Annotated in this window: 54 protein-coding genes and 1 pseudogene (1 of these 55 running past the window's edge); 18 read left to right on the top strand and 37 right to left on the bottom strand. The window is 64.1% G+C overall.

Going from position 1 to position 56,610, the window contains the following annotated elements:
* Positions 1-8 precede the first annotated feature (8 nt).
* A complete protein-coding gene (locus RFM68_RS21830) occupies positions 9-1,094 on the top strand; it encodes a phosphatase PAP2 family protein (protein ID WP_320235074.1) in 1,086 nt (361 codons plus the stop codon).
* Positions 1,095-1,237: 143 nt separating this feature from the next.
* Here the strand turns inward: RFM68_RS21830 and RFM68_RS21825 are convergent, their stop codons facing one another.
* From RFM68_RS21825 to RFM68_RS21800, 6 genes are read right to left on the bottom strand one after another with little or no spacing between them, the layout of a single operon-like run.
* Entirely contained in the window at positions 1,238-1,708 is a 471-nt protein-coding gene (locus RFM68_RS21825; RefSeq protein ID WP_320235133.1) for a MarR family winged helix-turn-helix transcriptional regulator, read from the bottom strand.
* Complete coding sequence (locus RFM68_RS21820) at positions 1,705-2,289, bottom strand: amino acid synthesis family protein (RefSeq protein WP_320235073.1); 585 nt, start codon at positions 2,287-2,289, stop codon at positions 1,705-1,707. Before RFM68_RS21820 ends, RFM68_RS21825 begins: the two co-directional genes overlap by 4 nt.
* Positions 2,282-3,166, bottom strand: a complete 885-nt coding sequence (locus tag RFM68_RS21815; RefSeq protein ID WP_320235132.1) for a UPF0280 family protein — start codon at positions 3,164-3,166, stop codon at positions 2,282-2,284. The genes RFM68_RS21820 and RFM68_RS21815 overlap by 8 nt, the downstream gene beginning before the upstream one ends.
* On the bottom strand, positions 3,166-4,707 hold the full coding sequence (locus RFM68_RS21810; RefSeq protein WP_320235072.1) for a 6-hydroxynicotinate reductase: 1,542 nt from the start codon (positions 4,705-4,707) through the stop codon (positions 3,166-3,168). Before RFM68_RS21810 ends, RFM68_RS21815 begins: the two co-directional genes overlap by 1 nt.
* Positions 4,704-7,457 (bottom strand): molybdopterin-dependent oxidoreductase, encoded by a 2,754-nt coding sequence (locus RFM68_RS21805; RefSeq protein WP_320235071.1) that lies wholly within the window; start codon positions 7,455-7,457, stop codon positions 4,704-4,706. The genes RFM68_RS21810 and RFM68_RS21805 overlap by 4 nt, the downstream gene beginning before the upstream one ends.
* Positions 7,454-8,311, bottom strand: coding sequence for an FAD binding domain-containing protein (locus tag RFM68_RS21800; RefSeq protein ID WP_320235070.1), 858 nt, complete (start codon positions 8,309-8,311; stop codon positions 7,454-7,456). The genes RFM68_RS21805 and RFM68_RS21800 overlap by 4 nt, the downstream gene beginning before the upstream one ends.
* A 253-nt stretch (positions 8,312-8,564) precedes the next feature.
* Between RFM68_RS21800 and pncA the strand changes: the two genes are divergently transcribed.
* Positions 8,565-9,179, top strand: a complete 615-nt coding sequence (gene pncA / locus RFM68_RS21795) for a bifunctional nicotinamidase/pyrazinamidase (RefSeq protein WP_320235069.1) — start codon at positions 8,565-8,567, stop codon at positions 9,177-9,179.
* Positions 9,180-9,431: 252 nt separating this feature from the next.
* Complete coding sequence (locus RFM68_RS21790) at positions 9,432-10,853, top strand: sodium:proton antiporter (protein ID WP_320235068.1); 1,422 nt, start codon at positions 9,432-9,434, stop codon at positions 10,851-10,853.
* Positions 10,854-11,209: 356 nt separating this feature from the next.
* Here the strand turns inward: RFM68_RS21790 and RFM68_RS21785 are convergent, their stop codons facing one another.
* The 8 genes from RFM68_RS21785 to gcvA all read right to left on the bottom strand — a co-directional run bounded on the left by RFM68_RS21785 (position 11,210) and on the right by gcvA (position 20,329).
* Positions 11,210-11,938, bottom strand: a complete 729-nt coding sequence (locus RFM68_RS21785) for an ABC transporter ATP-binding protein (RefSeq protein WP_320235067.1) — start codon at positions 11,936-11,938, stop codon at positions 11,210-11,212.
* Positions 11,931-12,659, bottom strand: coding sequence for an ABC transporter ATP-binding protein (locus tag RFM68_RS21780; protein WP_320235066.1), 729 nt, complete (start codon positions 12,657-12,659; stop codon positions 11,931-11,933). The genes RFM68_RS21785 and RFM68_RS21780 overlap by 8 nt, the downstream gene beginning before the upstream one ends.
* Positions 12,656-13,618, bottom strand: a complete 963-nt coding sequence (locus RFM68_RS21775) for a branched-chain amino acid ABC transporter permease (RefSeq protein WP_320235064.1) — start codon at positions 13,616-13,618, stop codon at positions 12,656-12,658. Before RFM68_RS21775 ends, RFM68_RS21780 begins: the two co-directional genes overlap by 4 nt.
* A complete protein-coding gene (locus RFM68_RS21770; protein WP_320235131.1) occupies positions 13,615-14,496 on the bottom strand; it encodes a branched-chain amino acid ABC transporter permease in 882 nt (293 codons plus the stop codon). The genes RFM68_RS21775 and RFM68_RS21770 overlap by 4 nt, the downstream gene beginning before the upstream one ends.
* Positions 14,497-14,748: 252 nt before the next feature.
* The gene (locus RFM68_RS21765) at positions 14,749-16,053 is read right to left on the bottom strand and encodes an ABC transporter substrate-binding protein (RefSeq protein WP_320235063.1); all 1,305 of its coding nucleotides are present in this window, start codon (positions 16,051-16,053) and stop codon (positions 14,749-14,751) included.
* A gap of 149 nt (positions 16,054-16,202) precedes the next feature.
* Positions 16,203-17,588, bottom strand: a complete 1,386-nt coding sequence (locus tag RFM68_RS21760) for a hypothetical protein (RefSeq protein WP_320235062.1) — start codon at positions 17,586-17,588, stop codon at positions 16,203-16,205.
* Positions 17,589-17,850: 262 nt separating this feature from the next.
* Complete coding sequence (gene pncB / locus RFM68_RS21755) at positions 17,851-19,155, bottom strand: nicotinate phosphoribosyltransferase (RefSeq protein ID WP_320235061.1); 1,305 nt, start codon at positions 19,153-19,155, stop codon at positions 17,851-17,853.
* A 199-nt stretch (positions 19,156-19,354) separates the two neighbouring features.
* On the bottom strand, positions 19,355-20,329 hold the full coding sequence (gene gcvA, locus RFM68_RS21750; protein WP_320235060.1) for a transcriptional regulator GcvA: 975 nt from the start codon (positions 20,327-20,329) through the stop codon (positions 19,355-19,357).
* Positions 20,330-20,546: 217 nt separating this feature from the next.
* Here gcvA and speB point away from each other — a divergent pair, with 217 nt between their 5' ends.
* The 4 genes and pseudogenes from speB to RFM68_RS21730 all read left to right on the top strand — a co-directional run bounded on the left by speB (position 20,547) and on the right by RFM68_RS21730 (position 23,865).
* Positions 20,547-21,602: an agmatinase gene (gene speB / locus RFM68_RS21745; RefSeq protein WP_320235059.1), complete on the top strand. Its 1,056-nt coding sequence runs from the start codon at positions 20,547-20,549 to the stop codon at positions 21,600-21,602.
* Between the two features lie 160 nt (positions 21,603-21,762).
* Positions 21,763-22,572 (top strand): transporter substrate-binding domain-containing protein, encoded by an 810-nt coding sequence (locus RFM68_RS21740; RefSeq protein WP_320235058.1) that lies wholly within the window; start codon positions 21,763-21,765, stop codon positions 22,570-22,572.
* A 6-nt stretch (positions 22,573-22,578) separates the two neighbouring features.
* Positions 22,579-23,235 carry an amino acid ABC transporter permease gene (locus RFM68_RS21735; protein ID WP_320235057.1) on the top strand — a complete coding sequence of 219 codons (657 nt, stop codon included), beginning with the start codon at positions 22,579-22,581 and terminating at the stop codon, positions 23,233-23,235.
* Positions 23,232-23,865 (top strand): annotated as a pseudogene (locus RFM68_RS21730) (amino acid ABC transporter permease). The gene RFM68_RS21735 and the pseudogene RFM68_RS21730 overlap by 4 nt, the downstream one beginning before the upstream one ends.
* Positions 23,866-24,053: 188 nt before the next feature.
* On the opposite strand, the gene RFM68_RS21725 reads toward RFM68_RS21730, so the two are convergent.
* The gene (locus tag RFM68_RS21725; protein ID WP_320235056.1) at positions 24,054-24,329 is read right to left on the bottom strand and encodes a hypothetical protein; all 276 of its coding nucleotides are present in this window, start codon (positions 24,327-24,329) and stop codon (positions 24,054-24,056) included.
* 85 nt (positions 24,330-24,414) lie between these two features.
* On the opposite strand from RFM68_RS21725, the gene RFM68_RS21720 reads away from it, so the two are divergent.
* Positions 24,415-24,828 carry a hypothetical protein gene (locus RFM68_RS21720; RefSeq protein WP_320235055.1) on the top strand — a complete coding sequence of 138 codons (414 nt, stop codon included), beginning with the start codon at positions 24,415-24,417 and terminating at the stop codon, positions 24,826-24,828.
* Positions 24,829-24,866: 38 nt separating this feature from the next.
* The gene (locus tag RFM68_RS21715; protein ID WP_320235054.1) at positions 24,867-27,410 is read left to right on the top strand and encodes an N-6 DNA methylase; all 2,544 of its coding nucleotides are present in this window, start codon (positions 24,867-24,869) and stop codon (positions 27,408-27,410) included.
* A 204-nt stretch (positions 27,411-27,614) separates the two neighbouring features.
* Here RFM68_RS21715 and RFM68_RS21710 read toward each other — a convergent pair whose 3' ends face one another.
* Positions 27,615-29,018, bottom strand: coding sequence for an MATE family efflux transporter (locus RFM68_RS21710; protein WP_320235053.1), 1,404 nt, complete (start codon positions 29,016-29,018; stop codon positions 27,615-27,617).
* Positions 29,019-29,257: 239 nt separating this feature from the next.
* Here RFM68_RS21710 and RFM68_RS21705 point away from each other — a divergent pair, with 239 nt between their 5' ends.
* From RFM68_RS21705 to RFM68_RS21680, 6 genes are all read left to right on the top strand, one after another.
* Complete coding sequence (locus RFM68_RS21705) at positions 29,258-30,175, top strand: AraC family transcriptional regulator (RefSeq protein WP_320235052.1); 918 nt, start codon at positions 29,258-29,260, stop codon at positions 30,173-30,175.
* Between the two features lie 240 nt (positions 30,176-30,415).
* Positions 30,416-31,690 (top strand): ABC transporter substrate-binding protein, encoded by a 1,275-nt coding sequence (locus RFM68_RS21700; protein ID WP_320235051.1) that lies wholly within the window; start codon positions 30,416-30,418, stop codon positions 31,688-31,690.
* Positions 31,691-31,802: 112 nt separating this feature from the next.
* A complete protein-coding gene (locus RFM68_RS21695) occupies positions 31,803-32,669 on the top strand; it encodes a carbohydrate ABC transporter permease (protein WP_320235050.1) in 867 nt (288 codons plus the stop codon).
* 11 nt (positions 32,670-32,680) lie between these two features.
* A complete protein-coding gene (locus RFM68_RS21690; protein WP_320235049.1) occupies positions 32,681-33,493 on the top strand; it encodes a carbohydrate ABC transporter permease in 813 nt (270 codons plus the stop codon).
* A gap of 15 nt (positions 33,494-33,508) precedes the next feature.
* Positions 33,509-34,555 carry an NAD(P)-dependent alcohol dehydrogenase gene (locus RFM68_RS21685; protein WP_320235048.1) on the top strand — a complete coding sequence of 349 codons (1,047 nt, stop codon included), beginning with the start codon at positions 33,509-33,511 and terminating at the stop codon, positions 34,553-34,555.
* Between the two features lie 3 nt (positions 34,556-34,558).
* Entirely contained in the window at positions 34,559-35,647 is a 1,089-nt protein-coding gene (locus RFM68_RS21680) for an ABC transporter ATP-binding protein (RefSeq protein WP_320235047.1), read from the top strand.
* Between the two features lie 36 nt (positions 35,648-35,683).
* On the opposite strand, the gene RFM68_RS21675 is transcribed toward RFM68_RS21680, so the two are convergent.
* The 11 genes from RFM68_RS21675 to RFM68_RS21625 form a co-directional block, all read right to left on the bottom strand.
* Positions 35,684-36,115: a hypothetical protein gene (locus RFM68_RS21675; RefSeq protein ID WP_320235046.1), complete on the bottom strand. Its 432-nt coding sequence runs from the start codon at positions 36,113-36,115 to the stop codon at positions 35,684-35,686.
* A 48-nt stretch (positions 36,116-36,163) separates the two neighbouring features.
* On the bottom strand, positions 36,164-37,750 hold the full coding sequence (locus tag RFM68_RS21670) for an FGGY-family carbohydrate kinase (protein ID WP_320235045.1): 1,587 nt from the start codon (positions 37,748-37,750) through the stop codon (positions 36,164-36,166).
* Entirely contained in the window at positions 37,747-38,430 is a 684-nt protein-coding gene (locus RFM68_RS21665; protein ID WP_320235044.1) for an HAD-IA family hydrolase, read from the bottom strand. Before RFM68_RS21665 ends, RFM68_RS21670 begins: the two co-directional genes overlap by 4 nt.
* Positions 38,431-38,553: 123 nt before the next feature.
* A complete protein-coding gene (locus RFM68_RS21660) occupies positions 38,554-40,032 on the bottom strand; it encodes a mannitol dehydrogenase family protein (protein ID WP_320235043.1) in 1,479 nt (492 codons plus the stop codon).
* A gap of 162 nt (positions 40,033-40,194) precedes the next feature.
* Positions 40,195-40,965 carry an L-iditol 2-dehydrogenase gene (locus RFM68_RS21655; RefSeq protein WP_320235042.1) on the bottom strand — a complete coding sequence of 257 codons (771 nt, stop codon included), beginning with the start codon at positions 40,963-40,965 and terminating at the stop codon, positions 40,195-40,197.
* A 24-nt stretch (positions 40,966-40,989) separates the two neighbouring features.
* Positions 40,990-41,994 carry an ABC transporter ATP-binding protein gene (locus RFM68_RS21650; protein WP_320235041.1) on the bottom strand — a complete coding sequence of 335 codons (1,005 nt, stop codon included), beginning with the start codon at positions 41,992-41,994 and terminating at the stop codon, positions 40,990-40,992.
* A 65-nt stretch (positions 41,995-42,059) separates the two neighbouring features.
* Positions 42,060-42,884 (bottom strand): carbohydrate ABC transporter permease, encoded by an 825-nt coding sequence (locus RFM68_RS21645; RefSeq protein WP_320235040.1) that lies wholly within the window; start codon positions 42,882-42,884, stop codon positions 42,060-42,062.
* Between the two features lie 10 nt (positions 42,885-42,894).
* On the bottom strand, positions 42,895-43,767 hold the full coding sequence (locus RFM68_RS21640) for a carbohydrate ABC transporter permease (RefSeq protein ID WP_320235039.1): 873 nt from the start codon (positions 43,765-43,767) through the stop codon (positions 42,895-42,897).
* Between the two features lie 143 nt (positions 43,768-43,910).
* The gene (locus tag RFM68_RS21635; protein ID WP_320235038.1) at positions 43,911-45,221 is read right to left on the bottom strand and encodes an ABC transporter substrate-binding protein; all 1,311 of its coding nucleotides are present in this window, start codon (positions 45,219-45,221) and stop codon (positions 43,911-43,913) included.
* A 171-nt stretch (positions 45,222-45,392) separates the two neighbouring features.
* Complete coding sequence (locus RFM68_RS21630; RefSeq protein WP_320235037.1) at positions 45,393-46,301, bottom strand: LysR substrate-binding domain-containing protein; 909 nt, start codon at positions 46,299-46,301, stop codon at positions 45,393-45,395.
* Between the two features lie 317 nt (positions 46,302-46,618).
* The gene (locus RFM68_RS21625; protein WP_320235036.1) at positions 46,619-47,575 is read right to left on the bottom strand and encodes a sugar-binding transcriptional regulator; all 957 of its coding nucleotides are present in this window, start codon (positions 47,573-47,575) and stop codon (positions 46,619-46,621) included.
* Between the two features lie 210 nt (positions 47,576-47,785).
* Here RFM68_RS21625 and RFM68_RS21620 point away from each other — a divergent pair, with 210 nt between their 5' ends.
* Complete coding sequence (locus tag RFM68_RS21620) at positions 47,786-48,418, top strand: HAD family hydrolase (RefSeq protein ID WP_320235035.1); 633 nt, start codon at positions 47,786-47,788, stop codon at positions 48,416-48,418.
* A gap of 85 nt (positions 48,419-48,503) precedes the next feature.
* Here RFM68_RS21620 and RFM68_RS21615 read toward each other — a convergent pair whose 3' ends face one another.
* The 9 genes from RFM68_RS21615 to ureC all read right to left on the bottom strand — a co-directional run bounded on the left by RFM68_RS21615 (position 48,504) and on the right by ureC (position 55,244).
* On the bottom strand, positions 48,504-49,271 hold the full coding sequence (locus RFM68_RS21615; RefSeq protein WP_320235034.1) for a class II aldolase and adducin N-terminal domain-containing protein: 768 nt from the start codon (positions 49,269-49,271) through the stop codon (positions 48,504-48,506).
* Between the two features lie 123 nt (positions 49,272-49,394).
* A complete protein-coding gene (gene ureG, locus RFM68_RS21610) occupies positions 49,395-50,027 on the bottom strand; it encodes an urease accessory protein UreG (RefSeq protein WP_320235033.1) in 633 nt (210 codons plus the stop codon).
* Positions 50,024-50,464, bottom strand: a complete 441-nt coding sequence (locus RFM68_RS21605; RefSeq protein ID WP_320235032.1) for a DUF3995 domain-containing protein — start codon at positions 50,462-50,464, stop codon at positions 50,024-50,026. The genes ureG and RFM68_RS21605 overlap by 4 nt, the downstream gene beginning before the upstream one ends.
* Entirely contained in the window at positions 50,461-51,171 is a 711-nt protein-coding gene (locus RFM68_RS21600) for an urease accessory protein UreF (RefSeq protein ID WP_430694907.1), read from the bottom strand. The genes RFM68_RS21605 and RFM68_RS21600 overlap by 4 nt, the downstream gene beginning before the upstream one ends.
* Positions 51,125-51,697, bottom strand: coding sequence for an urease accessory protein UreE (gene ureE, locus RFM68_RS21595; RefSeq protein WP_320235031.1), 573 nt, complete (start codon positions 51,695-51,697; stop codon positions 51,125-51,127). The genes RFM68_RS21600 and ureE overlap by 47 nt, the downstream gene beginning before the upstream one ends.
* A gap of 70 nt (positions 51,698-51,767) precedes the next feature.
* On the bottom strand, positions 51,768-52,403 hold the full coding sequence (locus RFM68_RS21590) for a glutathione S-transferase family protein (RefSeq protein ID WP_320235030.1): 636 nt from the start codon (positions 52,401-52,403) through the stop codon (positions 51,768-51,770).
* A 44-nt stretch (positions 52,404-52,447) separates the two neighbouring features.
* Positions 52,448-53,041: a hypothetical protein gene (locus RFM68_RS21585; protein ID WP_320235029.1), complete on the bottom strand. Its 594-nt coding sequence runs from the start codon at positions 53,039-53,041 to the stop codon at positions 52,448-52,450.
* 25 nt (positions 53,042-53,066) lie between these two features.
* A complete protein-coding gene (locus RFM68_RS21580) occupies positions 53,067-53,501 on the bottom strand; it encodes a YfbO family protein (RefSeq protein WP_320235028.1) in 435 nt (144 codons plus the stop codon).
* A 30-nt stretch (positions 53,502-53,531) separates the two neighbouring features.
* Entirely contained in the window at positions 53,532-55,244 is a 1,713-nt protein-coding gene (gene ureC, locus RFM68_RS21575) for an urease subunit alpha (RefSeq protein ID WP_430694903.1), read from the bottom strand.
* Between the two features lie 182 nt (positions 55,245-55,426).
* Here ureC and RFM68_RS21570 point away from each other — a divergent pair, with 182 nt between their 5' ends.
* Positions 55,427-55,804: a hypothetical protein gene (locus RFM68_RS21570; protein ID WP_320235027.1), complete on the top strand. Its 378-nt coding sequence runs from the start codon at positions 55,427-55,429 to the stop codon at positions 55,802-55,804.
* Positions 55,805-55,921: 117 nt separating this feature from the next.
* On the top strand, positions 55,922-56,407 hold the full coding sequence (locus RFM68_RS21565) for a hypothetical protein (protein WP_320235026.1): 486 nt from the start codon (positions 55,922-55,924) through the stop codon (positions 56,405-56,407).
* A gap of 20 nt (positions 56,408-56,427) precedes the next feature.
* On the opposite strand, the gene RFM68_RS21560 is transcribed toward RFM68_RS21565, so the two are convergent.
* A protein-coding gene (locus RFM68_RS21560; RefSeq protein WP_320235025.1) for an urease subunit beta crosses the window boundary here: on the bottom strand, positions 56,428-56,610 show its 3' portion. Its footprint extends 123 nt past the window's final position; only the last 183 of its 306 coding nucleotides appear in the window; its start codon lies off the right edge, out of view; the stop codon is at positions 56,428-56,430.

Below are 56,610 nucleotides of genomic sequence, written 5' to 3'. Positions count from 1 at the left end.
ATTCATTCATGGGGTCGCTCGACGATTCAATTATGGGCTCGGGTCTACCGGGCAGGCCGCAATCGCGATCCGACCAACCGGCGGATATCGAGCATATCGCCTATATCTCACGAAAACTGCTCGTCTTCTGCCTGCTCTACATTGCCGTGGCGACTTTGGTCTGGCCGCGGGCATATTATCAAATCGCACAACACTATTTGTCCCTGTTCATGATCTGGGGCCTGCTCTCCGTCTTTGTTGTCATAATTCCGGCGGCAGTGATCAATTCGCCAAGATCACCGATCGGGTTCCTCGTGATTTCGCTCAGATCGAACGGGCTACGGGCATCGATCGTTCTGACGGTGTTCATCTTGTCGCTGGCTGCCTTCACAACCTACAAGGTGAACATCCCGGCCATCGTGCCTTTCTACAGCGACAAAGCCCTGGCCGACATCGGTGAGTTTTTGCATGGCCGGGCGGCGTGGCGAATAGCACATGCATTCGATTCCGACGCCTTGGCGCTGCTCGTAGCGGCGACCTATTCCAAGATATGGTTTCTCGAATGGTTTGGCATGGTGCTCCTTGCAGCGCTGAACGCCAATCAGTTGCTGCATCTTCGTTATCTTGTAGCGCTTGCGTGCGTCACCATGGTGGTTGGAACCCTTATGGCGGCGCTATTTTCCTCCGTCGGCCCGATCTTCTACGATGAGTTTCTGGGCGGCGCGCGTTATGCGGACCTTCTGGAGGTGTTGCGGCAGCATCCCTACAACGAACATGTACTGCAGTATTCCGACTACCTCCTGAGAAATTACAAGGCCAGTAATCCAGCGCTTGGTTCCGGGATATCCGCCATGCCCAGCATGCATGTGGCGGTCGCCACCCTGAACGCCTTCTACCTTACGCGTCTCAACCGTTGGCTCGGGCTTGCGGGCTGGGCATTCGCGATCTTCATCTTGTTCGGCTCCATCTACACCGGCTGGCACTATTCCGTTGATGGCTACATTTCGATGCTGGTCGTCGCCGTGACCTGGCGGCGCACAGCAGGCATTTTCGACGGCGAGCGCGGTGCCTCCGGTTCGACGACGGGCGCAATGTGCCCGGCGTCCGCGACCTGACTTAAAGCGCGTCGCGATAAAACGGATTCAGGCGACGCGCTTTAAGCCTTTGTTTCGATGCATGTCGTTGCCCCAAAACCGCTGCGCACTTTTGGGCGACATGCATTAACGATACGGTCGCGGCCGCTTTTCCTGGAATTGCGCTAAGCGAGCTTCGCCAACAGTCGCAGGAAAGTCGCGGCCTCCTTAGCCGTGAGCGGCGCCAGCGTCTCCTCGGTTATGGCGCGTGCGAGCGGAATGAGCCGCTCGATCGCCTCGCGGCCTTCCGGCGTCAGATTGACCAGCAGCCGCCTTTTGTCGACTTCGTGTTTGGAGACTTCGACGAGACCCCGCGCCTTCAGCCGGTCGATGACGCCCTTCACGGTGGCGGCATCCATGGCGATCAGCGTTCCCAACTGGTTTTGCGAGGTTTCGCCGATGTCGTGGAGCTTCGCCAAAGCGGCGAATTGCGGCGGCGTCAGGTCGCCGATATGCGAGGCGAAGAGCGCGACATGGCGCTGATGGGCCTTGCGCAGGATGAAGCCGACCTGGTCCTGCAGGTGATAGTTGTTCTCACCGTTCTCGTCGTTCTCGTCGGCCTCGATCAGCCGCAGCAGATTGTCCTCGCCGCTCATCGCAAGCCGTCCCATGCCTTGATGTCCTCGGCCGCCAGGCCACCCATGCGGTTGTGGACGCGGGGCCCGCAGGTCATGGCGAGGCAGAACAGGATCTCGTCGGGACGCGGGCCATCGCTGATGCCGACCTCCATGGCGTCGAAATGGCTGCGCACATAGGCGGCGTTGACGTGGCCGAGCGGCACGTCGAGCCGCGCGCCGAAGGCGCCGACCTTCTTGGCCGACGGCACGATGGCCTTGGCGTCGCCGAGCCGCTCGCGCATGGCGTAGCCGCCTGGAACATGCCACAGCGCACCATGCTCCAACTCGCCTGCGGAACCGACGATGGCGCCCTTGCCGTAGCCGTCGATCTTCTTCACGTCGCCGCCAAGCGCTGCGATCAGCCTGTCGGAGAGCAGAAGCCCGAGCGGCTTCAGGTCCTCCATCGCGCCTTGCAGGTCCTCGACATAGCGGCCGGCGAAGGGGTTCTTGACCACGGCGAGAGCGGCGGCGCGCAGGCGCGGCTCCCTGGCCACGGGGCCGCCATCGTGGAAGATCTCCTCGGTCAGGACCGCGACCTTGCGGATCGGAAAGTCAGGCATGGGCAGTTTCCTTCGCTTGATGCTTGTTGGGCGCGGCGAGCGCCACCGAACCGCTGATGCGGATCTCGCCCGCCAGAAACAGCGCCGATGCGGTGATCAGGCCGCGCCGGCGAAAATCCTCGGCGACGGCAAGGCCGTTGTCCAGCGCCCGCGCCACCTCGCCTGGAGCGAGGGCGCCGACGCCTTGCGTCACCAGGCGATCGCCGAGATCGCTGTCGGGCGCCAGATCGCGCGCGGATACGCGATGTATCGCCGCGTGGCCCGGCAGATCGACGGCGTTGGCGATGAGCGTTGCCGCCGCGTCGGCCTCGGCGCCCGTGCGCGCAAGAACGGTGACGGCATCGGCAATGCCGAGGGAGAACGACCGGCCGCGCCAGCCGCTGGTGGCGACGCCGCGCACGCCGTCTTCGGCGTGTATGGCGACGCGGTCGGCCATGCCGTGACCGGTGCCGGCAATGGCCGATGTCATCGACTGGCCCTTGCCGAGATGAAGCGCGCAATCGCCGCCATTGTTGACGTAGGCGCGGTCGAGCCGACGGCCGGCGAGCAAAGCGGCAAGAATTTCGTCGGCTACCGAACCGGCAACGGCGGCCATCGGCGTGATAAAGCATTCCGCCAAGGGCATGACTGCCGCCTCCATGCGGCGCGCCGTAGGACCGGCGAAGGCGCGCAGTGCCAGGAAGAATGCCGGCAGGCGCAATTCAGGCAGTTCTTTAACCACCTCGACCAGGATCGTCTGGAAGCGAGCGACCGTCTGTTCGTAAGCGGCACGGCATTCATCCGCGGAACCAAACGCCTCGACGATGAGGTCGATCGGCCCGTGGTTGAGATGGAGCCGCCTGCCGTCAGCCAGCCAGTGCGCCTGCGGGCCATCCATCATCCGGCCCCGTTCGCCGTTGAACGCCGCAACTGCGCCAGCGGCGGCCAGGGGTTATTGACCGGCGCGTCGGTGTTGCTGCGCGGGTTGAGATACTCGCCGCCCTTGGCAAGAATGTCCTCGACGCTGCGGATCTCGTTCTCATAGCCGCCCAACCGGACATAGTCGTCGCGGCGCATGGTGAATTCGATCGGCGCGACCAGCGCTGGCGTCGGCACATAGCCGAAGGCGCCTTCCGGCACGCGGGTGACGTCGACCATCAATGTGATTCCCCCGCCCGGCCAGACATAGACCGGCGCACCGCCGACCGTCACGTAGGTCCTCAAGCCCTGCACCGAGCGGGTGAGGTTGACCGGGTTCTCGGTGACGCCGGCGCGCAGCGAACCGCCGGCGCCACCGATGAAGAGAACGGTGCACAGCGCCGGCTCGCAATTGTCCTCGATCAGGCCGACGGATTTCTGCAGCCGATCCGGAAACGGCTTTTCGACCGGTTTCAGTTGGTCGTCGAGTTCGTAATAGGCGAACTGCTCGCCGGTGGTCGACACCATCAGCAACGACAGGCCGGGACGAGCGCCCTTCTTGGCGTTCCAGTCGCCGAGGATCGACAGCGGGTCGTCGATGCTGGTACCGCCCCAGCCGAGGCCGGGCTCCGACACCTTGAAATAGCGGCCGGGCGTCGAGCGGCGGCCGATGATTTTTATCCCCGTATCCTCCCAGCCCAGCACCTTGCCGGCCTGATGCTCTGAGACGACGCCGGTGATGTGGTCGTCGACCACCACCACCTCGTCGACAAGCCCGCGCCACTGCGTGGCGAACATGCCGATGGTCGCCGAGCCGCAGCCGACGCGCATGCGATGCTCGACCTTGCCGTCGATGACCGGCGCCTTGCCGGCCTCGACGATGACCGTCGCGCCGCCGTCGATGGCGAGCTCGACCGACTTCCTGTTGCACAGACTGAGCAGCGCGTCGCAGGTGGCGCGTCCTTCTGCCTTGGAGCCGCCGGTCAGGTGATGGACACCGCCGAGCGACAGCATCTGCGAGCCATATTCGCCGGTGGTGACATGGCCGATCGCCTCGCCTTCCGAACGCACCGTCGCCGCCTCGTCGCCGATGTGGCGGTCGGTGTCGATCTTCACCTTGACGCCGCAATAGGAGAAGATGCCTTCGGTGACGACGGTGACGAGATCGACGCCCTCGACCTCCTGGCTGACGATGAAGGGCGCCGGCTTGTAGTCGGGATAGGTCGTGCCCGCGCCTATAGCCGTAACGAAACGGCGGCCGGTGTTGACCAGATCGCCGTTCCAGGCTTCACCCTCGGCGACGAAGGGCACGACAGCGCCGCCGGTCTCGGCCGCATGGTCGAGAATGGTCAGCGGGTCCATGCGCACGATGCGGCCGCCGACATTGCCGTAGCGGTCGCAGGCGCCGGTGCGGCCATCGGCGATGTAGCACATGACCGGACAGGCATCGCAGCGGATCTTTTCCGCCACCTGCTTCTCGCCGGGATCATGGGTTTCGAAACGTTCGGCAAGCTCGCTCATCGGCGCGCCTCCTTCTCGCGGATCGCCGCCAGGATGCGGCTCGGTGTCGCCGGCACCTTGGTGACCAGCACGCCGGTTGCATGGCGGATGGCGTTGAGGATCGCCGGCGCCGTCGGGATCAGCACATGCTCCCCCAGGCCCTTGGCGCCGAAGGGGCCTTCAGGGTCCGGAACCTCGACCAGTATGTGCTCGATGGGCGGAACGTCGCCGATGGTCGGGATCAGATAGTCGTGCAGGTTCTCGGTGCGGCCGGGGATATATTCCTCCATCAGCGCCATGCCGATGCCCTGGGCGATACCGCCCTCGATCTGACCCTCGACCAGCACCGGGTTGATCGCCTTGCCGACATCATGCGCGGCGGTGATCTTGATCAGCTTGACCGTGCCAAGCTTGAGGTCGACCTCGAGCTCCGCGATCTGCGCGCCATAACCATAGACCGCATAGGGCTTGCCCTGGCCCTTGGCGTCGAGCGGCTGCGTCGGCGGATCGTAGGTTTCTTCGGCCACGAACACCAAGTCGTCCGCCTCGGCCTTCAGCGCCGTGAGATCGATGTGCCGCGTCGCGTCGCCTTCGCGGATGGAGATGCTGGCGTCGTCGAGCCCGATCGTCGCCTGATCGGACACATTGGCAAAGCGCAGGATCTTTTCGCGCAGCGCGCGACCGGCCTTCTCAGCCGCCTTGCCTGTCACAAAGGTCTGGCGCGAGGCGGATGTTTTGCCGGCGTCGGGCGTGATGGCGGTATCGGCGCTTTTCAGCCGGAATTTGTCGAGCGGCAGGCCAAGCGCATCGGCGCAGATCTGGGTGATGACGGTGTTGGAGCCCTGGCCGATATCGACCGCGCCCTGATGCAGAACGACGTCGCCCGAGGACGAAATGCCGACCTTGATGGTCGAGGGATTGGGCAACGAAGTGTTGCCGCAGCCATACCAGCAGGAGGCCACGCCGACGCCGCGCTTGCTTGCCGCGCTGCCGGCATTGAAGGCCTCGGCATCGGCAAGCGCACGCTTCCAATGCGGCAGAAGCTGTTCCAGGCATTCGCCGATGCCGACGCCCGATTCCAGCCGTTGCCCTGTGACAGTCTCAGAGCCGTCGCGCAGGCAATTCTGTAGCCGGAAGTCGAGCCGATCCACGCCGAGCTTGCCGGCCAGCTCGTCATAGAGTGTCTCCTGCATGATGGTGGCCTGCGGCACGCCGAAGCCGCGGAAGGCGCCGGCGATCGGGCCATTGGTGTGGATGGCATAACCCGTCGCGCGATAGTTTGGCGTCAGATAGGGACCGGAGGCATGCACAGGAACGCGGTTGGCGACCGTCGGCCCCCAACTCGCGTAAGGGCCAGTGTTGAAATCGCCCTCGAAGACCATGCCGGTAACGCGGCCCTCGGCATCGGCGCCGATGGTCGCCTTCATCTCGGCGGGGTGCCGCTTGGTGGTCGACATCATCGATTCGTTGCGCGTGTAGGCAAGTGCTGCCGGCCGTCCGGTCTTCATCGCCACAAGGCCGATGAGAGGCTGCAGCGAGACATCGAGTTTCGAGCCGAAGCCGCCGCCTGTGGCGGTCGGCACGATGCGCACCTTCTCGACGGGCAGGCCGAGCACCTTGGCCGTATCGTCGCGGTCCATATAAGGCGCCTGGGTGCAGGCGACGACGACCAGCGTGTCGCCATCCATGTAGGCATAGCCGGCTTCCGGCTCGATATAGGCGTGTTCGACAAAGGAGGTCTCGATAGCGCCGGACACTGTTACGGCCGCGCCGGCAAGTGCTGCGTCGGGATCGCCGCGCTCGACATAGCCGGAGGTGAGCAGGTTCGCCGGGCGGTGCCGATGGATCAGCGCAGCGCCGTCGGCTTTTGCCTCACGAGGTTGCAACATATGCGGCAGCTCGGTCCAGGCGATCGGGAAATCACCGAGGTCGAGATCGAGGATCGCTTCGCGCTCGCCCGCCACCAATGCCACTGCCTCGCCACGCAAGCGGGCGAAGCCTTCGGCCAGCGCCGGCTGGTCGGCAAAGGGACCGATGACGCCAAAACAGTTCTTGCCCGGGATGTCGGCGGCGGTGAAGACGCCGGCAATACCGGGACGGGTTCGCGTCCACGCCTCGATATCGCCGAAGCTGAAACGCGCATGATAATGCGGCGAGCGGATCACCAGCACCGACAGTGCATCGGCCGGAAAGGAGTCGCCGCCGAACTTCTCTTCGCCCGTGACTTTCGGCACGCCGTCCAGGCGGATGGGCGAGGCGCCGACGGCGCGGCCGGTCTCGGGAAAACGAAGGTCGACGCCGTTCATATGCTGCGAGGCCTGCATCACCGCCGCGATGATCTTCCTGTAGCCGGTGCAGCGGCAGAGCACGCCGCCCAGCGCATCCTGCGTCTCGACCTCGCTCGGCGTCGGATTGCGCTCCAGGAGAGCGGTTGCCGCGACCAGCAGGCCAGGCGTGCAGATGCCGCATTGCGCGGCGCCATGTTCGAGGAACGAAGCCTGCAAGGCGGACAGCCAACCATTGGAGAGGCCTTCGACGGTGGTGAGGGAAGCGCCTGCCACCGAGGCCGCCGGCATCAAGCAGGCGCAGACCGGATTGCCGTCGACCAGCACGGTGCAGGCGCCACAATCGCCGGCGTCGCAGCCGACCTTGGTGCCGGTCAGCCGCAACTCGTCGCGCAAAACCTGCGACAGCCGCCGCACCGGCGGCACCGACACGCGGATGCCGGCGCCATTAACCTCGAAGGCGATCTCGACGCGCTCCATGGTCATGCCGCCACCTTGCCTTCGCCAGGGCCGATTGCAGCGCGCACCGCGCGGACAACGATCTCCCGCGCCGCATGCTCCCGGTATTCTGCGCTGCCGCGCACATCGGCGATCGGCGACAGTTCATCGATCGGCGCGGACAGCACCGCGTCGGCAAGTGCCGCGTCGACCGATCGGCCGCGCAGCGCTGCCTCGACGCCAGCAAGCCGGCGGGCTACCGCCGAACAGGAGCCGACGGCGATCGCCACATCGGCGACAACGCCATTCTCGACCACGAGCCGCGCCGCCGCCATGGCGATCGAGATGACCAGATAGCGCCGGGCGCCGAGCTTGACGAAGGCGGAGGCGCCGACGGCGGAAGGCTTCGGCACGCGAATGGCGGCGACCATCTCGCCCGGCTGCAGCGCCGTGTGGCGATTGCCGAGGATGAACGCGCCGAGCGGCAGATGGCGGACAACTTTGGCCGAGCGCAATTCGACATCGGCGTCGAGCACCAGCAGCGCCGGCACGCCGTCGGCGGCGGGCGAAGCGTTGCAGAGATTGCCGGCAACCGAGGCGACGTTCTGGATCTGCACCGAGCCGACTTCGCGCGCGGCCGCCTTCAGCGCATCGAACGCGACCGGCAACGGGTGGCGGACGATGTCGGTCCAGGTGGTGCGGGCGCCGATCCGCCAATGATCGTCTGTCTCTTCGATGCCGCGCAGCGCGGCGAGACCGTTGATGTCGAGGATGTTGTCGCGAAAAGGTTTCGTGCCCTGCGCGGGATAGAAATCCGTGCCGCCGGCGAGAATGCGCCAACGGTCCTCGCCGAGCAGAGCGAGCGCCTCCTCGACCGTGGTGGGTTTCGCGTAACGGGTCACGCTTTGCCTTCCCGAAAAAGGGCCTTGCCGAGGGAACCTGCCGGCCTCAGGCTCGGTCAAATTCATTCGTATGCAAATGATATCAACTTCGCCGCAATTGTCAAAGCGGAGCTCCCGAAGAATGCTCTCGAACGTCCGCCACGGCTTTGTTACGCCGGCGGAGGTTGACGCCACCGGTCATCTGGTCAAGGTTCTGCCTCCGGTCGCGTCAGCGGCATTCGACTGGAGCCCAAGCCGAACGAGAGGGAGCCCCATGGCCGAGGAAGCGCTCATCGTCATCGACCTGCAGAACGATTTCTGCCCCGGCGGCGCGCTGGCGGTTGCCGGCGGCAACGAGATCGTGCCCCTGGTCAACGACCTGATCCGGCGCAGCGAACATGTGATCCTGACGCAGGACTGGCACCCCGCCGGACATTCGAGCTTTGCCTCCAGCCATCCGGGCAAGCAGGCCTTCGAGACGATCGAGATGCCTTACGGGCCTCAGACGCTGTGGCCGGATCACTGCATCCAGGGCAGCCTGGGCTCCGATTTCCATTCCGGGCTTGCCTGGACCAAGGCCGAGCTGGTGATCCGCAAGGGGTTTCGCGCGGCGATCGATAGCTATTCGGCCTTCTTCGAGAACGACCACACCACGCCAACCGGCCTTGCCGGCTATCTGAAGGAACGCGGTATCGGTTCCGTCATCCTTGTCGGCCTTGCCACCGACTTCTGCGTCGCCTTCTCGGCGCTCGACGCCGTGAAGCAGGGCTTCAGGACGACCGTGCGGCTCGATGCCTGCCGCGGCATCGACCTCAACGGCTCGGTCGAGGCGATGCTGAAGCGCATGCACGAAGCCGGCGTGACGCTCGAAGATCATTCGGCGGACTGACGCCGCGGTGAGGCAGGCGACGGTTCCTTGCGCGTGGGGAGACCCCTTCACTGGGATTGCCAACTTGCGGCGCAGGGATGCGGGCTCCCCCTTCTCCCCTTGTGGGAGAAGGTGTCGCCGAAGGCGACGGATGAGGGGTGTTCCAGGGAACACCGACGTCTCACTCCGCTGGAGCACCCCTCATCCGTCTCGGCGCTGCGCGCCGATCCACCTTCTCCCACAAGGGGAGAAGGGAGGGCGCGGAGCGGCCGGATGAGGCGGCTTTTTTCATTCGCCGTGCTTGCAATCGCTGTGCTGTTTCCAGCACAAGCGCTCGCCGCCGAAATCCATGAACTGCCCGGCACCGCGATGTCGCTCTGGTGGGGGCTGCCCTTTGCAGGCCTGCTTTTATCGATCGCGACGGGGCCACTGCTTTTCCCGCATGTGTGGGAACATCACTACGGCAAGATCGCCGCAGCCTGGGCCGTGCTGGCGGTTGTCCCGCTGGCGATTGCCTTCGGCATTTCAACTGCCGGCGAAGCCGTGCTGCACACGCTGCTCACCGAATACATGTCCTTCATCATCCTGTTGTTCGCGCTCTACACGATCTCGGGCGGCATCCTGGTTGCCGGCAACATCCACGGCACGCCGCTGGTCAATGCCGGACTGCTGCTGGTCGGCGCGATGCTTGCCTCGGTCATCGGCACGACCGGCGCCTCGATGATCCTGATCCGGCCGATGCTGCGCGCCAACGACAACCGGCTGTTCAACGCGCATGTGGTGATCTTCTTCATCTTCCTGGTCTCCAACATCGGCGGCTCGCTGACCCCACTCGGCGACCCGCCTTTGTTCGTCGGCTTCCTGCGCGGCGTCGATTTCTTCTGGACGACGGTGCACATCCTGCCCGACACGCTTTTCGTCGGCGGCCTGGTGCTGGCGGTTTTCCTTGCGATCGACATCGTCTTGCATCGCCGCGAAGCCGGCATGCCGAAGATCAAGGATCCGACGCCGGATACGAAGGTGCGGCTGCGTGGGCTGGCCAATTTGCCGCTGCTTGCCGGCGTCATCGGCGCGATCCTGGTTTCGGCGAGCTGGAAGCCAGGCGTCAGCATCCCGGTCCTCGGCGTCAGCCTCGAACTGCAGAACCTGGTGCGCGACGCCATCATCCTGGCGCTGGCCTTCCTGTCGCTTCGCGTCTCGTACAAGAGCCATCGCGAGGCGAACGGCTTCACCTGGGGGCCGATCGCCGAGGTGGCCAAACTCTTTGCCGGCATCTTCATCTGCATCGTGCCGGTCATCGCCATCCTGCGAGCCGGCCACGACGGCGCGCTGGCGCCGCTGGTGGCGCTGGTCACGTCCGCCGACGGCCAGCCCAACGACCTCGCCTATTTCTGGCTGACCGGGGTGCTGTCGTCCTTCCTCGACAACGCGCCGACCTATCTGGTGTTCTTCGAGCTTGCCGGCGGCGATGCCAGGCACCTGATGACCGAAGCCGCTTCGACGCTGGCCGCGATCTCGGCCGGCGCCGTGTTCATGGGCGCCAACACCTATATCGGCAACGCGCCGAATTTCATGGTCTTTGCCATTGCGAGACACCGCGGCTTCAAGATGCCAGGCTTTTTCGGCTACATGGCATGGTCGGGCGCGGTGCTGATCCCGACGTTTTTGATCGCGGGGTTTCTGTTTTTCAGGTGAAGCGGCGTGGAGCCTGACCTCCCCTTGTGGGGAGGTCTGACCGAAGGTCCGGGTGGGGGTCGGCGCCAGCCTCCCGCTGCTTTGCAGCGATCCTCTCCACAAGGGCAGGGCTATCGCATATGAGATTCTTGCGAAGAGGGACCCCCACCCTAACCCTCCCCACCACAAGGGGGAGGGAACGCTGCCGCGCACCTTTTGCCAATCATATTCAGCGCGAACATTGGCAAGGCTGCCGAGATCAGCGCTAGCGGAAGTCTCCCTCCCACTTGTGGGGAGGGGTTAGGGGTGGGGGTATTCGTAGGGTGAAAGCCGCCGCTAGCTATGCGATTTCCCTGCCCTCGAGGGGAGAGTAATCCTTATCCCACACCCACATACCGCCGCACCGCCGACGGATCGGCGCGCAAGGCCTCGACACCGACCGTCTCACGGTTGCGGCCGTTCTCGATGAATGAGACGCGGTCGGCGACCGACAGAACGGCGTCGACGCGCTGCTCGACCAGGATGGTCGAGACACCGAGACCGCGCAGCTTGGCCACCGTCTCGCGGATCCTGGCGATCATCGACGGCATCAGCCCTTCGGTCGGCTCGTCGAGCAACAGCACCTGCGGCTCGAGGCAGAGCGCGCGGGCCATGGCCAGCATCTGCTGCTCGCCGCCGGACAGCGTGCCCGAACGTTGCTTCAGCCGCTCACGCAGCAGCGGGAAAAGGTCCAGCACGTTTTCGCGCACGGCCTTGCCCTTGCCGCGCGCCATCAGCCCGATCTCGATGTTTTCCGTGACCGTCATGTCGGCAAACAACCGCCTGCCCTGCGGCACATAGGCGACGCCGGCCTTCGGCACGTCATGCGCGGCGAGCCCGGTCAGTTCCTTGCCGTCCAGCCGGATCGAGCCTGCCGCCGCCGGCACCAGCCCCATGATTGCCTTCAGCGTCGTCGTCTTGCCGGCGCCGTTGCGGCCGAACAGGCAAAGCACCTCGCCCTTGTTGAGGACGAGGTCGAGGCCGTAGAGCACCTGCACCTCGCCATAGAAACAGTCGAGCCCGGAAATGGTCAGCAGAGCTTGATTGGCCATGAGCGGATCAGCCATGGGTCGCTCCGAGATAGGCATCCTGGACCTCGGCGTTGACGCGGATCTGTTCCGGCGTGCCCTCGGCGAGGATCTTTCCCGAATTGAAGACGGTGACGCGGTCGGCAAGCTGCATGACGACCGGCATGTTGTGCTCGATGAGCAGCACGGTGGCGCCTTCGGCGATCTCGCGCACCAGGGTGATGAAATTGTCGATCTCGCTGTCGGCCAGGCCTTGCGTCGGCTCGTCGAGGATCAGCAGGCGCGGTTTCAGCGCCAGGCCCATGGCGACTTCCAGCAACCGCTGGTGGCCGTAGGAAAGGTGCGCGGCCAGCGTGCCGGCGCGGTCGGCGAGACCGGTGCGCTCCAGCGCCGCCATGACGCCGGTCCTCACCTGCCCCTTCGAGCGGCCGTCGGTCAGCGTGCGCTGCACCGGCAGTGCGACATTGTCGAAGGCGGTGAGATTGGCGAAGACGCTGGTGATCTGGAAGGTGTAGGCGACGCCTAGGCGAACTCGCTTGTAAGCCGGCATGTTGGTGATGTCGGCGCCGTCGAAGACGATCATGCCTGCGGACGGCCGGATGCGGCCTGAGAGCAGGCTGACGAAGGTGGTCTTGCCGGCGCCGTTGGGGCCGATGACGGCGCGGATCTCGCCCGGCATCAGCGTGAAGTCGACGCCGTCGACAGCGCGCAGGCCGCCGAAATGGCGGGACAGGCCCTTGGTGGTGAGCAGCGGCATCATGGCAGCCACCCCAGCCAGCGCTCACGGATGCTGCCCAGGATGCCTTTCGGGAAGAACAGCACCAGCAGGATGAGCGCCACGCCGACGATCAACAGATAGGCGGAGGTGAAGCCGCTGGTGATGTCGGTGACATAGTACATGAACAGCGTGCCGAACAGCGGCCCGAGCGTGGTCGCGGCGCCCCCGAGCAGCACCCAGAGCAGCGGCAGGATCGAATACTGCACGCCAGCGAAGCTCGATCCGACATAGCCGAACAGCAACGCATAGGCGGCGCCCGACGCCGCGCAGACGGCGCCGGAGGCGACGACCGCGGCGAGCTTGTTGGCAACCGTGTCGTAGCCAAGCATCCTGGTGCGCTCCTCGTTCTCGCGGATGGCGACCAGCACGCGGCCGAAGCGGGAACGGACAATCGCAAGCGTGACGAGAAGCACGACCGAGAACAGCACCAGAGCGCTCATATAGCGCACGGTCGAGTTGGTCAGGTCGAGCGAGGCGCCGCCGATCGAGATCACCCGCGATGCCTGCTGGATGACCAAGCCCTGGTCGCCCCCGGTCCAGGCGGCGAAATAGAGGATGAGCAGATAGAAAACCTGCGCGAACATCATGGTGACGATCATGAACGCCACACCCGAGGTGCGCAGCGCGAGAAGGCCGATGATCAAAGCGAGCAGCGCGCCGCAGGCGACCCCGGCGACGAAGGCCTCCGGCACGCCCCAGCCGAGATGATAGACGGTGAGCCCGGCGCCATAGAGGCCGGCCGAGAAGAACATGGCGTGGCCGAGGCTTAGAAGGCCGACATAGCCGAAGAGCAGATTGTAGCCCATGGCGAAGACGGCGAGCGCCATGATACGGGCGAAAAGGCCCTGGTGGTAGTCGGGCAGGATGAAGTTCAGCGCAAACAAAAGCGCGATGACGCCGATATGCAGGGCGTAGGTCTTTGCCGGCGAAGCATCCCTCATCGCGGCGTGGTCCCGAACAGGCCTTGCGGCCGGAACACCAGCACCATGGCGACGACCAGCGTGGCGATGATCTTGGCCAAGGTCGGCGAGAAGAACATCGAGATGATGCCGTCGGAGAGGCCGATCAGGACGGCGGCGACCACGGTGCCGCGTAAGGAACCCAAACCGCCGATGATGACGACGATGAAGGACAAGAGCAGCGGGTCCTGCCCCATCAGATAATGCGCCTGGCTGATCGGCACGATCAGCACCGCGGCGATCGCCGCCAGCATGGCGCCGATGGCGAAGACGCCGGCATAGACGCGCTCGACCGGGATGCCGAAGGCCTGCGCCGTCTCGCGGTCATATTGCGTGGCGCGCATGATGAGGCCGATCCTGGTGCGGGTCAGGACCAGCCAGGTGATCACCAGCAGAACGGCCGAAGCGGCCACGACCGAAAGCTTGTAGCCGGAATAGCCGAACCACGGCAGGAGGATGCGGTAGCTGAAGGGCGGCTCGACCGGCCGCGCTTCCGGACCATAGAAGGTCAGCGCCAGCTGCTGGATGATGTAGAGCATGCCGATGGTGGCGACGATGGTGCCTTCCGGATTGTAATTCAGCCGGCGCAATACCAGGCGCTCGGCGACCAGCGCGACCAGCCCGACCAGCAATGGCGCGATGACAAGCGCGGCGACGAAGCCGATCGCGGGATGACCCGCGATCGCCGTCGAGATCGCCCAGGCAAGCACCGCGCCCAGCATGAAGAACTCGCCATGGGCGACGTTGACGACGCGCATGACGCCGAACACCAGCGACAGGCCAAGCGCCGTCAGCGCCAGCACGGCTGAGGTGACGAGGCCTTCGAGGGCGGCGAGGAGGAGGTGGGGTCCGAAATGCATTACATGCGAACGGATGCGCGAGGCACCCCCCTCTGTCCTGCCGGACATCTCCCCCTCAAGGGGGGAGATTGGATGTCACGACGGGTTTCGCCAATCGCCAAAGTCGAAAGACAAGCGCCGGCGTACGAACTGCCAATCTCCCCCCTTGAGAGGGAGATGTCCGGTCCACCCTCCGTAGCTGCAGCGCAGCTGCTGCGAAGGACGGGCAGGACAGAGGGGGGTGGTTGGGCGCTCACGCTGACTGGAATGAGCCTACAGCGCCTGCGTCGTGTAATCCCCTTCCGGCTCGTAGAGGCCGTCCTCGATCTTGGTCTTGTGGACGACCTTGAGCTTGCCGCCTTCGACCTTGGAGATGTTCTGGATGCCGAAGCACTGGTGGATCTTGCCGTTGAAGGTTTTCGGACCCTGCGGATGCTCCGGCCCCTCGGCGAATTCCTTCAGCGCCTCGGTCGCCTCGACCAGTTTGGCGCGGTCTTCCTGCCCCTTGTAGCCGGCGTCCTCCATCGCCTTCTTGACGACGTAGAGCGTTTCCCAGCAGCCGAACATGTGCGAGGCGGTGGAGACGTCCTTGGGGTCGCCGACGGCGGCGCCGTTGTCGTCGATGCCGACGGCGGCGCGGTAAGCCTTCTGCGCCGCGGAATCGTCAGGCTGCGCATAGCGCGGCGAGCCTTCCCAGAAATGGCTGCCGTCGAGGAATTCGAGGCCGGGGCTGTTGATGTCGGTGGCTTCGAGCGAATCCATGAAGCCGAAAAGCTGCGGCCGTTGCGAGCCGTAGAACTCGCCGAGCTCCTTGACGAAGGTGAGCACGGCCGGGCCGACCATGACGTGGTAGATGACATCCGTCTCGGCCGGGATCTGCGGGAAGTATTTGGTGAAGGAGCTCTCCGTCGGCGGAATGGCGATCTGGGCGATCACGTCGGCGCCCTGCGCTTTCAGCGCCGGCGGCAGGTAGTCGCGATGATCGTAGCCGAAGGCGAAGTCGGGGAATATCTGCGTCACCTTCTTGCCGGCGTTCGCCGCGATCCATGGCGCCATCGACTGGATCTGGCTCTTCACGTCGGTGATGCCAGGCTGGAAGACGTAGCGGTTGAGCTTGGTGGAGGCGACGTGGTGGCCTTCGCTGACCACGAAATAGGGAATCTTGTTCTCGCCGGCGGCAGGCGCCGAGCCGATCACGACATGCGAGAACAAGGTGCCGAAGACGATGTCGGTCTTGTGCTGCTTGGCGAACTTGGCGACGACCTCGGCGCCGCGGGCGGGGTCCGTGCCGTCATCCTCGATGACCAGTTCGACCTTGCGGCCGCTGATGCCGCCGGCATCGTTGATCGCCTTGACGGCGGCGGCGCTTGTCTTCTCGTACCAGCGGCCATAGGCGGCGCCGATGCCCGTGCGGTGCGACTGGAAGCCGATCTTGATCGGCGCCGAGCTCTGCGCCTGACTGTAGCGGACGAAGCCGGGTGCCAGGGCAAGGCCGGCACCGGCGGCTATGCCTTTCAGCGCGGTGCGGCGCGAAAGTGTCGTCTTGGAGAGGTCGAAAAATCCGTTCCTGTCAGCCATGTCCGTTCCCCTGTTTTTTCAGTTTTGACCAGCGATAAGGCGGCTAATCCATCCTCGCTCGGAGGATGGGAGAATTGCATGTGTACAAACTAAATCACCAAAGCCACGGCGTGGCAAGCGAGCTTCCCCAAGGATAGATATGGCTTGTCTCATCCGGCGGTCGGCGTGGCAAGCAACCACAGGCCGAAGATGGTGTAGGCGATCATCAACAAGGTGAGCGGGAGCTGGCTGAGCGCGGCGCGCGATGCGTGTTTGTGGAGCCGCCAGGCAAGGCCATGCGCGACAAGCACGGCCAGCACATGGCCGGCGATGATGATTCCGGCCTGGACATTCCATAGCCACCAAGCCGACCGGGCGCCGGCGACGACGCCCGCCTCGACCATCATGTTGGCGGTGCCGAACAGATTCCATCCCTGCGCGAACGGGTCGGACAGAGCGACCAGCGCATATTGACCGTCGACCAGCAGCACGGTGAGGTAATGCGCGATGTGATAGGCAAGCGCGATCGGCACGATCGACCAGACCAGAAGGCCCGCGTTGTCGCTGAATGAGCGGTCGTCGCCGGCAAGGCGTTGGCCGAGAAAGACGGCAAGCGCGAACACGGCCGCCAGCAGGAAGAAGGTGAGCGCGAGACCAAAACTGCCGATGCCGATCAGCGCGGTGCGGCCGGGATATTCCAGCGGATTGACGCCGAAGAGGCCTAGCCAGAAGAAGGTTTTGGACAAGCCGTCGAACGATACCGACGACAACGCCAACAAGAGGAAAGCTGTGCCGCTCGCTGGCAGCGGCTCCGCGGCCAGCAGCTTGGCGCCGGGCCAGCGGAGTGAGAGCCGGCCTTCAAGGCGCTCGGCAGGCGCGAAGCGGGCAACCATGGAGAAGAAGACGGTCAGGAACTCGCCGCGTCGGCTCCAGTCGTCGTAACCCAAGAAGAGCATAGCGGCGAAGCTGGCCAGCCAGTAGATACCGGCGGCAAAGGCCAACCGAGCCGGATCATCGGGCGCCGGGTCGATCAGCTCGAACCAGGCGAAGGCGAAGAACAGCACGAAGGCCGGCCAGAAGCCGAGCCAAGCCGGCAGGCGCGACGGCCGAGTTTCATCGGCGTGAGGACCGAAGACGCGCGATGCGATGCGCCACGGTCCGTACCATGGATTGAGCCAAGACCATAGATCGCCGAATATCCCCTGCAGCAGCGTGAAGCCGGCCCAGAGCAGCGTCCAGATCACCAGTGGCAGCGGGTTTGAGAGAGGGTCCCGGGTGCCGAAGATGCCGGCGACGATGAGAAGCGCGAAGCCGGCAAAAGAAAGCAGGCTGGTGAACATGCGTGGGCGGTTGCTGAGGCCGAACAAAGGCAGGCGCCTGCGCCAGACGCGGTCGAGGACGGCAGGCGGGAGCAACGCGAGCACGAGGAAGCTGACGGCCACGGCAAAAGCGCCGCCGACGAGATAGTAGCCGGTCGGGAGAAGCAGGACGTGGCCGCGGTCGGAGGCGTGGGCAAAGGCGGGGGTGGGGAGAAACGGCGTTAGCGCCAAAGCCACTGCGAAGGCCCAAAGGGAATTGTTTTCGGCGCCGCGATCCTTCGCACCCCCTCTGTCCTGCCGGACATCTCCCCCCGCAAGGGGGGAGATTGGCTCTCGCCAGCGCCTTCGCCAATCGCCGGCGCTGCAGGGGAAACGCCGACCGGACGAACTGCTGATCTCCCCCCTTGCGGGGGAGATGTCCGGCAGGACAGAGGGGGGTGGGCGGGAACTCAACTTATCCGAAATTCCATGCGACTGGCGTGGCCCGATTAAGCGACCCTCACACCTTCACCAACTGCCTCACCCGCCCCTTCTCGCCGAAAATCCGAATATACCTTTTGATCTCCTTCTCATCCCCTGTCGCCTTGGCCGGGTTGTCCGACAGCTTCACCGCCGACCTTCCATTGGCTTCGCTGACCTTGCAGACCAGCGAGATGGCGTCGAGGCTCTTGGTCTCGGTCGGCGCGCAGCCTTCGAAATCATTGGTGAGGTTGGTGCCCCAGCCGAAGGACATGCGCACCTTGCCCTTGAAGTGGCGATAGGCCTCCTCGATGGTCTCGACCTCGAGCCCGTCGGAGAAGATGAGCAGCTTCTGTTTCGGGTCCTTGCCCTTCTCGCGCCACCAGGAGAGGATCTTCTCGCCGCCTTCGATGGGCGGCGCGCTGTCGGGGCGGAAGCCGGTCCAGTCAGCGATCCAGTCCGGCGCATCGCGCAGGAACGCAGCTGTACCAAAGGTATCCGGCAGCACGATCAAGAGATTGCCGCCATAGTAGCGCTGCCAGTCCTGCAGCACCTTGTAGGGCGCCTCGCGCAACTCCTCCTCGGAATTGGCAAGGGCTGCAAACACCATCGGCAGTTCGTGCGCGTTGGTGCCCAAAGCCTCGAGATCGTTGTCCATGGCCAGAAGCACATTGGAAGTGCCGGTGAAGGCGTCGCCGATGCCTTCCTTCAGCGCCTCGACGCACCAGCGCTGCCACAGGAACGAATGGCGGCGTCTGGTGCCGAAGTCGGAAATGCGGATGCCGGGCAGCGCCTTCAGCCGCTCGGTCTTGGCCCACATCTTGGCCTTGGCGCGGGCATAGAGGACGTCGAGCGCAAACGGGCCAAAGGAGCGCATGGCCGCGCGGGAGCGGAGTTCGTTGATGATGGCTAAAGCCGGGATTTCCCATAGCGTGGTGTACATCCACGGCCCGGTGAAGGAGAGCTCATATTGGCCGTCGCGTTTGGAGAGCTCGTAGTCGGGCAGCCTGAAACCTTCCAGCCAGGCCAGGAATTCCGGCTCGAAGATCTGCTTGCGGCCGTAGAAATTGTTGCCGCCCAGCCAGATCATCTCCTTCTTGGAAATGCGCAAGGTGCGGGCATGGTCGAGCTGCTCGCGCAATTCGCCCTCGTCGATATCGTCGGCGAGACGCACCGAGGTCGTGCGGTTGATCAGCGTGAAGGTGGCGTCGACCTTGGGATACATGCCCCAGATCATCTGCAGCATCAAAAGCTTGTAGAAGTCGGTGTCCAGCAGGCTGCGGACGATCGGGTCGAGCTTCCAGGTATGATTGTAGACGCGCCGCGCGATATCGGTTTTTGCCATGCTTGCTCATCCATAAAACACAACGCCGAGGAAACGCCGGCGCCACGCTTCAAGTCCCTTGTTCGAGCAATTCCGGATTGGAGACCGTCGCGGTTTTCCTGGAATTGCTTTAGCCAACTGCCTCTTAGCACTGTATTTTCGAACGTGCTTCCCGCTTTGCAAGCTGGCCCGACAAAAAGCAGCTATGCAAGTCCAGCCGTCAAGACAATGCCCTCGCCCCAATAACCTTGAGGGCGGGGCGTTTCCTGCGGCTGGGTACGCGGCCAGCCACCGGCGCGTCGGCGCGGCCCTCGTCCTGTTCCTTCTCGGCGAACAGCCAGTCGATGAACAGCTGAACGATCGGCGCCGAGCGCATCTCGTTGCGGCAGACAACGTAGAAATCATCGACCGCCGGCACCGACAAGGTGAACGGCGCGACCAGCATGCCCCTGGCAAGCAAGGCGCGCGCGGTGACGGAATCGCCGAGTGCCACGCCATGACCGTGCACGGCGGCTTCCGTGGCCATGCGCGCGTCGCCGAGATGGTGGCGGCGGCCGCGCTCCAGATCGAGCGCGTCGGCGGCGGCCAGCCAGGTGTGCCACTCGCGGCCGTCGTCGCCATGCAGGAAGACGTGATCGGCAAGGTCGCGCACACTGCGGATCGGCCGATTGTTGATCAATGTCGGGCTGACCACCGGAAAGAGTTCGAGGCCCGACCATTTGCGCATCCAGCAATCGGTCCAGCTGCCGTCGCCGTAATGCACGCAGACATCGATCTGCGGGGCGCGGATATCCTTTGGATCGTTGGACGGGATCAGCGTCAGCTGGATGTCAGGATATTGCGCGGTGAAAGAGCCGAGCCGCGGCGTCATCCAGAGCAGCAGCAGCGCCGGGACGCAGGACACCGACAGCGCGCCGGCGCTCGCCGGCCGCGTCATGCGCTGGGTGGCGGCGGCGATGCCGTCGAAGGCGGCCGAGACCGCCGGCAGGAACTCGGCGCCATGCGGCGTCAGCTTCACGCGCTGCCCGGTGCGCTCGAAGAGTTTTACGCCGAGCGACTGCTCGAGCGCCTTGATCTGGTGGCTGACGGCGCCGTGGGTGACGTTCAGCTCACCCGCCGCCTTGGTCAGCGAGGCGTGCCGCGCCGTGGCCTCGAAGGCACGCAACGGGTTCAGCGGCGGCAGGCGCTTGGCCATGAAGAGCTCCTACTTTGTGAGATTTTCTCACAGCAAAGACCCTAACAATATCAATTGATTTTTCAATGCGACTGCCCGACACTTTTGCTCGAAACAGCTTTCAAGAGACATGGAATCCGCGGGGCAGCCGGCGGGCAGCCAGGCAGCCGGACAACAGGCTGGCTTGGCAAATCGTCCATGCGGCCAGCGCCGCAAGCAGGCATAGAGGAGGACGGACATGGGTTACGATCTCGGCAAGCTCGAAGCGTTGCGCCGCAAATATGGCGAGAGCCACGGCGGCGAGATGTTCGACCCGAAATTCCGCAAGGTCGCCGACAAGATCTTCAACAAGGCCGGCACGCGGCTGGCGCCTTATTCCGGCATCCCGACCTTCCTTGCCGCGCCCTATCGCGACATTGCCGCCGACAATCCTGATTTCGGCGACCTGCAGGTGGCGATGATCGGCGTGCCGATGGATCTCGGCGTCACCAACCGCCCCGGCTCGCGCTTCGGGCCACGCGCGTTGCGCATGATTGAACGCATCGGCCCCTACAACCATGTGCTGGAATGCGCGCCGACGCATGAGCTTCGCGTCGCCGACATCGGCGACACGCCGTTCCGCAGCCGTTACCGGCTGGAGATGAGCCATGAGGACATCGAAAAGCGCACCAACCAGATCGTCGACGCGGGCGTGCTGCCGCTTTCGGTCGGCGGCGACCATTCGATCAGCCATCCGATCCTGAAGGCGGTCGGCAGGAAGGCTCCGGTCGGCATGATCCATATCGACGCCCATTGCGATACCAGCGGGCTGTTCGACATGACCAAGTTCCACCATGGCGGCCCGTTCCGCAACGCGGTGCTGGACGGCGTGCTCGATCCGTCGCGCACGATCCAGATCGGCATTCGCGGCTCGGCCGAATATCTGTGGGAGTTCACCTACGAGTCCGGCATGACGGTCGTGCATGCCGAGGAGGTGACCGGGCTCGGTATCCCGGCCATCATCGAAAAGGCGCGCAGAATAGTCGGCGACGGCCCGACCTACATTTCCTTCGACGTCGACAGCATCGATCCGGCCTTCGCGCCGGGCACCGGCACGCCGGAAGTCGGCGGGCTGACGACGCGCGAGGTGCTCGAGCTGCTGCGCGGCCTGAAAGGTCTCAACATCGTCGGCGGCGACGTCGTCGAGGTAGCGCCGCAATATGACGCGACCACCAACACCGCCCATGTCGGCGCCCAGGTGCTGTTCGAAATTCTCAGCCTGATGGTGTTCAGCCCGGCGATCAAGAAAGGCTGACGCCAGAGCTTTGTTTTCACGCAATTCCGGACGGAAGCTATAGCGAAAGTCGCCAAGCCTAAACCGCGTCTCACAATTCCTGGAATTGCTCTACCAACACGGCCGCCGCGCTGGAGCCGGCGGCCGGATGCAACAACAAGCTTCCAGCAGGGGAACCACAATGACACTTCATGCCAAGTTCAAGTCATCCATTGCCGCGGCCATGATGCTAGCCACCGCGGGCTTCGGCCTCGCCACCCATGCCGCGAAGGCCGACGCCGTCGACGACATCACCAAAGCCGGCGCCATCAATGTCGGCATCTTCTCCGACTTCCCACCCTTCTCCTCGGCCAGCGCCGACATGAGCATCAAGGGCTATGACGTCGACGTGGCGCAGGCCATCGCCGATGCCTTGAAGGTCAAGCTCAACCTGGTCAGCGTCACCGGCCAGAACCGCATCCCCTATCTCACCGACAAGCGCGTCGATATCCTGATGAGCGTCGGCTACTCCAAGGAGCGCGAGCAGGTGATCGATTTCGCCGCCGCCTACGCGCCCTACTACATCGCCGTCATCGGTCCGGCGGCACTCGCCGTCAAAGGCAAGGAAGACCTCGCCGACAAGTCGATCGCCGTCAATCGCGGCACGCTTGAGGATACCTCGCTCAGCGCAGCGGCGCCGGCCTCGGCCGACATCCGCCGCTTCGACAACTATAATTCCGTCATCCAGGCCTTCATCTCCGGCCAGACCCAACTGATGGTCGTCGGCAACGACGTCGGCGCCCAGGTTCTGGCAAAGCAGGACGTGCTGAAGCCGGAACAGAAATTCCAGCTGCTCACCTCGCCCTCGCATATCGGCCTCAACAAGAACGAGGACCGGCTGAAGAAGGCGGTCAATGACGCGGTTGCCAAGATGCTCGCCGACGGCAAGCTGGACGAAAGCTCGAAAGCCTGGCTGAAGACGCCGCTCAATCCAGACAACCTCAAGGATTGAGTTTCCGTGGCCTTTGCCTGGCTTCCGGGTGCTGCCGGCGACATCGCGCGCGGCGCGGCCACGACGATCCTGTTGATCGCCGTCACCACGCTGGCGGGGACGTTCCTCAGCATCCTCGGTGCGGCGGGGCGGCGAAACGGCGCCGCGCTGCTTCGCCGGGCGATCGCCTGGTATGTCGAGATCGTCCGCAACACGCCGTTCCTGGTGCAGCTGTTCTTCATCTTCTTCGGGCTGCCCAGCCTCGGCATCAGGCTCGACCCGATCCTGGCCGCCATGCTGGCGATGACGCTCAACATGGCGGCGTACACGATCGAGATCGTCGGCGCCGGGCTCGACGCCGTGCCGCGCGGCCAGACGGAAGCGGCGCTTGCGCTTGGGCTGCGGCCGCGTCAGGTGTTCATCAAGATCGTGCTGCCGCAGGCGCTCAAGGTCATCTATCCGGCGCTGACCAGCCAGATCGTCATCATGATGCTGGAATCGGCCGTGGTGTCGCAGATCGCGGTGCGTGAATTGACCTACGAGGCCGACATGCTGCAGGCGCGCACCTTCCGTTCCTTCGAAACCTATCTTGTCGTGACATTGGTCTATCTCGGCCTGTCGATCGGCCTGCGCCGGTTGCTGGTCGGCGGCGGACGCCGCGTTCTCGGAGCGGGCGTGTCATGATCGAATTCACTTTCTGGGACATCCTGCGCAACCTCTTGCTCGCCGCGCGCTGGACGGTGCTGTTGTCGCTCGCCGCCTTCATCGGCGGCGCGCTGGTCGGGCTGGCGGTGCTGTTCTTCCGCATCGCCAAGAACAAATGGGTGAAGCGGATCGCCTCGGGCTACATCGCGCTGTTCCAGGGCACCCCGCTTTTGATGCAGCTCTTCCTGATGTTCTTCGGCCTGCCGATGCTGGGCTTGCGCATCGAGCCATGGACGGCGGCGATGCTCGGGCTCACCTTCTTCGCCAGCGCCTATCTGGCCGAGATCTGGCGCAGCGGCGTCGATGCCCTGCCGCGCGGCCAATGGGACGCCGGCGCCAGCCTCGGCCTGCATTACCTGCAGGAGCTGCGGCTGATCATCCTGCCGCAGGCCTTCGCGATCACCCGCGCGCCGACCGTCGGCTTCCTGGTGCAGCTGATCAAATCGACGGCGCTGACCTCAATCATCGGCTTCGAGGAACTGGTCAGGACCTCCAACGCCATCAACAACGCCACCTTCGAGCCGTTCAAGGTCTACGCTGATCTTCTTCGTCATGTGCTTCCCGCTGACGCAATATGCACGGCGGCTTGAGCGCGCGGCAATTCGCTGAGCCGCAAGCATGTTGTGTTGGCCAACGTCGACGGCGCCTGCAAACTCCGGGTGATTAGGGTCATTTGATCACGCTGGCTGCGTCAGCTTTCGGTCAGACGAGGACCCTTGCTTCCCCTAAGCGAATGACCGCTTTGCGCCCAATTTACGACGTTGGGCGACGTCCAAGCGATTCCGGTAAACTGCCGTTCAGTGCGTCGATCCGCCGGCATCTGGAGAGAACTGCGTCGCGTGCAGTCGGTCCATCTCCTTGTCGAATCGTGTCCACAAAAGCGCGCCCTCTTCGCCGAGCAATTCGGTGTCGCGCTGGAAGCGATTCTCCTCGTGCACGGCCTCCAACGGGTCCCGCCAAGGGAACGTTGCCGCCGCTTCGAGCCTGGCCAGGGTCGCTTCCAGGCGCGATCGGATCGCCACCCGCTGTGATTGCGACAACGTATTGCGTTCGGCGTCGTCTTGCGCGAACAAGTCTGCTTGAGCGAATCTCATGCTGGCAACCTATGCTCTCGCGCATGCGGCGGCAACGGTGCGGCCCCAAGCTGGAGGGGGATAAGTGGCAAACGGTTGGCGCAGGGATCGCCTGCCCGACATTGTCCGGTCGATGGCCTCCCGGCCGCGACACGAGGCGTTGCGCGGTCTGGTCACGGAATTGCTGCGGGAAGGCTTCGGCGCGGCATTCAGCGAACTGGAGCACGAACGCTATCTTGTCGACAACAGTGGGCGGATCGACGTGGCGTGGGGCGCCACCGTCATCGAACTGAAGAGCGATCTTCGTCGTGAAGAGCGCGATGTCGTCGCCCGCATGCCCCACTATCTGGCCGACGCGAGCCGCGGCAGCGCGCCCGGCCGCACCACGGTCGGCCTTGCCACCGACGGCGCGACGCTGCTCGCCTATACGCTTAGTCACGGCACGCTCGCACCCATCGGCCGTTACGACGTCGACGTGGAGCACCCGAACGGCTGCTGAGCTGGCTCGACCCGCTGCTGTCGCCCGTTCCCGAGGTGATGCCGACACCGATCGCGGTCGCGCTCGCCTTTGGCCGGTACAGCCTCGCCTTCGGTCGCGCGCATGCGGAACTCCAGCGGCTGTGGGCCGAGGTCGGCGACCATCCCGAAGTGCGATTGAAGCGCGACCTGTGGGATGGATTGCTGCGCCAGGTATATGGCGACGACGTCGGCAGTGACGCGCTGTTCCTCCAGCACACCTATCTGACCATCCTCGTGAAGGCGATCGCGGCGCGCGTCCTCGATCTGGCAGTCGGCGATCCGGCGGAGATGTTGTCGGGCCGCCTTTTAGCGAACGAAGGCATCGTCGGCGCCGTCGAGGCCGACTTCTTCGACTGGCCACTGCTCGCCACAGGCGGTGATGAACTGGTGCGCTCGCTTGCCCGAGAGACAGTGCGCTTTCGCCTGCGCGACGTCGAGGTCGACGTTCTCAAAAGCCTCTATGAGAGCCTGATCGATCCCGACGAGCGCCACGATCTGGGCGAATATTACACGCCCGATTGGCTGGCGGCGCGGGTAGTCGCGGCCGCAATCCCACGCCCGCTGGACCAGCGCGTGCTCGATCCGTCGTGTGGCTCGGGAACCTTCCTGTTCCATGCGCTGCGCCGGCTGATCGAAGCGGGCCGCGAGGCGCGGCTTCCGCCGGTCGAGATCGTCGCTACCTGCGCCGATCGCGTGTTCGGCATCGATGTGCATCCCGTCGCGGTCGCGCTCGCGCGCGTCACCTGGCTGCTGGCGCTTGGCGATCTGGTGCAGGATCGGCCGCCCACGCTTAGCGTGCCTGTGTACATGGGCGACTCGATGCAATGGAACCTGCGCCCGCTCGGCGCATCTGCCGAAGTGCTTGTGGACGTGCCACCGAACGATCCGCCCCTGCGCATCCCTGCCGGCTTGGCGACCGACCATAACCTGTTCGAGCGCGCGCTCGAAGAGCTCAACCGCGGGCTCGACACCCTCGCCGACCCGGACGCGATCCGGGACGCGATCACCCGCGCCGGCGCCACGACCGAGGACGCGGCCATGCTCGGCCGCACCTTCGCGCAACTGAAGCAGCTTTATCTCGACGGCCGCAACCACATCTGGACCTTCATCCTGCGCAACCTGCTGCGTCCGGTGTGGCTGTCGCATCCCGATCACCGGGCCGACGTGCTGATCGGCAATCCACCCTGGATCGTTTATCGCCACCTGAGCGCGGAGATGAAGGACCGGCTGCGCGAGGCGTTGCAGAGCTACAATCTTTGGGTCGGCGGCAGCCTCGCCACGCATCAGGACATGTTCGCGCTGTTCTGGGCACGGGGCGCTGAACGCTATCTGCGCGACGGCGGCACGCTGGCGCTCGTCCTGCCCTATGCCGCACTAAACGCGCCGGTGTTCGCGGCGATGCGCGACGGAAGCATGGAGCGCGTGCGCGTCGCGATCACCGGCGGCTGGGGGCTGGAGCGGGTATGGCCGATTTTCGGTGCGCAATCGGGCAGCAGCACGACGAGCACCTGCGTACTCTTTGGACAGCGCGACCGCGCGGGGCCGCTGCCAGCGGAGATCGATCGCTGGGTGGGCGTGCTTCGCCGGCGCGATGCCAGCGAGGCTGAGGCGGCCGAGATTCTCCAACATGTGCGCGGCGCTTGGCCAAGGCCGCGCACGCTGATTTCCGCCTCTCCTTATCGGAAGCGCTTTCGGCAGGGTGCAACGCTAACGCCGCGCCGGTTCTTTCTCGTGGAGCATGCCTCTGCCGGGCGCCTGCAAAGCCGCCGCGACGCGCCTCGCGTGCGAGGCCGTGTGGGCAATCTCGACAAGCGGCCGTGGACGGGCGTTGCGCCCCCCGAGGGTTCGGTCGAACGCGTGTTCTTGCGTAGGATCGCGTTGGGCGAGTCCGTCGCGCCTTATCGAGTCCTCGACCTCGTGACGGGCGTGGTCCCGATGGAGAATGGTGCGATCCTCACTTCCGCCAGCGCCGACGCACGTGGGCATCGTGGCCTCGCCGCTTGGCTGCGCGATGCCGAAGCGAAGTGGAACGAGCACAGCAATAAGGATGTCGACGGCTACGCTCGCATGTCACTTGCCGAGCGCGTCGATGCGATGGGCACACTTAGGGCCCAAGCCAATCGAGCGCCAGTACGCGTTCTCTACACGAAAGCCGGAACACGGCTGAGTGCATGCTGGCTTGAGGACGAGGACGTTGTGGTCGACCACAAGGCTTATTGGTCGACCGCCCACTCGGTCGAAGAAGCCGCGTATGTAGCTGCCATCCTGAACACGAGAATCGTGCTCGATCGCGTTAGGGACCTTCAGCCAGTCGGACAACGCGACCCGCGCGACTTCGACAATCTGGTCTGGACGTTGCCGATCCCCGAATTCGACGCGGCCGAAGCGCTGCACATGGACCTTGCCGCGGCGGCTCTGCACGCCGCCGAGGTCGCCGCGCGCGTCGAACTGCCCGACGTCGCGCATTTCACCACCAAGCGGCGGCTAATCCGGGAGGCGCTGGTTGCCGACGGCGTGGCGGAAACGATCGAGCGTCTCGTCGACGCGCTGCTTCCTCCCTGACGCCTGCACTTCAAAGGTCCGCAATCCAACCGAACGGCCCGTTACCTGCCGGCCCGCTGCCGGCCCCGTTGCGGTCATTGCCGAACATTGTCTGACTGACAGCTGCTGGTGCTTAACGGACGTTTCGTGGGCTGATCTAAAGGCGTCGTTTAGCGAGCTGCAATGTTAAGATGTGACTACCATCCGGCTATCCGGCCACCTGTTTCAATGTCCGAACGCCAGTGCCGGCGCCAGGCGGTCGCGCCGCAGCCAGCGCGCCAAGAGCAGTGCCGCGACGACGGCCAGGCCCGACGCCAGGCCGATCCAGATGCCGACGCCGTGCAGGCCGAAATGGAAGGCGAGCAGCACGCCGAGCGGCAGGCCGACGCCCCAATAGCCGATCGCCGCATAGATCATCGGCACCTTGGTGTCGTGCAGGCCGCGCAGCATGCCTGAAGCGACCGCCTGGGCGCCATCGAAAATCTGGAAAAGTGCTGCAAACACCAGGAACGACACGGCTAAAGTGATCACCCTGGCATTGGCCGGATCGGCCAGATCGATGAAGGCGCTGATCAGCACCTGCGGCCACAGGATCATCACCAGGCCCATCAGCGCCATGAAGGAGACGCCGATGACAAAAGCGGTCCAGCCGGCGCGCGAAACGCCCTCCGGATTGCCGGCGCCATGGGCGAGGCCGACACGCACCGTGACCGCCTGGTTGAGGCCGAGCGGCACCATGAACGAGATCGAGGCGATCTGGATGGCAATGGCATGGGCGGCCAGAGAATCCGCATCGATCAGGCCCATGAGCAGGGCCGCCGCGTTGAAGATCGTCACCTCGAAGGCGAGGATGCCGGCGATCGGCAGGCCGAGCCTGAGCAGGCCGCGGAAGCGCGGCCAGTCGGAGCGCCAGAAGCGGCCGAACAACTGGTAACGGCGGAACTTCTTCTCCAGCATCACCACCCCGGCCAGGCCGACGAACATCAGCGTGCTGGACAGTGTGGTGGCAAGACCGGAGCCGGCAATGCCCATCGACCGGACGCCGAGATTGCCGAACATGAACACCCAGTTGAAGAAGGCGTTGCAGGCGACCGCGACGAAAACGATGACCAGCGCCCAGCCCGGCCGCTCCAGCGCCGAGATGAAGGAACGCAACACGATGTAGCCATAGAAGGGCAGCACCGCCCATTCCAACCAGCGCAGATAGGTGCCGGCCCGATGCGCGAGCGCCGGCTCCTGGCCCATGGCAAGAAGCACGCTCTCGCCATGCCAGAGGAAGAGCCAGATCGGGATCGAGATCAGGATCGCCAGCCACACGCCCTGGCGCACGGTACGGCGCAGGTCGCGCACCGAATGGCGGCGGCGGCCGAGCTCGGTCGCCATCATCGGCGAGGTTGCCAGCATCAGGCCGAGGCCGAAGATCAGCGGCATGAAATAGAGGTTGGCGCCGAGCGCGCCGCTGGCCAGCGTATCCGGCCCCAGACGGCCCATCATCATGACGTCGGTGGCGGTCATGGCGGTCTGGCCGAGATTGGTCAGCACCATCGGCCAGGCGAGCGCGACCGTCGCCCTGATTTCCTGACGCCAAAGGTTTTCCGGCGCGCGAGCGCCGGCTTTGATCGCAGACATTGTTCCGCTCTTTCAGAACACGGCGCATCGGGACCGGGCCCGGAAGCCGCACGGCGCAAAATGGCGCCGTTTGCGTCGCCTTGTGAACGAAATGCGACATTTTGGCAAGGGAGGAGGGCCGGGTAGCGATTGAGCCAGTTGCGTAGCCTGGAATCCTCGACGCCTCTTTCATTTGCCGGCCGCGGGCTGCTACGGATGCCCAAGCTTTTGCAGCCGGCGCACCATGTCGGGAGGTTTTGATGCCGTTCAGGCGCAGAAAGAACACGGCCGCGATCCCGCGCACGGTGCCCGCTTTCGAACACATCGTGACCGAGGCGAGCGACAGTTTTCTGTGGCGGCTCGACGACTATCCGTGGGAGCGCAATGTCTGGAATTTTCACCCCGAATACGAAATCCATCTGCTCAGGAAATCGTCAGGCGTGGTGCTGGTCGGCGACCATATCGGCGAGTTCGGGCCGGGCTATTTGACCATAGTCGGCGGCGGCCTGCCGCATGACTGGGTGACGGCGGTGCAGCCCGGCGAACTGATCGAGGGCCGCGATATCGTGCTGCAGTTCGATCTCGAACGGCTGCGCGGTTCGTCCGGACTGCTGCCGGAGCTGCGCGAGCTGGAGCCGTTCCTGGAGCGCTCGCTACGCGGCATGGTCTTCCATGGCCAGACGGCGCTCGACGGCGCCGGACTGATGGAACGAATGGGAGAGGTGCATGGGCTGGCAAGGTTCCGCCTGTTCCTCGAGCTGCTCGACCTTCTGGCCGCCACCGACGAATACGAGCTGCTCTCGTCGCCGGACTTCTCCCCGCTTCTCGACGCTCAATCGCTGGACATCATCCAGCGTTCGCTGACCTATCTGTTCCAGCATTTCGCCGAGGACCTGAAATTGCCGGACGTGGCGGCGTTGGCCGGCATGAGCGAAAGCACGTTCTCGCGCTTCTTCCAGAAGAACACCGGCAATTCCTTCAGCGACCACATCGCCAAGCTGAGACTATGGCAGGCCTGCAAGCTGCTCGCCGATACCGAGATCCCGATCACCGACATCTGCTTCCAGGTCGGCTACATGAACATCTCGAACTTCAACCGCGCCTTCCTGCGCAAGCACAAGATGACACCGTCATCCTATCGCAAACTGTCGCGGCAGCGGCTGACGCTGCGGGCCTGATCCGGCCGAACGGAAACTATCCTGGCGATACTGATACTCGTGTGAGTAGCAGACTCCGCGGGCGCCATATTTTGCATCGCACAATGCATAAAAGTACAGGTCTGCTGCACCGGGGCTTCTAGTCTCGCCGTTCACAACTCCGCATTTTGGCGACGGGTAGCAGGCCACCCGAGCGACGGTGAAAGCCGCTTAGCCCGAGAACTTCCGCTTCCCGCGACTGTTCCTGGAGGAGAAAAATCAATGAATCCATATCGGCTCGCTGCCAGCCTTGGCGCAGCGTTCGTGCTTACCGCTTCCGTTTCAACGATTGCGCTGGCCCAGGCGCCGGCCTGCTCGGCGCCGGTCAAGGTGCTGGCGCAGCCGCGCGACGGGCTGACGCTGCTTGAGGACTCCAAGGACGAATTTAAGAAGCTCTCCGGCGCCTCGTTCCAGATCGACTACCTCAACGAGAACGACCGTCGCGCCAAGTCGCGCGCCGACGCCTCCACCGTCGGCAACTACAACGTCTACTATGTCGACGAGGCCAATGTGGCGCTGTTCGCCTCGTCGGGCTGGATCGCGCCGCTGACCGATTATTATCCGGCTGACTATGACTACGCCGATTTCGATCCGGGCCGCCAGAAGGTCGCCACCTATGACGGCAAGGTCTGGTTCGCGCCGCTGACCGGCGGCGGCGACCTGATGGTCTACCGCAAGGACGTGCTGGAAGCCGCCGGAATCCAGCCGCCGAAGACGCTCGACGATCTGATAACCGATGTGGCGAAGCTGAACGACCCCGACAAGGGCATGTACGGCATCGCGCTGCGCGGCGCGCGCGGCTCGGGCGCCAATGTCTGGCGCTGGATGCCGTTCTTCAAGGCCTATGGCGGCAAGTGGTTCGACGGCGACAAGCCGGCTTTCAATTCGGACGCGGCCGTGAAGGCGACGGAAACCTATCTCAAGCTGTTCAAGGACTCCGCCCCCGGCACACAGACAGGCAGCTGGGATGAATCGACCGGCGCGTTCCTGTCCGGCCAGGTCGCCATCCTCGTCGAATCGACGCCACTGTCGGGCATGGCGGTCGATCCCAAGACTTCGCAGGTGGTCGGCAAGATCGGCTTCCTGCCGCCGCCGTCGCCACTGCCGGGCGGCGGCTACGGCCACGGTCTTGCCATCGCCACCAAGGCCAACGCGGATGACGCCTCGAAGAAATGCGCCGGCCTGTTCATCGCCTGGGCGACGTCGAAGGAGAACGAGAAGCGCCGGCTCGACGCGCATCAGTTCGGCGAGCTCAACCGCACCAGCATCCTCTCCAGCAAGGAATTCGCCGACATCTACGGCGCCGATCTCGGCCAGGCGCTGGCCGAGACCGGCAAGGTGACGGCGGTGAACTTCTGGCAGGATCCGCGCTGGCCCGATCTCGGCGACCGCTGGGGCATCATCCTGGAAGAGCTGGTCACCGGCACGCGCACCGACATCAAGGGCGGCCTCAACGAGCTCGAGGCCTACGCCAACGAGCTGGTGAAGAAGAAGTAATCCTCCCCCCGCGGCGCGCGCAGTCCGCGGCATTCGTCGGAATGCCGGGACCCGTGCGCCGCGGGTTCACAACAGCGATCCCAAGGCATCCGAGACAACCCGAGGATAGGCAATGCGCCGACGCTCTTCCCTGCCGGTCACATTTCTCGTTCCCACCCTCGTCATCCTTTTGGTGCTGTCGATGGTGCCGACGCTCTACGCAATCATCATCGCCCTGCAGAACCGCGAACTGAGCACGACGGGTTATTCCTGGGTCTGGTTCTCGAACTTCGCCGACCTCTTCCTCGACCGCCGCTTCCTCAACGCCGTCTGGGTTTCGGTGAAATGGGAGATCGTCACCGTCGTGGCGACGATGGTGGTGGCGATCGGGCTCGGCGTGCTGATGTTCGAGGTCGCCGCGCCGCGTCTGCGCAATGTCTATTGCCTCTTGTTCATCGTCCCGGTGCTTCTTCCGCGCGTTTCGGCGGCCTTCGTGTGGAAGTTCGCCTATCATCCGCTCTACGGCATCGCCACCTATCCCTACCGGCTCGTCACCGGCGGGCTGATCTTCGATCCGCTGTCCAAGCCCGCGACCGCCCTGTTCGCCGTCGCTTCGGTCGATGTCTGGCAATGGGGGCTGTTTTTCGCGGTGATCGTGCTCAAGCTGCTCGAGACGTTGCCGCCGCAACCGATCGAGGCGGCGCGGCTCGACCACGCCAAGCGCTGGCAGATCCATGCCTATGTCACCCTGCCGATGCTCAAGGCGCCGCTGATCAGCCTGATGTTCGTCAAGATGATCGAGTCGCTGCGCTCCTTCGACCTGATCTATGTGATGACGCGCGGCGGGCCGGGCGTCGCGACCGAGACGCTCGACATGTACGCCTTCTCGCAAGGTTTCATCGAATCCGGCAAGGTCTCCTACGCTTCGGCCATGGCGGTGCTGATGATGATCGCAACCGTCATCACCTTCACCTTGCTGTGGAAGCGGGTGCAGGCATGAAGCAATATCGGATGAGACCGGGCCGCCTGATCGCCAAGGCCATCCTGGCGCTGGCCGGATTCCTCGCCGTGTTCCCGCTTGTCTGGACGGCGCTCAACGCGCTGAAGAACAATGTCGACATCATCACGCGCGTGCCGAAGGTGATCTTCACGCCGACGCTCGCCAATATCGGCTACATCCTCGGCCGCGACAGCGTGCTGACCGGCCTCTACAACTCGATCGTCGCCTGTGGCTGCGCCGTGCTGATCGGCGTCGCGCTCGGCCTGCCGGCGGCTTATGCGGTGGCGCGCTATCCGAACCGCTTTGCCGGCGACATCCAGTTCTTCGTCTTGTCGCTGCGCTTCCTGCCGCCGGTGGCGGTCGCCATTCCGCTGATGGTGATCTGGTTGCAGGTGGGCCTCTACGATACTTTGCCGGCGTTGATCGTCACCTATTCGCTGCTCACCATCTCCGTCATCATGTGGCTCGCCTTCCCGGCCTTCCAGGCTGTGCCGAAGGAGATCGAGGAGGCGGCCTTCGTCGACGGCTATGGCGCCTATTCGGTGTTCTGGCGGATCGCGCTGCCGGTCGCGGCGCGCTCGCTCGCCGGCGCCGTCGCCTTCAGCTTCGTGCTGGTCTGGAACGAATTCCTGATCGCGCTGATGCTGTCGAGCTCGAACGCCAAGACCCTGCCGATCGTCGCGTCCGAACTGTCGCAGCAAGGCATGAACGTGCCCTGGGGCATCCTCAACGCTTCGGTCGTGCTGCTGTCGCTGCCGCCGCTGCTGTTCCTCGGCGTGTTGAGCGGCTTCCTGAATTCCGTTTTCCGGCAAAAGAAGAGTTGAAGTGAGGCTTACCCGATGCGTGCACTGGTGCTTGAGAAAAAAGGCGAACTGTCGCTGCGCGAGATCGCGCTGCCGCTCGATGTCGGTCCGGACGACGTCAGGATCGCCATCCACACCGTCGGCGTCTGCGGCAGCGACGTGCATTATTACACGCATGGTGCCATCGGCAGCTATATCGTGCGCCAGCCCATGGTGCTCGGCCATGAGGCGTCGGGCACGATCGTCGAGGTCGGCGACAATGTCGCGAACCTGAAGGTCGGCGACCGCGTCTGCATGGAGCCCGGCGTGCCGAACCTTGCGTCGCGCGCAACGAAGCTCGGCATCTACAATGTCGACCCCGACGTCCGCTTCTGGGCGACGCCGCCGGTGCATGGCGTGCTCGCGCCCTACGCGGTTCACCCCGCGGCCTTCACCTACAAGCTGCCGGACAATGTCTCCTTCGGCGAGGGCGCGATGGTCGAGCCCTTCGCCATCGGCATGCAGGCGGCAGCGCGGGCCCGCATCGTGCCCGGCGATGTCGCCGTCGTCATCGGCTGCGGCCCGATCGGCATCATGATCGCTCTGGCCGCCCTGGCGGGCGGCTGCTCGAAAGTTCTGATCTCCGATTTCTCCGCCCCGAAGTTGAAGATCGCTGCCCAGTATCCGGGCATCGTGCCGGTCAATATCGGCGAGCAATCGATGGTCGATGCGGTGCGGACCGCGACCGACAATTGGGGCGCCGATATCGTGTTCGAGGCGAGCGGCAGCCCGAAGGCCTTCGCCGACCTGTTCGAAATCGTGCGGCCGGGAGGCGCGGTGGTGCTGGTCGGGCTGCCGGTGGAGCCGGTCGAGCTCAATGTGCCGGCGGCGATCTCGAAGGAGGTGCGCATCGAGACCGTGTTCCGCTATGCCAACATCTTCGACCGCGCCCTGCAGCTCATCGCCTCCGGCAAGGTCGACCTCAAGCCGCTGATCACCGGCACCTATGATTTCTCCGAAAGCATCAAGGCGTTCGAGCGCGCCGCGGAAGGCAAGCCGCAGGACGTCAAGCTGCAGATCCTGCTTACCGGCGAGAAGGGATAACAAATGTCCGCGATCGTTTGCTCCCATGTCGACAAGGCCTATGGCGCCACGAGCGTCATCCGCGATCTCAACCTGTCGATCGAGGAGCATGAATTCGTCGTCTTCCTTGGCCCGTCCGGCTGCGGCAAGTCCACACTGCTCAGGATGCTGGCCGGGCTGGAAGACATCAGCGGCGGTGAGGTGTCGATCGGCGGCAAGGTGGTGAACGATCTCGACCCGGGCGACCGCGGCATCGCCATGGTGTTCCAGAATTACGCGCTCTATCCGCATATGACCATCTTCGACAACATCGCCTTCGGGCTGAAGCGGCAGAAAGTGCCGGCGGCCGAGATCAAGAAGCGGGTCGAGGCGGTCTCGCGGACGCTCGGCCTGGAACCCTATCTCGGCCGCAAGCCGACCGAGCTTTCCGGCGGCCAGCAGCAGCGCGTGGCGATCGCGCGCGCCATGATCAAGACGCCGAAAGTGTTCCTGTTCGACGAGCCGCTCTCCAACCTCGACGCCAAGCTGCGCAACCATATGCGCGTCGAGATCGCCAGGCTGCACCAATCGCTGAAGACGACCACCGTCTATGTCACGCATGACCAGCTCGAAGCGATGACGCTCGCCGACCGCATCGTGCTTTTGAAGGACGGTGTGATCGAGCAGATCGGCTCACCGGCGGAAATCTATCGCCGTCCGGGCAATTTGTTCGTCGCCGGCTTCATCGGCACGCCCAACATGAACTTCATCGAGGCCACGGTCGGCCGCAAGATGGATGGCTGGACACTTACTGGTGCCGGAACGGTGCTGTCGGTGGAAGGCAGCGACTTCTGCTTGCGCGATGGCGATCGCGTCGTGCTCGGCATCCGGCCTCCGGATCTGAAGACGGCCGGAACCGCCGGCGCAGGAAACCTGCTGCAGGGCACCGCCGATCTCATCGAGTTCCACGGTAATGACGCGCTGGTCACGTTCGGCTCGGGCGGCAAGGAGATCAGCGCGCTGGTGCCGGCCCGCGAATGCCCGCAACAGAGCGCGCCCGTCCGCTACACGTTCGAAGAGCAGAGCATCCATCTGTTCGACGCCGAGACAGGCAAGTCGCTGCGCAAGCAATAAGAAATTGTCGTGGTTACATTGAAGCGGCGCGACTATCTAAGAAATGATTCCCCAGCCACGCAACTCAGCGCCGACTGCATTGATAAATTTGAAGCAATCGGCGGCGGAGGCAACGATAGCGCGGTGAGCTAGGTCGTTCCGAGCGCTCCTCCCGTTCGTAACGAGATCATAGTCAATCCAATTTAGCGCGCTTCGCGAAGCGCTCATTCTCTCTGCCAACTGAAATCGCTTCGGTTTCTTGCGGCCCGGCGTTGAAGGCATGGGGAAGAAGGCCTCATGAATGCACTGCAGCAGGAAATTGTCCAAGGCACAGTAGGCAAGGACTAAAGGCAAGTTGAAGAATTCAACTGGGGGATCAATCTGGACCATTAAGCCGGGCAACGCTGCGCTGCGGCTCCAGTTCTTCAAGCTCTCAACAACTGTCCACTCTTGAGCGATTTCAGCTCTAACCAGAGGGTCTGTTATCATGTCCGCCCTCAATTGCCGCAGATGTCTGATACGTCAGGTTATGATCAGCTACCCAATCGCGTCGAGCGACTGCCGCTGGCGGTGCATTTCGAGGAAGATGCGGTAGTCGCGGTCGAAGCGGGCGCCGGCGGCCTTGTTGGGCGCGCGCGTCCTGCCGCCCTGCTGCATGGCGACGCAAGCGGCGCTGAGGTCGCCGTAGAGCCCGGCGGCGGTCGCCGCCACCATGCCGGTGCCAAGCAGCACCGCCTCGTCGGCCAGCGGCTCGACCACCGTGCAGCCGGTGGCGTCGGCATAGAGCTCCATCAGCAGCGGGTTCTTGGTGTGGCCGCCGGTGACATGCAGCGTGTCGATCAGATAGCCGTTCTCGTTCAGCGCCTCGAGCACATGGCGCACGCCGAGCGCTATGCCGACCGCGGTGCGCCAGTAGAGTTTGCACAGGCTGTCGAAGGAGGAATCGAGCGTCAGGCCGCTGATGACGCCGACCGCGTGCGGGTCGGCGAGCGGCGAACGGTTGCCGTGAAAATCCGGCAGCACGTGCAGCCGCGCCGCCAGCGCGTCGCCATCCTCGGCGCGCAACTCGGCGACGCGCCCGGCGATCTTCATATGCATGGCCGCGTCCGGCTCGGCGCCGGCGCCATGCCAGCGGATGATGTGGTCGAGCAGCGCGCCGGTGGCCGACTGGCCGCCTTCGGACAGCCACAGCGTCGGCAACGCCGCGCCGTAATAAGGACCCCAGACGCCGGCAAAGGGCTGCGGGTCGCGCGACATGGCCATGACGCAGGAAGACGTGCCGGCGATCAGCGCCAGATGCCGGCTGATGTTTTGCTCATCGCCGGCAAAGCCGCCCAGAACGCCGAGCGCGCCGGCATAGGCATCGATCACCCCGGCGCCGACCCGGCATTTCTCGGTCAGCCCGAGTTCAGCCGCTGCTTGCGCCGTCAGCGGGCCTATATCGGTGCCGACCGGGCTTGCCTTTTCTGGCAGGTTGCCATGCTCGAACAGATCGCCGAGACCGACGAGCTCGAAGAAATCGCGCCGCCAGCTTCTGTCCTCGTGGGCGAGATAGGTCCATTTTGCCGTCAGCGTGCATTGCGAGCGGGCAAGCGAGCCGCTTGCCTTCCAGGTCAGGAAATCGGCCAAGTCAAACAGATAGCCGGCTTCTTCCCATGTCTTCGGCAAATGACGCTTCAGCCACATCAGCTTCGGTGTCGCCATCTCCGGCGACATCACGCCGCCGATGTAATCGAGAACGGCATGACCGCTGGTCGTGCATTCGTCGGCCTCGGCGATGGCGCGGTGATCGAGCCAGACGACGGTGTCCCAGCGCTTCTCGCCGGTGACCGAGACACCAAGCTGGCCGCCCTGTCGATCGCGAACAACCAGCGAGCAGGTGGCGTCGAAAGAGATGCCGGCGATATCCCCCGCGGTGACGCCGGATTTCTGCAGAGCGACCCGCACGGCCTTGCACACCGCCGACCAGATATCTTCCGAATCGTGCTCGGCGTGATCTGGCTTGGGCTGATGCATGGCGATCGGGTAATCGGCGCGGCCGAGCAGGTTGCCCCGCGAGTCGAGTATGCCCGCGCGAGCGCTTCCGGTGCCGACATCGACCGCGCAAACAAAGCTTTTCGTCAAGATGCTTTTACTCTCGCTCCCAGGCCTGCAATCAGATCGGGTAGTTGCAGCATGTCAGCGAATATAGAGTCCGGCTCCGTCGACGCAAGCCGCGCCTTGAGGGCGGGATTGGACGCGTGCGAGCCACCGGCGAACGCAAAGACGCGCATGCCCGCCGCGCGGGCCGCGGCGATGCCGGCGGGACTGTCCTCGATCACCAGGCAGTCGCGCGGATGCGCCCGCATGCTGGCGGCGGCATGGAGAAAAAGGTCGGGTGCCGGCTTGCCGCTTTTGACCATCGTGGCGCTGAACAGATGCGGCTCGAGCAGGGGGAGCAGGCCGGTGACGTCGAGCGCGTAGCGGATGCGTTCCAGCGTGCCGGAAGAGGCGACGCAGCAAGGCAGGCCGAGCTTCGGCAGCACTTCCCTGACGCCGGCGATCGGCTTCAATTCCTCGCGGAATTTGCGCATCAGGTCGACGCGCATGGCCGTCAGATGCCGGTCGCTGATCTCCAGCCCGAAGTCGCGGCCGAGGATCTCGCGCACGCTTTTCATGCTCTTGCCGAGGAAATGCTCGTAGGCGGCGTCCTCTGAGATCGTGCCGCCGGCCAGCTCGATCATGCCGAGCAGCGCCGAGACCGAAAGCGCCTCGCTGTCGACCAGCACGCCGTCACAGTCGAAGATGACCAGTTCAGGCGTCATCGCGGCATGCTTCCGGTGGGTCTCAGATCAGGACAACGCTTCGCTGAATCGTCATCCTGATCCAACTCGTTGTTAAAGCGTGATCTTTTCCGAAAACCGGTTCCCACTTTTCGGGATCACGCTCTAGAGCTTCCCGGCGAGATAGCGCGTCAGGGTTTCGCGCGCGCCGTTCGCCCACAGGACCTTCAGGGCATGGGCGAAGGCCTCGGCGAAGACTGGCGAGCGGCCGACATCGCCATAGATGTCCTCCATCGCCAGCCAGGCCTTCGGATCGTCCTTCGCCGCCTTGGCGGTCGCCCGCATGCGATCCCAGCTCGGGTCGTTCGGCTCGATGACGGCGCCGCTGTCGGTGGTGCCGAAGCAATAGCGGCACCACAAGGCCGATTCCAGCGCGAGACCGGCGACGCCCTTGCCTGCCTTCAGCCGGTCGGCAATCGTCGGGATGATGAATTTCGGCTGGCGGTTGGAACCGTCCAGGCAAAGCCGACGGATGGTGTCGCCGATCTTGGGGTTGGAGAAACGGCGCTCGATGAGCTGGTAGTACTCCTCCAGATCGGTTTCCGGCACGGGCGGCACGGTCGGGATGATCTCGTCATGCTCGAGCTTCGAGAGGAACGCGCGCACCAGCGGCTCCTGCATGCCTTCATGGACGAAATGGATGTCCATCAGCCCGGCTGGGTAGGCGATCGTGGCGTGGCCGCCATTGAGGATGCGGATCTTCATCAGCTCGTAGGGCGAGACATCCTTGACGAACTGCACGCCGACCTTTTCCAGTGCCGGGCGGCCAGCGGTGAAGTGATCCTCCAGCACCCATTGCTTGAACGGCTCGCAGAACACCGGCCAATTGTCCTCCAGGCCGAAATCGTCTGCGAGGATCTTGCGCTCGCGGTCGGTGGTGGCCGGCGTGATGCGGTCGACCATGCCATTGGGGAAGGCGACCTTGTCTTCCACCCATTTGGCCAGGTCCTCGTCGATCAGCCGGGCCAGCCCGATGACACCGTCGGAAGTGACGTGGCCGTTGTGGGGGATGTTGTCGCAGGACATGACGGTGAACGGCACGATGCCGTCGGAACGCCGGCGCAACAGCCCGGCAAGGATGATGCCGAACACGGTTTTCGGCGCCGCGCCCGGCTGTGCGTCGGCAACGATGTCGGGATGGGCCGGGTTGAACTTGCCGGAAGCCGGGTCGATGAAATAGCCGCCTTCGGTAATGGTCAGCGAGACGATCCTGATCGCCGGATCGGCGAGCTGGTCGATGATCGCGGCAGCATCGCCAGGCGTCAGGAAATCGATCATGGCGCCGGTGACGCGGGCGCTCATATGACCCTGGTCCTGCTCGACGACAGTGGTCAGCCAGTCCTGCTCTTCCAGCTTGGAGCGGCCGATCTTCTCACCCTCGAACACGCCGGCGCCGATCAACCCCCAGTCATGGCCGTCGCCGGCGCCGAACAGGTCGTCGAGATAGACCGCCTGGTGCGAGCGGTGGAAGTTGCCGACGCCGAAATGGACGATGCCCGCCTTCAGGGCGGAGCGGTCATATTTCGGGCCGGCGACCTTGGCCGGCAGCTTGGCGAGGTTGGAGGAAGAGAGTTTTACGGTCATCTCATTTACCCTTTGGCCGATCTGCGGCCCGACTGTTCCGCCTCCTTCGAGGGAGCGAGGATGAGGGGCAACACCTGGTGCTCCAGTATGCTGCCCCTCACCTGCCCCGCGGCGTCTTCTCCGGAGGAAAGAGAGAAGCGCCTCCCCCTCAACCCATCCCCGTCAACTCATCCATTGGCCGCCATCGACATTGTAGGTCTGGGCGACGATGTATTCGGCCTCGTCGCTGGCGAGGAAAACCGCCATGCCGGCGAGGTCCTCCGGCCTGCCCATGCGGCCGTAGGGAACGGCTTCGCCGACCAGCCGCTTCTTCTCGCCTTTCGGCCGGTTCTCATATTTGGCGAACAGCGCGTCGACCTGATCCCACATGTCGCTGTCGACGACGCCCGGCGCGATGCCGTTGACGTTGATGCGATGCTTGATGAGATCGAGCCCGGCCGATTGGGTGAGCGAAATGACGGCGGCCTTGGTGGCGCAATAGACGGCGACAAGCGGCTCGCCGCGGCGGCCGGCCTGGCTCGCCACGTTGATGATCCTGCCGCCTTTACCGCGCGCGATCATGGAGCGGGCAGCGGCCTGCAGCATGAACAAAGTGCCGGCGACATTGACCGCGAACAAGCTTTCATAGCTCGCCTTCGTTATCTCCACGATCGGCGCCAGGTCGAAGATCGCCGCGTTGTTGACCAGCACGTCAACACCGCCGGCCCTTGCCTCGACCGCCTTCACCGCGGCCTCGATCGAGAACTGGTCGGTGACGTCGAGCTGGACCGCGTAAGCCGCGGGACCGATCGCCTTCGCGGTCGCTTCCGCCGCTTCCAGGTTGATGTCGGCAATCGCCACCGTCGCACCTTCGCGCGCATAGGCTTCGGCGAAGGCCCTGCCGATGCCGCGCGCCGATCCGGTGATCAGCGCCGATTTGCCTTTCAACCTCACTCTCCCATCCTCACTCTCCCATCCTCACTGGGCCAGCGCCTTGCCGTCGGCGCCGAAGCGATGGAGCTTGGTCTTGTCCGGGGTCAGATAGACGGTGTCGCCATGCCTCACCGCGACCTCGCCATCGGCGCGGACGTTGACGGTGCCGATGCCATCGGCCTGGACGTGCAGGAAGGTATCGGAACCCAGATGCTCGGCAACGCCGACCGTCGCCTTCCAGTCGCCGGAAGTGGTCGAGATGTTGAGATGCTCGGGCCGGACGCCGATGGTCTTGGCGCCATACTTCTCCGCCGGCGCACCTTCGATCATGTTCATCTTTGGCGAGCCGATGAAGCCTGCGACGAAGAGGTTCTTCGGCGTCTTGTAAAGCTCCATGGGCGAGCCGACCTGCTCGATGTTACCGGCGTTGAGCACGACGATCTTGTCGGCCATGGTCATGGCTTCGACCTGGTCGTGGGTGACGTAGACCATCGTCGTCTTCAGCTGATGATGCAGCTCGCTGATCTCCAGCCGCATGGTGCCGCGAAGCGCTGCGTCGAGGTTGGAGAGCGGCTCGTCGAACAGGAAGGCCGAAGGCTGGCGCACGATGGCGCGGCCGATGGCGACGCGCTGGCGCTGGCCGCCGGAGAGCTGGCCCGGGCGGCGCTCGAGATAGTTGGTGAGGTTCAAGACGCGCGCGGCGTCCTTGACCTTCTTGTCGATGGTCGCCTGGTCCTCGCCGGCCATCTTCAGCGGGAAGGCGATGTTCTTGGCGACCGTCATATGCGGGTAGAGCGCGTAGGATTGGAACACCATGGCGAGCTTGCGCTTGGCCGGGGCCTCCTGGGTGACGTCGCGGCCGTCGATGGTGATGGTGCCGCCGCTGACGTCCTCAAGCCCGGCGATCAGGCGCAGCAGCGTGGACTTGCCGCAGCCGGACGGACCGACGAACACGACGAACTCGCCATCCTCAATATTGAGATCGATGTCTGGAATGATCGTCGTCGACCCGAAGGACTTGGAGACGTTCTTGAGTGTGATGTTTCCCATGGTTTCCTCCCGGGGGATTTTCGCCGTCCGCTGCTTGGCGTTGCTGTTACTTCACGGCACCGCCTCTATTTCACAGCACCAAAGGTGAGGCCGCGCACCAACTGCTTCTGGCTGAACCAGCCCATGATCAGGATCGGCGCGATCGCCAGCGTCGAGGCCGCCGAAAGCTTGGCCCAGAACAGGCCTTGCGGGCTGGAGAAGGAGCTGATGAAGGCGGTGAGCGGCGCGGCATTGGTGGTGGTGAGCCGGATGGTCCAGAACGCTTCGTTCCAGGCCAGGATGATGTTCAAGAGCATGGTCGAGGCAATGCCGGGAACCGCCATCGGCGTCAGCACATGGATGATCTCGTTCCAAAGCGAGGCGCCGTCCATGCGCGCCGCTTCGAGGATTTCGCCGGGGATCTCGCGGAAATAGGTGTAGAGCATCCAGACCACGATCGGCAGATTGATCAGCATCAGCATGATGGTGAGGCCGATGCGGCTGTCGAGCAGGCCGGTGTCGCGGAAGATCAGGTAGATCGGGAACAGCACCGCGACCGCCGGCATCATCTTGGTCGAGAGCATCCACATCAGGATGTCCTTGGTGCGCTTGGTCGGCGAGAAGGCCATCGACCATGCCGCCGGGACCGCGACCAGGAGAGCCAGGACGGTGGAGCCGACCGCCAGGATCACCGAGTTCAGGAAGAACTTGAAATAGCCGCTCTGCGCCTGCACCTCGGCGTAGCTTTCCATGGTGCCGGACGGGATCAGGGCGAAGCCCTGGATCGCCTCCTGCTCCGACTTGAACGAGGTGATGATCGTGTAGAGGATCGGAAAGAAGATCAGCAGGGCGACGATCCAGGCCGCGGCCGTGGCGATGGTCTTGTGCTGGGTGGTGACTGCGCGTGCCATCTTGACCTCCCTATTTGTCCAGGTTCTTGCCGACGGCGCGCATGGCGAAGAAGGCAACGATGTTGGCCAGAATGACGGCGATCACGCCACCGGCGGACGCCTGGCCGATTTTGAACTCCAGCAGCGCCTTCTGGTAGACCAGGAAAGGCAGGTTGGTGGAGGCATAGCCCGGGCCGCCATTGGTGGTGACCAGGATCTCGGCATAGATCGAGAGCAGGAAGATCGTCTGGATCAGGATGACGACGGTGATGGCGCGCGACATGTGCGGCAGCGTCAGATAGATGAAACGGCTGATGAAGCCGGCGCCGTCCATCTCGGCTGCCTCTTTCTGCTCGCCGTCGAGCGACTGCAGGGACGTCAACAGGATCAGCGTCGCGAAGGGCAGCCATTGCCAGGCGACGATGATGATGACCGCCGTCAGCGGATGCTGGCCGAACCAGTCGATAGGCTGGGCGCCGAAGAAGCGCGCAATGTCGGCGAAGACACCGTATTGCGGGTGCATGATCATGTTCTTCCAGACCAGCGCCGCAACCGGCGGCATGACGAAGAACGGCGAAATGACCAGGATGCGCACGATGCCCTGGCCCCAGATCGGCTGGTCGAGCAGCAGCGCAAGAAGAATGCCGCCAATGATGGTGATCAAGAGGACCGCCACGACGATAGTCAGGGTGTTGAGAATGGCGGCGAAGAACGCCGGATTGTCGTAGAACAGTTTGTAGTTGGACAGACCGACGAAGCCGTCGCGGATCGGGTTCAGCGGATTGTATTGCAGGAACGAGAACCAGAGCGTGAAAGCGAGCGGCACGATCATCCAGACGAACAGCAGGATCACCGATGGCGCCATCATGAAACGGGCAATCGAACGGGTTTGCTGAGTAGCCATGACGGTCACCCTCCCAAAGTCAGCCGGATTTTCAGAATTGTGCCAGAATCTTCCCGATTTTGAAAAGTGGCCGCCCGAACTGGGTTTCGGGCGGCCACCTGCCGGTCATGGTAGGCGACCGGCATTCGGCACCGGGAGGAGCCTTACTTGATGTAGCCGCCTTCGGTCATCGCCGCGGTGGCCGCGTCCTGCGCCTGCTTCAGCGCATCGTCGACGCTCGACTGGCCGGCGAGCGCCGCCGAGAAGAGCTGGCCGACGGTGGTGCCGAGGCCCTGGAATTCAGGAATGGCGACGAACTGCACGCCGACATAGGGCACCGGCTTGACGGTCGGATGCGTCGGGTCGGCGGCGTTGATGGAGTCCAGCGTCATCTTCGCGAAGGGCGCTGCCTTCTGGTACTCCGCATTGGCGTAGAGCGAGGAACGCGTTCCGGGCGGAACGTTGGCCCAGCCTTCCTTAGAGGCGACCAGTTCGGCATAGTGCTTGCTGGTTGCCCAGGAGACGAACTTCTCGGCGGCATCGGCCTTCTGGGTGCCGGCGGGGATCGCCAGCGACCACGCCCACAGCCAGTTGCCGCGCTTGCCGAGACCATTGTCGGGCGCCAGCGCGTAGCCGACCTTGTCGGCGACCTGCGAGGCCTTCGGATCGGAAACGAAGGACGCCGCGACGGTGGCGTCGATCCACATGCCGCACTTGCCCTGCTGGAACAGCGCCAGGTTCTCGTTGAAGCCGTTGGACGAAGCGCCTTCCGGACCGTCGGCCTTCATCAGGTCGACATAGAATTGCAGCGTCTTCTTCCACTCGGGCTGATCGAATTGCGGCTTCCAGTTCTCGTCGAACCAGCGCGCGCCGAAGGAGTTCGACATGGCGGTGAGGAAGGCCATGTTCTCGCCCCAGCCGGCCTTGCCGCGCAGGCACACGCCGTTCACGCCGTTGGCGCGGTCGGTCATCTTGTCGGCGGCCTGCTTGATGAAGTCCCAGGTCGGCGCGTCGGGCATCTTGAGACCAGCCTTCTCCATCAGGTCCTTACGGTACATGACGAAGGAGCTTTCGCCGTAGAAGGGCGCGGCATAGAGCTTGCCGTCGACCGAAAGGCCGCCGGCGATGGCCGGGATGATGTCCTTGACGTCGTAGTCGTCGCCGAGCTTGTCGAGCGGCAGGAGCCAGCTCTGCTTGGCCCAGATCGGAACCTCGTAGGTGCCGATGGTCATGACGTCGTACTGGCCACCCTTGGTGGCGATGTCGGTGGTGACGCGCTCGCGCAGCACGTTCTCTTCAAGCGTGACCCAGTTGAGCTGGATGTCGGGGTTAGCCTTGGTGAAGTCGTCCGTCAGCTTCTGCATGCGGACCATGTCGCCGTTGTTGACGGTGGCGATGGTGATGGATTCGGCATGCGCGGCGAAAGCAAGGGCGCTGGCCGACAACAGGCCCAGGGTGAGCGTGCGAAGTTTCATCAAAATTCCTCCCATAAACCAAGATGAGCATTTGCCTTGGCTTTGGGCAATTACTCACTTGCTGTGATTTATGTCAAGCCGAAATCTATGCTGCAGCGCAGCAGAAATGACGCAACGTGACCCGGTCCGGCGACGTGGTCGGCAACTTTCGAAGATGAGACCAGGGTCGGCTTACGGGCAAGCGATCTCGGCCAGGATCCAGTCGCGGAAGGCGCGGATCTTCGGCACGTTGCGGCGCGCCGTCGGATAGACCAGCCAGTAGGCATGGCCATTGTCACCGACCAGGTCGAAGGGCTGGACCAGACGGCCATCGGCGATCTCGTTCTTGAACAAAGCCCTGGTCAGGATGGCGACGCCGTGGCCGGCCATTGCCGCATTCGCCTCATAGGCCTGCGCGCCCATGCTTGAGCCGGGCCGCCTGGCGAGGTCATGCCCGGCAACGCCGGCGGCCTCGAACCATTGCGTCCACCAGATGTCGCCGGGATCGAGGATCGGCAGGCGCAACAGGTCCGCCGGCTCGTTGACGCCGCCGATGCTCGCCGCGAGCTTCGGGCTCAGCATCGGCGTGAAATCGGCGTCGAGCAGTTTATGGGACTCCAGCCCTGGCCACTTGCCGCCGCCGGAGCGGATGGCGAGATCGACATCCTCGCGCGCGAAATCGGTCAGGCGGCTCGACGTGTCGAGCCGCACGGCAAGTGCGGGGTGAGCGAGCTGGAACGCGCCCAAGTGCTGCGCCAGCCAGTTCGAGGCAAAGGTCAGCACGGTGGTGACGCATAGCAGGCCGTCGGCGCCGCCGCGCGCCGCGGCATAGGCCTGACCCAGAATGGCGAAGGCCTCGCTGACGGCGGGCGCCAGACGCTGGCCGGGCTCGGTCAGTTTAATCTGCCTTGGACGGCGCAGGAACAGCGGCGCACCGATGCGCTCCTCGAGCACCTTGATCTGATAGCTCGCCGCGGCCTGGGTCATGCCCAGTTCTTGCGCCGCCTTGGTGAAGGACAGGTGCCTTGCCACCGCTTCGAACACCCGGATCGCCTGCAGCGGCGGCAGCGGCGCAAGCTGCGGAGAGCTGAGATCGGGCATAAGGCCTCCTTATGGGTCATGATCGAGGTTTAATTGGAAGCACGAACCGGCCAACCCGATATTTGGGATCGACGATCAATCCAGTTCAAGCATGGCGAAGGCTGAAGATCATGACAACGATACAGGAAAAGCTCGTTTCCACACCCGCGCGCAGCTGGTTTTTTATGCTGGCGCGGGGAATTCTCATGGTTTTCAGGCCGCAGGCGCGGCTATGTCGATGTCCGCGAATTATCGGAACATCTGCAGCGCGACATGGGCTTTCTCGACGGCAACGATCCGCGCGGCCCCTCGCAATAGCCGGCTCCTTTTATCGGCAGTCAGCCGCCGAGCAGGGCCGTGGCCGTGCGCTCATCGGTGATCAGGCCGTTGACCAGCCGGCGATTGACGGCGGCCAGGATGCCCGGCAGCTTGCGTTCGCCCATGGCCAAAGCAATGACCAGCGACTTCTCCCGCGACGGCAAGGCGGCGGAGGACACGCGGTCGTTGGTGATGCCTTCGATCATGCGGCCTTCGCGGTCGAACACCCAGCCGACGATCTCGGCGATGCCACCCGCCTTCTGCAGCGCCTTCAACTCGCTTTCCGAGATGAAGCCGTCCTCATAGAGCGGCGCCTTCGGGCCGAGATCGCCGATACCGATAAAGGTGACGTCGGCCTCGGCGGCCAGCGCCAGGGTCGGCTGGATCATGGGCTGGTTGAGCAGCATCTCGCGCTCTTCCGGTGAAGAGGCGATGACCGGCAGCGGCATCGGGAAGGATCGTGCCTTGACGCGGTCGGCCATGGTGAAAATGACGTTGTAGAAAGCCGCCGAGCCATCGGGCGAGATGTTGCCGGTCAACGACACCACCTTGTGCTGCGGGCATTCCATTGGCGGCAGCTGCTCGATCGCCGCCTTCAGCGTGCGTCCGGTGCCGATCGCCATGACGATAGGCGCTTCCGAGCGCAGCCGGCGTTCGATCTCGGCGGCCGCCGCCTCGGCGATGCCGATCGTCGTCGAGCTCGACGTCGGATCGCTCGGCACCACCTCGACGAGGTCGAGTGCGAAACGTGACTTCAGCCGCGCGGCAAGGTCGAGGCAGTTGGCGATCGGATGATCGACCCGCACCTTGATCAGGCCCTCCGACATGGCAAGCGATACCAGCCGCTGCGCCGTCTGCCTTGAAATGCCGAGCTTGGCGGCGATCTGGTCCTGCGTGTTGCCGGCAACATAATAAAGCCAGCCGGCGCGCGCGGCGTCGTCCAACCTGGTGCTGCCGATTTCCTGTCGCGAATTCACGTCCTGCCTCCCAGCCCGTAGAATGCTGAAACGGGCGCGCCATAGCTTACAGTGAATATGCCCGCGCGCAATTGCCTATCGAGAGAGCAATTGCTTGCCAACCTCGCCGGGTCCCGAAGGATCAATTCGTCGCTTGCCCAACCATTTGCCGGCGGGACGGTTTATCTCGACCGGGAAACCGACTAAGGGGATCGGCGAAGGGAGCCGCGCATGACGCCGAGAGCCGTTTTCTGGGACATGGACGGGACGCTGGTCGACAGCGAGCCGCTGCATGAGGCAGCCCTCGTAGCGGCGCTGCGCGGCGTCGGCATCGCGCCGCCGGTCGACCTGCATGAGCGCGTCCTGGGCATCGCCGCATGGCCGGTCTACGAAATGCTGCGCGATCAGTTCGGGCTCGACCTGCCCTTCGACGAGTGGATCATGCGCAAATACGACCACTATCTGCCGCTGGCCGAGACGCTGAAGCCGCGCCCCGGCGCGATCGAGGTGTTCAACGAATTGCGCGCGCTCGGCGTCGAGCAGGCGGTGGTCTCCAACTCCGACCGGCTTATCGTCGATGCCAATTTGAACGCAGTGGGCCTCGCCTATCCCGGCATGCGTACGGTCAGTCGCAACGACGTGATCGACGGCAAGCCGCTTCCCGAGCCCTTCCTGCGCGCTGCTTATCTTGCCGGCGTCGATCCGGCGGACGCATTTGCCGTCGACGACAGCCTCACCGGCGCCATGGCCGGGCTGGCGGCGGGCATGAAGACGATCTTCTGGCCGGAGGCGCCGATGGCAGGTCCGCCCGGCGCCATCGTCATCAACAGCGCCAAGGAATTGCGCCGGGAACTCGGACTCTGAACGAGACCACCGAGGTCGGCGCCGTCCCTCATCCACCCTTCGGGCACCTTCTCCCCGTCTAACGGGGAGAAGGAAGGATGGCTGCTCAGTTCCGGTAGACCGGCTCTTCCTCGTCGAGGATCGCCTTCAACTCGGCCAGATGGCGTTCGGCCTGTCCCGGATAATCGTCCATTTCGCGTGCGGCCTTCTCGGCGATCTCGTCGGAAAGCGTGCGCAGCGGGCGGCCGGTCCACAGCGCCTTGATATAGGTCTCGGCGGCGCGCTCGAAATAGAACATGCGGTTGAAGGTGTCGGCGACACTATCGCCGATGACCATCACGCCGTGATTGCCCATGACCATCACCTTGACCTTGGGGTCTGTCAGAAGCTGCGAGCAGCGCTCGCCTTCTTCCTCGAAGGCCAGCCCGCCATAATGGGCGTCGACGACATGGCGGTTGAAGAACATGGCGGAGTTCTGGTCGATCGGCGGCAGCGTCGAGTCGGCCAGCGAGGCAAGCACGGTGGCGTGGATCGAATGCACATGCATGGCGCAGCGCGCATGCGGGACGTTGCGATGGATGGCGCCATGCAGGCCCCAGGCGGTCGGGTCGGGCGCGTTGGGACCGGACAGCGTTTCGGGATCGTTGGCGTCGATCAACAGCAGGTCGCTCGCCTTGATGCGCGAGAAATGCACCTGGTTCGGGTTCATCAGGAACTTCGTGCCGTCCTCGCTGACGGACAGCGAGAAGTGGTTGGCCACAGCCTCATGCATGTTGAGCCGGGCGGTCCAGCGGAAGGCGGCGGCGAGATCGACCCGTTCCTCATAATAGGGCAGGTTGCTCAGCGGTTCCTTGTGCAGGCGGGCAAGGCTCATCGAAAATCCTCCGGTTAAGTCTTGTTCTACGCAATTCCGGACGGAAAACCGCTACGCACTTTTCCTGGAATTGCTCCAGACAATGCCGCGCAGCGCGGCTGCCAGCAACCGATAACTGGTGGCTCAGGCCGCCGGGCGTGCCGACTGCAGCCCGCCCTGCTCGACGATGAAGTCGATCACTTCCTGCAGGCCCTTGCCGCGCGACAGGTCGGTGAAGCCGAAGGGACGCTTGCCGCGCATGCGCACGGCGTCGCTTTCCATGACGTCGAGGTTGACGTTCACATAGGGCGCAAGATCGCTCTTGTTGATGATCAAAAAATCGGAGCGGGTGATGGCCGGACCGCCCTTGCGCGGGATTTCCTCGCCCTGGCAGACCGAGATGACATAGAGGGTCAGATCGGCGAGGTCGGGCGAGAAGGTGGCGGCGAGATTGTCGCCGCCGGACTCGATGAAGATGATGTCGAGATCCGGGAATTTTTTGTTCAGCTCGGCGATTGCCCGCAAATTGATCGAGGCGTCCTCGCGAATGGCCGTGTGCGGGCAGCCGCCGGTCTCGACGCCGACGATGCGCTCCTCCGGCAATGCTTGTAGCCGCGCGAGCATCATCGCATCCTCCTTGGTGTAGATGTCGTTGGTGACGACGGCGATGGAGAAGTCGTCGCGCAACGCCTTGCAGAGCTTCTCGGTGAGCGTCGTCTTGCCCGAGCCGACGGGACCGCCAATGCCGATGCGAAGAGGACCGTTTTTCGACATCATGCCGGAAACTCCGTGATGGCAAGGATTGCAAAGCCCAGCCCGATCACCAGGCAGAGCGGCGAATAGAAGCGCTGGTCGAGTCGCGCGAAAGGCTGCTCCGGCGCGAGCCGGCGCCACCAGGGCGTGAAGCCGGCGATACCGCGGCCAAGAAAGACGAGGCCGATCAGCAGCGCCGTGGCGGCCAGCCCTTCCCTTTGAAAGGGCGTCGCAAAGACACCGGCGAGCGCCAGCGGCCAGAGCGTCGCGAGCGCCAGGCAAGCAGCGACTGCGAAACTCGCGAAGGTCGACGGCATCTCGTCGACGCCGCGAAAGCCGACCACGGCGCGGGCGCAGGACGCCTGATCGGTGCCCGGCCAGATGCCGCCTATGCCCCAATAGACATGCAGCGTGGTGATTATGAGCAGGACGAAGGAGAGGATGAAGGCGAGAAGGGTCATGAGCGGAACAGCCGCGAGTATTGTGTCTCGTGCTTCATCGCCATGATGTCGGACATGAAGGCTGCGCCGCCTAAATCGTCGAGCGTCGACGCCGCGGCGCGGGCAGCCGTAGCGATGGCCAAAGTTTCAAAGCCGGCTAATAATGCGACGGCGTCGGTTTGGCCAACGACGCCGAGCCTGATCGCCGCCTGCAAGAGGTTGGAGAAGAAAGCTTGCAGGAAGGCGGACAGCGCCTCCGAAGGGCCGATGCCGCTGCTCCCGGCAATGGCGCCGACTGCGACGCTATAAGGGCAATCAGCCGGCAGACGCTGCAGCACTGGCGACGACCAGGCGGATGCCGCCTGGAGGAAGGCCGAACCTTGCAGCATGGTTTCGAGATGACGCTCCTGCGATCCGGCGAGCGCCTCGGCCAGCGCGGCGATTTCCGGCAGATCACCGCCGTCGCGCGCGCGCCGCCAGCTTTCGGCGAACAGCACGGCATCGTTCCAGCCGGAGCCCATCTCGACCAGCGTCTCCAGCCAGCCGGCGAGATCCTGGCGATCGGCGATCAGCCCGTCATACACGGCGCGCTCGAGGCCGTGGCTGTAGGAGAAGCCGCCGACCGGAAAGGACGGCGACAGCCAGGCCATCAGCCGCAGCAGCGCGACGGTGGAAAGCCGCTCAGTCATGATGATGGTGGTGATCGTGGTGATGATGGTCGTGCGCATGATCGTGGTCGTCGTGGTCATGATCATGGTGGTCATGCGAATGGCCGTGATCGTGGCCATGCCCGGAATAGGCGCCGCGCACCGGGCTGAACGGCAGCAGAACCTCGTTGACCGTGGCGCCGAGGCCTTCGAGCATCGCCTTGATGACATGGTCGCGCAGGATGAGGATGCGGTCTGGCTCGATGCTTGCTGCCAGGTGACGGTTGCCGATGTGCCAGGCAAGCTCGGTGAGATGTACGGCGTCGCGGGCGCGGATGTCGTAGACTTCTTCCGGCGCCGCGACGATCTCGAGCTGGCGGCCGTCCTCCAGCACCAGCCGGTCGCCATTAGCGAGCGCTACAGGCTCGGGCAGGTCGACCAGGACCTTGTCGCCGCCCGCGGTTTCGATGGCGCGGCGGCGCAGATGCCGCTCGTCATGCGGCAACACCGCATTGTCGTAAGGTATCGCCAGGCCCGCCTCGCCGGCCGCAAGCACCGAGACAGCGCGCGGGAACTTGGTGAAATCGGTATTGATGTTGAGCTTCATTTCATGGCTCCGCCATTAGAGCGCCGCGCGTCATCTTGGACGCGCAAAGGACGCTCTAACATGTTTGACTCTATGCATCGTGCTTTCCGAAAATCGGTTCCGATTTTCGGGCCGATGCATTGGCTTGCGCGCGGTCACGAGCAGGTCGCGACAGCACGCGGTCGAAATAGGCGTTGACGCGCTCGGAGTCGATCACAAAGCGGCCAGCGCGGGCCCAGCCGCCCATGTCGCCGAGCAGCACGTCGACAGCGGAAAAGCGATCGCCCAACGCAAATAGCTTATCGCCAAGCCGCCGGTCCAGCGCCTTCACTTCGGACGCGAAATCATAGGCCGCGGCCGGACCGACATCGACCCGCACGTCCTTCGGCAGCAGGAAGCGGTGGCGCAATTTGTTCCAGAGCGGTGCTTCCAGCTCGCTCTGCGCGAAATGCATCCAGGAATCCATCTCGGCGCGGCCGGCAAGGCCGGGACTGGCGCCCATGCCATGGTCGGCGTGCTTGTCCGCCAGATAGACGCAGATCGCTGCCGAGTCCGTGATCTTCAGGTCGCCGTCGATCAGGATCGGCACCTTGCCCGACGGATTGAGCGCATAGGCCTCGGGCGAGCGCAGCTTGACTTCGACGAACTCATAGGGCTGCCCGAGCTCTTCGAGCATCCAGAGCACCCGGCTGACCCGCGATCCGCGCGATCCGACGGCCTTGTACATGGTTGGATCCTGCATTTGGGGCAACTCTAAACCATCCGCCGCGGTCAAACGATGGTGTCGAAGAGCCGCAGTATGAACGATATCTGGTAGACCAGGGCTGCCGCGACGAAGGCGATGTGGAAACGGCGGTCGCGCACCAGGATCGCGACGAGGCAAAGCGCCACGAAGACCGGCGTACGAAACAGATATTCGTTGCCGAAGCGGGCGAAATGCTCCGGACCCTTGAGCAGCGTGTCGACGACATCGAGCAGATAGGTCGCCGCCAGCAGGCCGAAGAACCAGGCGCGGCGCGAATAAAAATAGTCCTCGTAACCGGTGTAATCGAGCATCGAATCCGGAAACAGCAGCGCGCAGAGCAGGAACAGCGTGATGGCGTAGAAGACGATGAAAAGATATTTGCCGAAGGTCCAGTTCTCGATGGCGTAGAGGCCGAACTCCCACCACCAGAAATGCACCAGCATCAGCAGCACCGAGGCGACCCAGGCGAGATGCACCGTGTAGAGCCGGTACTGGCCGGGATGCTGTACGAGACGCGCGACCCCGGACAGCAGCCGGGTGACGCCAAGGCCGATCACCATGCCCATGACGATGCGGATATGCGGGAAGATGTCGTGCGGAGAGGCTATTTCGGTGGGCATCTACGCAGACGCTTGATCATTGCGGTCAGTCATACCAGAGCCACAGCTTTCGATAGCCCGCCGGAACTTCAATCCACTCGGCGGGTAGGTGATCCACATCGCCCTCCCAGGTTTCGTCCGGTTCGAACCCTGACGGCAACCAGTCAATCACGTCTTCTTCGCTCGCGCGCGTTGTGATGACGACCTTGTCCGAGAACGGCCATTCTCCATCATCGCACTGCACGATAGCTATCCGAACGTCGTGAACTTCGGGTCTTTTTCGTACCGACTGGAATGTCGCGATAATCGTATCGTTATCCGGCTCTTCCAGACTGTTGCACAGCAGTCCGGCTTCACCATCAGCCCCGTCAAAGTACTCTTCCAGTGTAACGAGCGGCATAATGACCGGGGTGACACCGCCATTATATTCCCGCAGCGCGCCCATCCTGGAAATCAATGCCAATTTCTTCTGTTCATTCATGATGCGTCCGATCTTGTGGGCGCACCAAGTCTAAAACAGAAAATACCGTTGCGCCATCGGCAGGACTGTCGCCGGCTCGCAGGTCAGCAACTCGCCGTCGGCGCGCACCTCATAGGTTTCGGGGTCGACCTCGACATGCGGCGTGGCGTCGTTGAGCACCATGGAATGCTTGCCGATGCCGCCGCGCGTGTTCTCGACCGCGATCATCGCCTTGTCGACACCCAGCCTGCCTTGCAGGCCGGCATCGAAGGCGGCCTTCGAGACAAAGGTCACCGATGAATTGGTCAGCGCCTTGCCGTAAGCGCCGAACATCGGCCGGTAGTGCATCGGCTGCGGCGTCGGGATCGAGGCGTTCGGGTCGCCCATCGGGGCCGCCGCGATCATGCCGCCGACCAGCACCATTTCCGGCTTGACGCCGAAGAAGGCCGGGTTCCACAGCACCAGGTCGGCGCGCTTGCCGACCGTTATCGAGCCGATCTCCTTCGACAGGCCATGGGCGATGGCCGGATTGATGGTGTATTTGGCGATATAGCGGCGGACGCGGAAATTGTCGTTGTCGCCGGTCTCGCCGGCCAGCGCGCCGCGCTGGCGCTTCATCTTGTCGGCGGTCTGCCAGCAGCGGATCGCCACCTCGCCGACGCGGCCCATGGCCTGGCTGTCGGAGGAGATGATCGAGAAGGCGCCGATGTCGTGCAGGATGTCCTCGGCGGCGATGGTCTCCTTGCGGATGCGGCTTTCGGCAAAGGCGATGTCCTCGGGAATCGACGGCGACAGATGATGGCAGACCATCAGCATGTCGAGATGCTCGGCCAAGGTGTTGACGGTGTAGGGCCTGGTCGGATTGGTCGAGGACGGGATGACGTTGGGCAGGCCGCAGACCTTGATGATGTCGGGCGCGTGGCCGCCGCCGGCGCCCTCGGTATGGAAGGCGTGGATGGTGCGGCCCTTGATCGCGGCAACCGTGTTTTCGACAAACCCTGACTCGTTCAGCGTATCGGTGTGGATCATCACCTGGACGTCGTAATCGTCGGCGACCGACAGGCAGCAGTCGATGGCGGCCGGCGTGGTGCCCCAGTCCTCATGCAGCTTCAGCGAGCAGGCGCCGGCCAGCACCATCTCTTCAAGTGCTGCCGGCCGTGAGGCATTGCCCTTGCCGGACAGGCCGATATTCATCGGGAAGGCGTCGAAGGACTGGATCATGCGCGCCATGTGCCACGGTCCTGGCGTGCAGGTGGTGGCCAAGGTGCCATGCGCCGGACCGGTGCCGCCGCCCAGCATGGTGGTGATGCCGCTCATCAGCGCTTCCTCGATCTGCTGCGGGCAGATGAAATGGATATGCGCGTCGAAGCCGCCGGCCGTCAGGATCTTGCCTTCACCGGCGATGATCTCGGTGCCCGGACCGATGATGATGGTGACGCCGTCCTGCGTGTCCGGATTGCCGGCCTTGCCTATTGCCGCGATGCGGCCGTCCTTCAGGCCGATATCGGCCTTGACGATGCCGGTGAGCGCGTCGACGACCAGCGCGTTGGTGATGACGGTATCGACCGCACCGCCCGCACGCGTGACCTGGCTTTGGCCCATGCCGTCGCGGATGACCTTGCCGCCGCCGAATTTCACTTCCTCGCCGTAAACAGTGAAGTCCTTCTCGACCTCGATGAAGAGCTCGGTGTCGGCGAGCCGCACCTTGTCGCCGAGTGTCGGTCCATACATCTGCGCATAGGCGGCGCGGGTTACCCTGGCCATCAGCGATTGCTCCCGGAATTCAGGTTGCCAAAAGTAAGCTTGATTGAGCGCGGCGTACACATTGTCGCCATCCAATGGTCACGCAATGACCCGTTCGGCGACACCTTGAGCGCCCATTTGGGCGTTCCCATCGGGCCGTTGAGGCGGGCGGACTCACTCCAAAGCCGATGGAAGGAATATCCATGCGCAAAGCGATACTTCTCGCCGCGACCGCCACCTTGATGACGGCAGGCGCCGCGAGCGCTCAGCAGCAGCCAACGCCGCAGCCCAGTCCGGCGCCGGCCGCGCCAGCCGCTCCGAAGAGCCAGCCCGCGGTGCCGGCGATCCAGAGCGTCAACGTCATCGACATCAGCGAACTGCCCAAGGACACGCAGACGCAGGTCAATCAGATCGTGGCGCAGCGCGGCGACGCCGGCTTGCAGACGTTGCGCAAGTCGATCGACGCCACGCCCAAGGTGAAATCCGCGCTTGAAGCCAAGGGTGTCAGCTCGGCGCAGGTGATCGCCGCCAGCATGCAGCCCAATGGCGCGCTGACGCTGATCACCAAGAAGGCGAGCTGATCGCACGCCAAGGCGGGCCGCCTTGCGGTCCGCCGGCGACCTTTTGAAGGGAACCTCCGGCCAGGCAGGACCGTTTCGCTTTTTTCGCCCCGTCACGAGTTCAGTCAGGAGCGAGCGATGGCCAATGTCCCGCGCCTTGGAAGATACATCCCGGCGGTGGTGGCCGCGCTTATTCTGGCCAGGCCACAGGCTACCTTCCCGGCGCAACCTGTGACCAATGACAAGCCCGTCTCGGTCATCGTCGATTCGAACATCCGGCAGGAAGAGACCTCCTCGAAAACCGAGGCCGGAAAGGTCATCACGGCCATCGACCGCACCCGCGAAAATATCGGCACGGTTCGCAAGACCACCAAGCTCGACACGGTCGACATCGTGTTCCTGACCGATGCGGCGCGCAGCGAAGGCGGGCCGCCGCCCGCCATCGAGAACAAGGTAAAGCAGCATAAGGACGATGTGGCCGAACTGCGCCAGGAGATCGAGGCGAATGCGTTGCTCTTCAACGCGATCGATTCGCGGCGCGTGCTGGCCGAGGACGTGCTTGCGGTGGAGTTCGACAATCCCGGCAAGATCGTCATCTATGCCGCCGCCAAGCCGCCGAAGTGATTTGAGCGCGCCGGCGGACGTCACAGCTTGCCCATCACCTTCCGCTGGAAACCATAGACCTCGCGTTTGCCGCCCAGCGGCACCAGCGTGACATCGCGCTCCTGCCCCGGCTCGAAGCGCATGGCCGTGCCGGCGGCGATATCGAGCCGCATGCCGTGCGCGCGTTCGCGGTCGAATTTCAGGCCCTCATTGGTCTCGAAGAA

Origin of the sequence: Mesorhizobium montanum (assembly GCF_033977145.1) — a bacterium.
Lineage (GTDB): Bacteria > Pseudomonadota > Alphaproteobacteria > Rhizobiales > Rhizobiaceae > Mesorhizobium > Mesorhizobium montanum.
This window is presented reverse-complemented; position numbering and strand designations above follow the sequence as displayed.

Excerpts from the sequence above, each read along its gene's own strand:
- RFM68_RS21705 (WP_320235052.1), top strand. The coding sequence starts at position 29,258 with ATGCCGTTCAGGCGCAGAAAGAACACGGCCGCGATCCCGCGCACGGTG.
- RFM68_RS21715 (WP_320235054.1), top strand. The coding sequence starts at position 24,867 with ATGCCGACACCGATCGCGGTCGCGCTCGCCTTTGGCCGGTACAGCCTC.
- speB (WP_320235059.1), top strand. The coding sequence starts at position 20,547 with ATGGGTTACGATCTCGGCAAGCTCGAAGCGTTGCGCCGCAAATATGGC.
- RFM68_RS21820 (WP_320235073.1), bottom strand. The coding sequence starts at position 2,289 with ATGCCTGACTTTCCGATCCGCAAGGTCGCGGTCCTGACCGAGGAGATC.
- RFM68_RS21675 (WP_320235046.1), bottom strand. The coding sequence starts at position 36,115 with ATGATAACAGACCCTCTGGTTAGAGCTGAAATCGCTCAAGAGTGGACA.
- RFM68_RS21785 (WP_320235067.1), bottom strand. The coding sequence starts at position 11,938 with ATGGCTGATCCGCTCATGGCCAATCAAGCTCTGCTGACCATTTCCGGG.
- RFM68_RS21710 (WP_320235053.1), bottom strand. The coding sequence starts at position 29,018 with ATGTCTGCGATCAAAGCCGGCGCTCGCGCGCCGGAAAACCTTTGGCGT.
- RFM68_RS21680 (WP_320235047.1), top strand. The coding sequence starts at position 34,559 with ATGTCCGCGATCGTTTGCTCCCATGTCGACAAGGCCTATGGCGCCACG.
- gcvA (WP_320235060.1), bottom strand. The coding sequence starts at position 20,329 with ATGGCCAAGCGCCTGCCGCCGCTGAACCCGTTGCGTGCCTTCGAGGCC.
- RFM68_RS21640 (WP_320235039.1), bottom strand. The coding sequence starts at position 43,767 with ATGGCTACTCAGCAAACCCGTTCGATTGCCCGTTTCATGATGGCGCCA.
- RFM68_RS21645 (WP_320235040.1), bottom strand. The coding sequence starts at position 42,884 with ATGGCACGCGCAGTCACCACCCAGCACAAGACCATCGCCACGGCCGCG.
- RFM68_RS21700 (WP_320235051.1), top strand. The coding sequence starts at position 30,416 with ATGAATCCATATCGGCTCGCTGCCAGCCTTGGCGCAGCGTTCGTGCTT.
- ureC (WP_430694903.1), bottom strand. The coding sequence starts at position 55,244 with ATGGCCAGGGTAACCCGCGCCGCCTATGCGCAGATGTATGGACCGACA.
- ureE (WP_320235031.1), bottom strand. The coding sequence starts at position 51,697 with ATGAAGCTCAACATCAATACCGATTTCACCAAGTTCCCGCGCGCTGTC.
- pncA (WP_320235069.1), top strand. The coding sequence starts at position 8,565 with ATGGCCGAGGAAGCGCTCATCGTCATCGACCTGCAGAACGATTTCTGC.
- RFM68_RS21770 (WP_320235131.1), bottom strand. The coding sequence starts at position 14,496 with ATGCATTTCGGACCCCACCTCCTCCTCGCCGCCCTCGAAGGCCTCGTC.
- RFM68_RS21790 (WP_320235068.1), top strand. The coding sequence starts at position 9,432 with ATGAGGCGGCTTTTTTCATTCGCCGTGCTTGCAATCGCTGTGCTGTTT.
- RFM68_RS21585 (WP_320235029.1), bottom strand. The coding sequence starts at position 53,041 with ATGCCCACCGAAATAGCCTCTCCGCACGACATCTTCCCGCATATCCGC.
- RFM68_RS21620 (WP_320235035.1), top strand. The coding sequence starts at position 47,786 with ATGACGCCGAGAGCCGTTTTCTGGGACATGGACGGGACGCTGGTCGAC.
- RFM68_RS21765 (WP_320235063.1), bottom strand. The coding sequence starts at position 16,053 with ATGGCTGACAGGAACGGATTTTTCGACCTCTCCAAGACGACACTTTCG.
- RFM68_RS21665 (WP_320235044.1), bottom strand. The coding sequence starts at position 38,430 with ATGACGCCTGAACTGGTCATCTTCGACTGTGACGGCGTGCTGGTCGAC.
- RFM68_RS21830 (WP_320235074.1), top strand. The coding sequence starts at position 9 with ATGGGGTCGCTCGACGATTCAATTATGGGCTCGGGTCTACCGGGCAGG.
- RFM68_RS21815 (WP_320235132.1), bottom strand. The coding sequence starts at position 3,166 with ATGGATGGCCCGCAGGCGCACTGGCTGGCTGACGGCAGGCGGCTCCAT.
- RFM68_RS21565 (WP_320235026.1), top strand. The coding sequence starts at position 55,922 with ATGGCCAATGTCCCGCGCCTTGGAAGATACATCCCGGCGGTGGTGGCC.
- RFM68_RS21740 (WP_320235058.1), top strand. The coding sequence starts at position 21,763 with ATGACACTTCATGCCAAGTTCAAGTCATCCATTGCCGCGGCCATGATG.
- RFM68_RS21605 (WP_320235032.1), bottom strand. The coding sequence starts at position 50,464 with ATGACCCTTCTCGCCTTCATCCTCTCCTTCGTCCTGCTCATAATCACC.
- RFM68_RS21695 (WP_320235050.1), top strand. The coding sequence starts at position 31,803 with ATGCGCCGACGCTCTTCCCTGCCGGTCACATTTCTCGTTCCCACCCTC.
- pncB (WP_320235061.1), bottom strand. The coding sequence starts at position 19,155 with ATGGCAAAAACCGATATCGCGCGGCGCGTCTACAATCATACCTGGAAG.
- RFM68_RS21660 (WP_320235043.1), bottom strand. The coding sequence starts at position 40,032 with ATGACCGTAAAACTCTCTTCCTCCAACCTCGCCAAGCTGCCGGCCAAG.
- RFM68_RS21825 (WP_320235133.1), bottom strand. The coding sequence starts at position 1,708 with ATGAGCGGCGAGGACAATCTGCTGCGGCTGATCGAGGCCGACGAGAAC.
- RFM68_RS21690 (WP_320235049.1), top strand. The coding sequence starts at position 32,681 with ATGAGACCGGGCCGCCTGATCGCCAAGGCCATCCTGGCGCTGGCCGGA.
- RFM68_RS21810 (WP_320235072.1), bottom strand. The coding sequence starts at position 4,707 with ATGAGCGAGCTTGCCGAACGTTTCGAAACCCATGATCCCGGCGAGAAG.
- RFM68_RS21630 (WP_320235037.1), bottom strand. The coding sequence starts at position 46,301 with ATGCCCGATCTCAGCTCTCCGCAGCTTGCGCCGCTGCCGCCGCTGCAG.
- RFM68_RS21590 (WP_320235030.1), bottom strand. The coding sequence starts at position 52,403 with ATGTACAAGGCCGTCGGATCGCGCGGATCGCGGGTCAGCCGGGTGCTC.
- RFM68_RS21780 (WP_320235066.1), bottom strand. The coding sequence starts at position 12,659 with ATGATGCCGCTGCTCACCACCAAGGGCCTGTCCCGCCATTTCGGCGGC.
- RFM68_RS21580 (WP_320235028.1), bottom strand. The coding sequence starts at position 53,501 with ATGAATGAACAGAAGAAATTGGCATTGATTTCCAGGATGGGCGCGCTG.
- RFM68_RS21600 (WP_430694907.1), bottom strand. The coding sequence starts at position 51,171 with ATGCGCACGACCATCATCACCACGATCACCACCATCATCATGACTGAG.
- RFM68_RS21635 (WP_320235038.1), bottom strand. The coding sequence starts at position 45,221 with ATGAAACTTCGCACGCTCACCCTGGGCCTGTTGTCGGCCAGCGCCCTT.
- RFM68_RS21805 (WP_320235071.1), bottom strand. The coding sequence starts at position 7,457 with ATGACCATGGAGCGCGTCGAGATCGCCTTCGAGGTTAATGGCGCCGGC.
- RFM68_RS21775 (WP_320235064.1), bottom strand. The coding sequence starts at position 13,618 with ATGAGGGATGCTTCGCCGGCAAAGACCTACGCCCTGCATATCGGCGTC.
- RFM68_RS21615 (WP_320235034.1), bottom strand. The coding sequence starts at position 49,271 with ATGAGCCTTGCCCGCCTGCACAAGGAACCGCTGAGCAACCTGCCCTAT.
- RFM68_RS21570 (WP_320235027.1), top strand. The coding sequence starts at position 55,427 with ATGCGCAAAGCGATACTTCTCGCCGCGACCGCCACCTTGATGACGGCA.
- RFM68_RS21650 (WP_320235041.1), bottom strand. The coding sequence starts at position 41,994 with ATGGGAAACATCACACTCAAGAACGTCTCCAAGTCCTTCGGGTCGACG.
- ureG (WP_320235033.1), bottom strand. The coding sequence starts at position 50,027 with ATGATGTCGAAAAACGGTCCTCTTCGCATCGGCATTGGCGGTCCCGTC.
- RFM68_RS21685 (WP_320235048.1), top strand. The coding sequence starts at position 33,509 with ATGCGTGCACTGGTGCTTGAGAAAAAAGGCGAACTGTCGCTGCGCGAG.